The sequence below is a fragment of the Actinomadura sp. ATCC 39365 genome (assembly GCF_054392275.1).
Genome location: NZ_CP184335.1, coordinates 3,473,882 through 3,529,922, shown reverse-complemented (window position 1 = coordinate 3,529,922; position 56,041 = coordinate 3,473,882). Strand labels below are relative to the sequence as shown.

Genomic DNA, 56,041 nt, shown 5'->3' with positions numbered 1-56,041 from the left:
CCAGACCGGCGCCGACGTCTACGCGGTGACCCTGCGCGGCATGCAGAAGTCGCTGATCGTGGGCCTGCTGGCGGCGCTGGTGTCCACGGCGGTCGCGGCGGTGGTCGGCGCCTTCTCGGGCTATTTCCTGGGCTGGACCGACCGGGCGCTGAGCTGGGTGACCGACCTGCTGCTCGTGCTGCCCGCGTTCCTCATCCTGGCGATCATGTCGCCGCTGTTCGGGGCCGGGCAGTGGGTGCTGTTCGTGGTCATGCTGGCGCTGTTCCTGTGGATGGTGACCTCGAAGATCGTCCGGGGGATGACGATCTCGCTGAAGGAGCGCGAGTACATCCAGGCCGCCCGCTTCATGGGGGTGCCGCCGGTGCGGATCATCTTCCGGCACGTGATCCCCAACCTGTCCTCGCTGCTCATCGTCGACGCCACGCTCAACGTCAGCGCGGCCATCCTGACCGAGACCTCGCTGTCCTACTTCGGGTTCGGCATCCAGCCGCCCGACGTGTCCTTCGGCACGCTGATCGCCGACGGCTCGCGCACGGCGGTCTACGCGCCGTGGACGTTCTGGTTCGTGGCCGGGCTGCTGGTGGTCACCGTGCTGGCGGTCAACCTCATCGGCGACGCGCTGCGCGACGCCTTCGACCCGGCGGCGCGGCGATGAGGCCGGCGGCGAACCCCGTCCTGGAGGTCAGCGACCTCCACGTGTCCTTCGGCGACGTGCGTGCGGTGCGCGGGGTCAGCTACTCGGTGAGCCCGGGTGAGGTGCTGGGCATCGTGGGCGAGTCCGGGTCGGGCAAGTCGGTCACCTCGGCCGCGGTCATGGGCCTGCTACCGCCGAGCGCCCGGGTCACCGGGTCGGTGCGCCTGCACGGCAAGGAGCTGATCGGCGCCTCCGAGCGGGAGCTGACCCGCTTCCGCGGCAAGACCGTGTCGATGGTGTTCCAGGACCCGCTGTCGGCGCTCACGCCCGTCTACCGGGTGGGCGACCAGATCGCCGAGGCCGTCCGCATCCACCAGCGGGTGACCAAGGAGAACGCCGCGGTCAAGGCCGTCGAGCTGCTGGAGCTGGTCGGCATCCCGTCGCCGAGCGAGCGCGCGCTCGCCTTCCCGCACGAGTTCTCCGGCGGCATGCGGCAGCGCGTGATGATCGCGATGGCCATCGCCAACGACCCCGACGTGATCATCTGCGACGAGCCCACCACCGCGCTCGACGTGACCATCCAGGCGCAGGTGCTGGAGGTGCTGAAGAAGGCCCAGCGGGAGACCGGCGCGGCGATCATCATGATCACGCACGATCTCGGCGTGGTGGCAGGCTTCGCCGACCGCGTCCTGGTCATGTACGCCGGGCGCCCGGTCGAGATCGGCGACGTCGACGACATCTACTACCGGATGCGCATGCCGTACACGGCCGGGTTGCTGGCCTCGATCCCGCGGGTCGACCGCGGCGGCCGTCAGCCGCTGCTGCCGATCGCCGGGAACCCGCCCTCCCCCGCGGCGCTGCCGCCGGGCTGCCCGTTCGCGCCGCGCTGCCCGCTGAAGATCCACGAGTGCGACGCGGCCGAGCCACCGCTGTTCGAGGTGGCGACGGGCCACCGGGCGGCGTGCATCCGCTGGGAGGTCGTACGCCCCCAGGGCCCCGGCCGCCACGCGGCCGGTGAGCCCGTCGCCCCCGCGGTCCGCGCCGAGCAGCCGGTGCTGGAGGTCGACGGCCTGGTCAAGGACTACCCGCTGCTCAAGGGGGCGCTGTTCAAGCGCAGGGTCGGCACGGTGCACGCGGTGGCCGGCGTCAGTTTCGACATCCGCCGCGGCGAGACGCTGGGCCTGGTCGGCGAGTCGGGCAGCGGCAAGACCACCACGCTCACCCAGATCCTGGAGCTCGTCCCGCCGCAGGAGGGGCGCGTGGTCGTGCTCGGCCGCGACACCGCCCGGCTGGACGGCGCAGGGCGCACCGCGATCCGGCGGGACATGCAGGTCGTCTTCCAGGACCCGATGGCCTCGCTCGACCCGCGCATGACGGTCTACGACATCCTGGCCGAGCCGCTGCGCACCCACGGGGAACGCCGGCCGGGCCGGCGGGTGGGCGAGCTGCTCGCCCTGGTGGGCCTCGACCCGGCGCACGCCGCCCGCTACCCCCAGGACTTCTCCGGCGGCCAGCGGCAGCGCATCGGCATCGCCAGGGCGCTGGCGCTGGAGCCCAGGCTGCTGGTGCTGGACGAGCCGGTCTCCGCGCTCGACGTGTCGATCCAGGCGGGGATCATCAACCTGCTCGGCTCGCTGCGGTCCAGGCTCGGGCTGTCGTACCTGTTCGTCGCGCACGACCTGGCGGTGGTGCGGTACATCGCCGACCGGGTGGCGGTCATGTACCTGGGCAGGATCGCCGAGATCGGGCAGGTCGACGCGGTCTACGGGGCTCCGGCGCATCCGTACACGCAGGCCCTGTTGTCGGCGATCCCGCTGCCCGACCCGGCGCGCGAGCGCGTACGCGAGCGCATCCTGCTCGAAGGCGATCTGCCCAGCCCGGCCCACCCTCCGACCGGCTGCCGGTTCCGTACCCGCTGCCCGAAGTTCCGCTCGGTGCTCACCGACGACGAGCGCGCGCTCTGCGTGGGCGTCGAGCCCGAGGTGCTGCCGGTGGCCGACGACCAGGGGGCGGCCTGCCATTACGCCGAGAGGCTCGACGTCGTCTAGATCAGGAGGAATGCGCTCGATGAAAGCTTCACGTCTTGTCGTGGCCGTCGCCGTGACCGGCTCGCTGTCGCTGGTGAGCTGTGGCGGCGGCGGCTCGGGGGCGGCTCGGCGAGCGGCACGGAAGGCGCGCACAAGACCATCAAGGCCTTCGACATCAACCCGCAGCCGCGCGACAAGGTCAAGGACGGCGGCACGCTGCGCTGGGGCATCAACGAGTTCCCCACCCAGTGGAACAGGAACCACGTCGACGGCAACCTGGCGATGGCGGCCGTGATCAGCAACGCGTTGCTGCCCTCGCCGTTCGTCTCCGACGAGAAGGCGGAGATCACCGTCGACACCGACTACGTGCTCGACGCCAAGGTCACCGACCAGAGCCCGAAGCAGGTCGTCACCTACACGCTCAATCCCAAGGCCAGGTGGTCGGACGGGCAGCCGATCACCTGGGCCGACTACCAGGCTCAGTGGCAGGCGCTCAACGGGCGCAACCCCGAGTTCCACATCGTCTCTGCCACCGGCTACCAGGACATCGAGAAGGTCGAGCGGGGCAAGGACGACCACGAGGTGAAGGTCACCTTCACCAAGCCGTTCGGCGACTGGCAGTCGCTGTTCGGGCCGCTGCTGCCGGCCGCCACGAACCGGACCCCGCAGGCCTTCAACACCTCGTGGCTGAACAAGATCCCGGTGACCGCCGGGCCGTTCAAGTTCAAGGGCTTCGACCAGACGGCCAAGACGATCACGATCGTCCGGGACGACGCCTGGTGGGGCAACCGGGCCAAGCTCGACCAGATCATCTACCGGGCCTCGGAGCAGGACTCACTGATCGGCGCGTTCAGCAACGGGGAGCTCGACCTCATCGACGTCGGGCCGTCGGCGCCCGACTACGCGCGGGCCAGGGCCACGCAGGGCGCCCAGGTACGCCAGGCCGCCGGGCCCGACTTCCGGCACTTCACCTTCAACGGGTCGAGCGAGCCGCTCAAAGACGTGAACGTGCGCCAGGCCATCCAGCTCGGCATCAACCGGCAGGCCATCGCGCAGTCCGACCTGCAGGGGCTCGACTGGCCGATCGCGCTGCTGAACAACCACTTCTTCATGAACACCCAGGAGGGATACCTGGACAACGCCGGAAATCTCGGCGTCTACAACCCCGAGCGCGCCAAGCAACTGCTCGACGCGGCCGGCTGGAAGCTGAACGGGGCCGTCAGGCAGAAGAACGGGCAGCCGCTCGACCTGCGGTTCGTGGTGCCGTCGGGGGTGCAGCTCAGCAAGTCGGAGGGTGAGCTGGCCCAGAACATGCTGGCCCAGATCGGGGTGAAGCTCACCATCAAGGCGGTGCCGAGCGACGACTTCTTCACCAAGTACGTCATCCCCGGCAACTTCGACATCACGCCATTCGCCTACATCGGGACGCCTTACCCGATCTCGAGCAGCTACGGGATCTACGCGAACTCGGCGAACGGCAAGACCTGGAACGCCAACTTCGGCCGTACCGGCTCGCCGGAGATCGACCAGGCCATGGACAAGGCGGCCCAGAACCTCGACCCGGCCGGGGCCCGCACCCAGACGAACGAGGCCGACGGGCTGATCTGGAAGCTGGTCAACGTCCTGCCGCTCTACCAGCGTCCGCAGAACGTGGCGGCCAAGCAGACGCTGGCCAACGTCGGCGCACGCGGCTTCTACGACCTGCGCTACGAGGACATCGGCTTCACCGGCTGACCGGCGCTCAACGCTCCATGGCCAGCTTCACGCCGAGCCCGACGAAGATGCCGCCCGTCGCCGTGTTCACCCGGCGGCGGGCGACGGCACTGCGGCGCAGCCATCCGCCGATGCGCCCGGCCAGCACGCCCACCGCGCCGTCCACGACGAACTCGAAGGCGATCAGGACGGCGCCGAGCACGGCGAACTGCAGCCACATCCGGCCCAGCCCCGGATCGACGAACTGCGGGAGGAAGGCGACGGTGAAGGTGACCATCTTGGGGTTGAGCAGGTTCGTCAGCAGACCGCTCAGGTAGGCCCGGCGACCGGACATCCCGGTGCCCGGCTCGGGCATGTCGCTCACCCCGCCCTTGCGGTCCCGCAACATCCGCACGCCCAGGTAGATCAGGTACGCGGCGCCGGCGATCCGTACGACGGTGAAGGCGACCGGCACGGCCGCGAAGAGCGCGGCCAGCCCCGCGGCGGCCACGGCGACGTGGATCGCCTCGCTGGTCGCCACCCCGGCCGTGGCCAGCAGCCCGGCCCGGGGGCCGCCCCTCATCCCGCAGCCCAGGACGAACAGCATGTCAGGGCCGGGGGTGATCATCGCCACGATGGTGGTGACCGCGAACAGCGCGAGAAGGTGACCGTCGAGAGGCATGCTTGATCTTCTCATATCCCCCTTTTCGCCCAATGTGCGAATTGTCGGCGGGAGGCGGTAAAAGTGACGCATGACGATGGAGCTCACCTGGCCGCAGATCCTCACCTGGCGGCTGCGCAGGCAGTTCGTGGCGGCGGCCGACGGGCCGGACGCGGTGTCGATTGCCCGCCGGCTGTGCGGGGTGCAGGCGCAGGTCGCCTCCTCGGCCCAGCTCGCGGTGGCGGTCAGGAGCGCCCGGCCCGACCCCGGTGAGATCGACCGGGCCCTGTGGAGCGAACGCGCCCTGGTCAAGACCTGGCTCATGCGCGGCACCCTCCACCTGGTGCCCGCCGACGAGCTGGCCGGCCTGTGCGCGGCCCTGAGCACGCTGCGCTTCTGGGAGAGGGGCTCCTGGCAGCGCGGCCACGGCGTGACCGCCGCGGAGATCGAGGCCGTCATCGAGGCCGTCCCCGAGGCGTTGAAGGGATCGCCGCTGACCCGCGAGGAGCTGGTCGACGCGATCGTGGCGCTGACCGGCGACGCCCATCTCCGTGAGGCGCTGACGTCCGGCTGGGGAGCGCTGCTCAAGCCGCTGAGCCGGCTGGGCGAGCTGTGCTACGGGCCGCCCCGCGAGGGCAAGGTGACCTTCACCGCGCCGCGGTCGTGGGTCCCGGGCTGGCCGGGGGCGCTGCCCGACCAGGAGGAGGCCGGCGTGCGGGTGCTGCGGGCGTTCCTGGGAGCCCACGGCCCGGCCACGCCGGAGATGTTCGACACCTGGCTGTTCGGCGGGGTGGCCAGGAAGGCGGTGCTCAGGGCGTGGGTCAAGGGGCTGGCCCCGGAGCTGGTGGAGGTCAGGGCCGACGACGGCACGACCCTGTACGCGCTGGCCGAGCACGCCGACGACCTGGCCGCCACCCGCCCGTCGGAGGAGGTCCACCTGCTGCCGGGCTTCGACCAGTTCATCCTGGGGGCGCCGCGGACGCTCGCCCCGCTCGTCCCGCCGCCGCTCAAGCCCAAGGTCAGCCGCCAGGCGGGCTGGATCTCGCCCGTCGTGGTGCACGAGGGCCGGGTGGCCGGTGTGTGGGAGGCCAAGAACGGCGCCATCACCCTCGACCTGGCCGCGCCGGTGCCTCAGGACGCGCTCGACCGCGCCCTGAGCCGCATGCGGACGCTGCTGGCCCCGGCCTGACGCCGTCCGGTCAGGCGGACGAGCTCGCCATCACCCGGTCGACGATGCCCTTGTTGCCCTCCTCGCGGGCGCAGTGGGCGCAGCAGTACCAGTGCTCGCCCGACTGGACGCCGTGCCCGATGACCTTGGTGCCGCAGTGCTCGCAGATCGGCGCCATGGCCTCGATCGCGCACTGGAAGCAGTCGAAGGTGTGCACGGCTCCCTGCGCGTGCACCTCGAAGGCCATGTCGTAGTCGTTGCCGCAGTTGTCGCAGACGGCCATGGTGATCCCCTCTTCACGTCCGAATCACCTGGGGCAATACCCGGAACCATGGTGCGCTTTCCCCAACAAAACGCCATATTCACGCCGAGTCACCCTCGATGATGACGAACCGTACGAGCAACGGCAGCCCCAGGAGGCTGAGCGCGGCGAGCGCGACGGGCAGCCCGAACGGTCCGGTCAGCCCCGCGACCAGCAGCGGGCTGACGACGAACCCGGCGTAGGAGACCATGGAGACGCCCCACACCAGCGTCCCGGTCGGGTCGTCGGCGGCCGAGCGGCTGAGCAGCGCGGGCACCAGCGGCCCGAGCGCCAGCCCGGTCAGGGCGAAGCCCGCCATCGACAGCGGCACGCCGTCACCGAGCCCGGCCAGGCCGATCCCGGCCGCGCCGCCCACCCCGGCGACCAGGTACAGCGCGCGCAGGGGCACCGGAGGCAGGGTGTGCGCGGCGAGCCGGCCGGCCGTGAGCGCGGCCATGTAGACCGAGGGGGCCAGGCTCGCCGTGAGGGGCGTGGCGCCTCTGTGCTCCTCCAGCAGCAGCACCGACCACTGCTCGACCGCGTTCTCGATCACCAGCACGCATCCGGCCAGCGTCCCGAGCAGCAGCGCGACGCTCCACAGCCGGCGTCCCGCGTGGTGGTCGCCGGAGGGGGCGGCCCGGCCGCGGCCCACGGGCAGGGCGGGCAGCGACAGGGACGTCGCCGCCACCAGCACCGCGATCACCAGCAGCACGGCCCGGACGTCCATGCCGAGCGACCGGGCCAGGCCGGTGAGCGGGGCGGCCACGATGACCGCGAGCGGGAAGGCCGCGTGCACCGCCTGGAAGAGCCGCCGGCCGCGCTCGCGCTCGACGCGTCCCGTGGTCAGGTTGAGCGCCACGTCGAGCGCCCCGCTGGCTGCGCCGAGCAGCAGCAGCCCGGCCACGAGCGGCCAGTACGCGGTGACCGCGGCCAGGCCCGCCACGGTCAGCCCGAACAGGACGGTCGCCGCCATGAGGGCATGGCGCTCGCGCCCGCGGGCCAGCCGGCCGGTCAGCGCCATCGCGGGCAGGGCTCCGACGGGCACCGCGCCCAGCGCCGCGCCGAGCTGCGCCGCCGAGACGCCGAGCTCCTGCTTCACGGCCGGCAGCAGAGCCGCCCAGGACCCCCAGAACACCGCCCAGACGGCGGACACCGCGATGAGCGGCATTCACCAACCCCCTTGAATTGCGGTCAAGTCTCGGTAAAGATCGACGACGTCCTTAATGTCCCCCGCCGAAGGGAAAATCGTGCTGACGCGAACGGTCATCGCGGCCGGACTGGTCGCCGCCGGTATCGCCGCCACCCCCTCCTCCGCCTACGCCGCCTCCGCGGCCGCCGCCCCCGAGACGCCCGAGCGCGTCTGCGGCGCGGGCTACCACCGGGTGCAGGACGGCCACCGCGCGATGAAGACGCGCGACGGAAAGGTGCTCGGGCACGTCTACCTCATGTACAACAAGCGCGCCGGGAAGAACTGCGTTGCGGCCATCAAGACCGCCTTCCGCGGCACCCCTACGGTCACCGGCGCCTCCATCGAGGTCCGCGGCGGCGGCCGGAGCGAGGACGTGCAGCGTTACCGCTTCTACGCTGAGACCGGCCACATCGACGGTAGCTGGAAGTGCGTGAAGTACGCGGGCTGGACGCGCACCCCGGACAACCGTGTCGAGGCGTGGGGCGGCCGCGGCTCGTGGGGCAACTGCCGGGGCTGAGACGGATCCCGTCCGCCCCGCCCGGAGCTGTCACATCGCGCCGGGCCGCCTCGTCCTGTGTCATGGAAGCGACGACACAGGGAGGACCACCATGACCCAGCGCATCGACATCGCCAAGCTCGCCCCGGAGGCGTACCGGGGGTTCCTGGCGGTGGAGGCGTACATGCACGGCAGCGACCTGCCCGCGGCCACGATCGAGCTGGTCAAGCTGCGGGCCAGCCAGATCAACGGCTGCGGCTACTGCGTGCACATGCACAGCAGTGACATGAAGAAGGCCGGGGAGAGCGACGAGCGGCTGTGGTCGGTCGCCGCCTGGCGGGAGGCCACGGTCTTCACCCCGGCCGAGCGGGCGGCGCTGGCGCTGACCGAGGAGGCGACCCGCCTGGCCGACCGCGGCGAGGCCGTGCCGGACGAGGTGTGGGAGCAGGCGGCCGAGCACTATGACGACAAGCAGCTCGCCGCCCTCGTCGTCTCCATCGCGATGATCAACGCCTGGAACCGGGTCGGCGTGACCGCTCGCCTGGTTCCGGGGACGTGACGGGGGCGCACCAGCGCGAGGCCGTAGAAATGCGTTGAGCGGCCCCGGGGGCCCCGGTTAGGTTGACGCGCAAGGCGGGTGGCAGCACCCGCCGAGCCGCCGTCAGCCGGCGGCGGCCCGGAAGGGGGAAGACCGTGAAACGTGTCAGAGTCCCGAGATCGACGGTCAGCAGGCGTCCGCATCCGTCGGCCGAACCGGATCTACGCACCCCGTCGGGGCGAAAGTTGCCCTATTAGCTACCCTTTACAGCGAACTTACGGCTGTATCGGTAGATAACAGAGGTAACAGAAACATCACGGGGGGCTCACATGAAGAGGCTTGCGGTGGTGCCGCCGCACATCGCCAGGCACAAGATCCGCGACATCCGGGCGGCGGTCCGCCACAGAAGGACCGAGGCCACCGACCCGAAGGTGGTCGACCTGCGGGCCTACAGCGGCCGGAACGTGATCCGCTTCCCCGGCGGACCGACACCAGCCGCCTGACCCGCACGAACCCGCACGAACCACCGCACCGCCGAGGCCCGACGTGACCGGCTCCCCCGCCGGCCGTCCGGTTTCAGCCGTAGAGCCTCTTGGCGTAGGACTCGCCGTAGTACGTCTCCAGTTGCTCCAGCGTCTCCTCGACCACCTGCAGCTCCTTGATCAGCCTGGCGTGCGAGGGCAGGACGGACGGGTTCCACGAGTCGGGCGCCCAGACCTGCGAGCGCATGAACGCCTTGGCGCAGTGGAAGAAGATCTGCTCGATCTCCACCACCAGGGCCAGCCGCGGCCGGTGACCCTTGACGATCATCTCGTCGAAGAACGGCGCCTCGCGCACGAGCCGGGCGCGGCCGTTCACGCGCAGGGTCTCGTTGCGGCCCGGGATCAGGAAGATCAGGCCGACGTGCGGGTTCTTCAGCACGTTGTGGAACCCGTCGGCCCGGCGGTTGCCCGGACGGTCGGGAATGGCGATCGTGGTGTCGTCGATGACGTGGACGAACCCGGCCGGGTCGCCCTTGGGCGAGACGTCGCAGTTGCCCTCGGCGTCGGACGTGGCGATCAGGCAGAGCGGGGAGGCCGCCAGCCAGTCGCGGTCACGCGCGTGCAGCCGGACGCGCTCCTTGGTCACGGCCCTCGGCATCACCTCGCCCAGCAGTTCCCGCAACTCCTCCTCGGACCCGATCTCCGCCCAGCTCATCTGATCTCCTTTCGGGGGTTACCGCCCGATTTTGTCAGGTGATCGGAGCAAGCATCCTGTGGGGTGCCCGCAGCAGCACGCTGACCGGATCGTCCCGGTTGTCCGTCAGGCCGGGGCCGGGGCGCACCTCGATCTCCTCCAGCCCGACGGCCGTGCCGCACGACGGGCACCGGGACACGGGGTCGATCCGGGTGCCGCAGGCGGCGTGGTGGAACAGGCGGCGTGGGCCGGCCCCGCCGAGGTTGCGCTCGCCCCACTGGGACAGGGCCAGCATGGGGACCCACAACTCGCGGCCTGTGGCGGTCAGGACGTACTCGTCGCGGGGCGGGTTGTCCTGGTAGCGGCTCCTGGCCAGCACGCCGGCCTCGACCAGCGCCCCGAGCCGCTGGGACAGGACCGCCCTCGGGATGTCGAGGTGAGCGAGGAAGTCGCCGTAGCGGCGTACGCCGTACATGGCGTCGCGGACGACCAGGAGCGTCCACCGTTCGCCGATCACTTCCAGGGCCCTGGCCAGCGAGCAGTCCTGGCCTTCGTAGTTCTTGCCGAGCGCCATGGATCCCATGTTAGTTCATTCACCGAACCGTGATACGTTGCGCCGCATGAGTTCAGTGACCGAACTGACCCGGGTGCGGCCGGGCACGCTCGCCGTGGCGTCCTCGGCGCCCCTGCTGGTGCTGACGAACTACACGGTGCCGATGGTGACGTTGCCGCAGACGGCCGCGTCCTTGGGCGCCGGGCCGACGGGGCCGGTGTGGATGCTGGGCGGCATCTCGCTCGGGCTGTCGGCGCTGCTGCTGGTCTCCGGCGGGCTGGCCGACGACCACGGGCGCAGGCGGGTGCTGGTGTGGGGGTCGGCCGTGCTGGCCGCCGCCGGGGTGGCGGCCGCGCTGAGCACGTCGGTGCCGGTGTTCGTGCTGGCCAGGCTGGCGCAGGGCGGGGCGAGCGCGGCGATGCTGGCGGCCAGCCTGGGCATCGTCGGCCACGCCTTCCCCTCGGGCGCCGAGCGGGTGCGGGCCACCGGGCTGTACGGCGCCATGATCGGGCTGGGCACCGCGCTCGGCCCGCTTGCCTCCGGCGCGCTGGCCACGGCGGTGAGCTGGCGGGCGGTCTACTGGGTGTTGTCGGCCGCCGCGCTCGCCCTGGCGGTGGCCGCGGCGCGGCTGCTGGCCGAGTCGCGCTCCCCCGCGCCGCGCCGGTTCGACGTGCCCGGCGTGGTGCTGCTCAGCCTGGGCGTGGGGGCGCTGGTCGCGGGGGTCACCGAAGGGCGTGCCGGGTGGGGGCGTCCGGTGGTGATCGGGGCGTTCGCGCTGGCGGCGCTGCTGGTGGCGGCGTTCGTGTCGGTGGAGCGCCGGCGACCGGAGCCGCTGCTCGACCTGGAGCTGTTCGGACGGCCGGTGTTCCTGGTCGCCACCGGCGGCGCGCTGGTCGTCGGGGCGGCGGTGGTGGGCCTGCTCAGCTACCTGCCGACCGTGCTCCAGACCGCGCACGCGCTGACGCCGCTGCAGACCGGTCTGCTGTTCTGCCTCTGGTCGGGCACGTCGTTCGCGGTGTCGCTGATGTCCCGGCTGGTACGCCTGCGCACCGCCGCCCGGCTGGCCCTCGGCCTCGGCCTGACCGCGCTCGGGTTCGCCGGCCTGCTGGGCGTGGGCGGCTCGCTTGACCTGCCGCTGGTCATGGCCGGACTGGTGGTGAGCGGCGCCGGGTCCGGGCTGATCAACTCCTCGATCACCCACCTGGCCATCGAGAGCGTGCCGGCCCACCGGGTCAGCATGGGGTCGGGCGCCAACAACACCGCCCGGTACGTCGGCTCCTCCCTGGGCGCGGCCGGCGTGGCCGCGGTCGTCGGCGCGTTCGGCGTGGACCGGGGGGCGACGGTCGCGGTGGCGGCCTGCATCGTGCTGGCGGCGGTGACGGCCCTGGCCGCCGTGCTCACCCGCCCCTGAACCCGGCCCCGGCTACCAGCGCCGGGCGTGGGCCATCGAGGTGAGCAGGGCGTCGCGTTCCATGGCGAACCTGGCCGGGTCCATGCCCTGCCGTTCGGCCCGCAGGTGCAGCACGGTCAGCTCGGTCGCCGCCTGCTGGTAGTCGCTCATCGCGCGGCCGAGCCCGGCGCCCCTGGCCCACCTGCGGGCCGCCTTGCGGGCCTTGAGCGTGCTGAGCATCTTCAGGTCGTCCGCCGTGACCAGGCCGGTCTGGCCGTAGCCGGGCAGGTAGACGCCCATCTTCGAGACGAGCTGGCGGCGTTCGACGACGGTGACCACGATGAGCAGGACCAGCGCCACCATGATCACCAGGTACGCCGTGCCCAGCCAGGCCAGCGACTGGGTGGAGGCGGCGCCGTTCCAGAGCCCGTGGAGGACGACCGCGCCCAGGTAGCCGAGCGGGATCGCGGCGAACCTGGCGGGCGTGCGGCGGGTGAGCGCGTAGGCGACGCCGAGCCCGATCATCGAGGTGTAGATGGGGTGGCCGAGCGGGTCGATCAGCCCCCTGAGCACGAACAGCCGGACCGCGGCGCCGGTGCCGTCCTGGCCGAACGCGATCAGGTAGTAGCCGATGTTCTCCACGGCGGCGAAGCCGAGCCCCGCCATGGAGGCGTAGACGATGCCGTCGGTCAGGCCGTCGATCTCCTGCTTCCTGCGCAGGAGCAGCAGCAGCGCCGACCCCTTCAGCGCCTCCTCGATGACCGGGGCCAGGAACACGGTGCCGACGTCGTTGACGAGCTGGGCGCCGTACCCGGCCCGCAGGAACAGCGCCTGTCCGGCCAGCGTCAGCCCGACGCCGAGCACGATCGCCAGGCCCGCACCCCACGCGAAGGCGAAGGCGAGGTGCAGCTTCGGCTCAGGCTCCAGCCGGTCGAGCGAGAGCACGGCGGCCAGCAGCACCGGCAGCGGCGCCAGCCCGAGCACCGCCGACAGCCCGAACCCGACCGGCCCGCCCTTGTGCAGCATGAGACCGAGGACGATCAGCGCGAGGACGCCTGAGACCACCAGTCCGATCAGGAGCGCCTTGCTGGGTCTCTTGGCGAGCTGCGGAGCTGTCATGGGGGGCGCCTTTCTCCGACTCAGTGCACCTACTATGAGCGTTCCCGGCCGTCGCACACTTGACAGACGCCTACATCACCGTGACTCGCGGTAATAGGGATCGGCCACGACGGATTCCCCGTCCACGTAGGAGTACACCTCACGCCCGGCGATGAACACCCTCAGCGCCCGGCTCATCACGTCGAGCGGATCGCCCGACCAGACCACCACGTCGCCGTCGAGGCCGGGCCGCAGCGAGCCCACCCGGTCGTCGAGGCCCATGATGCGGGCCGGGTTGACGGTGATCGAGCGCAGCGCGGTGTCCCGGTCGAGCCCTTCCTTGACGGCGAGGGTGGCCTGGTGGACGAGGAAGTGGATGGGCACCACCGGATGGTCGGTGGTGATCGCCAGCTCGACCCCGGCCCGCGCGAGGATGCCCGGGTTGCGCAGGGCGCGCTGCCGCAGCTCGACCTTCGACCGGCTGGTGAACAGCGGGCCGATGATGACCGGCACGTTCCGCTCGGCCAGCGTGTCGGCCAGCAGGTGACCCTCGGTGCCGTGGTTGAGGATCAGCCGGTGGCCGAACTCGTCGGCCAGGCGCAGCGCGGTGGCGATGTCGTCGGCGCGGTGCGCGTGCTGGCACCACGGCAGCTCGCCGTCGAGCACGCGGACCAGGATCTCCAGCGTGCCGTCGCGGTCGAACGGCTTGTCCTCGCGCTCGGCCGCGGCCTTCTTCGCCTTGTAGTCCTGCGCCTTCATGAGGGCGTCGCGGATCACCGCGGCCACGCCCTGCCGGGTGGAGGGCAGCTTCTTCTGGTCGCCGTAGACGCGCTTGGGGTTCTCCCCCAGCGCGCTCTTGACGCTCACCGGCTCTCTGACCAGCATCTCATCGACCGACCTGCCCCAGCATTTGACCGCGACCGTCTGGCCGCCGATGGGGTTGCCGGAGCCTGGCTTGATCACGACCGTGGTGACGCCGCCGGACAGCGCGTCGGCGAAACCCTGGTCGGCCGGGTTGATGGCGTCGAGGGCGCGCAGCCGGGCCCCGTTGGGGTCGGTCATCTCGTTGGTGTCGTTGCCCGCCCAGCCCTCGGCCTCCTCGTACACGCCCAGGTGGCCGTGCGCCTCGACGAAACCGGGCAGCACCCAGCCGCCGTCCGCGTCCACGACGATGGCGGAGTCGGGGATGCGTACGTCCCGGCCCACGGCGACGATCTTCCCGTCGCCGACCAGGACGGTGCCGCCCTCGATGGGGTCTCCGTCGACCGGCACGACGTATCCGTTGATGATGGCGAGAGTCATGGCGGAAACCTACCGTTGCCACGCTTTCGCCGGTAAAGCCTGGACCGATAACCATTTTTCGGGCATGCTTGTCGAGATCTTCAGTCAAGGCCAATCGAAAGGGACGTACTGGTGCGCATGCCCGCAAAGGCAATCCTTCTGACGGCAGCGATCGGCCTCAGCGGCGTCATGGCGACCCCGGCCGGCGCGACCGCCGCACGTAGCCCGGAGAGCATCTGCGGCTCCGGCTTCTGGATCGTGAAGGGCGGCACGCAGCCCGTCAAGACCTCCAGCGGCCGCCGGTACGGCACGGTCTACCTGCTCTACAGCCGCAGCAGCGGCGAGAACTGCGTGGTGACGGTCAAGTCCAGCTTCGTCGGCACGAAGACCCCGATGAGCGCCATGCTGACCGTCCAGCCCAAGGGCAAGAAGGTGGTCGAGCGCATCGACAGCGGCAAGTTCGCCTACTACGCCGGCCCGGTCAAGTACTACGCCGCCAACGCCTGCGTGAAGTTCTGGGGCTCGATCAAGCCCAACGGCCACGACCCGGCGGTCGCCGGTGGCGGCCGGCAAGCGTGGGGCAACTGCACCTGATCGCGGCTCGCGTGGGTAGGGATGACGCCATGCTGACCGAACTGTACGAGCGCTGGCTGCTCGAACTGTGGAACGGCGACTTCCCCCTCGCGCACGACCTGGTGACCCCCGGGTTCGTCGGCCACTGGCCCGGCACGGACGTGCACGGCCCCGACGGGCTGATCGAGGCGATCCGCCAGGGCCACGAGCCGTTCGACGACGTCCGGGTCACGCTCGACGTGGGCCCGGCCGTCGACGGCGACCTGATCGCCGCCCGGTGGACGTTCACCGGCGCCTACCGGGGCGGCCTTCCCGGCGCGAGCGCCCCGCCGGGCACCCTCGTCTCCTTCTCCGGGCACGACCTCCTGCGTGCCACGGACGGACGATTCTCCGAATACTGGGTGATCTCCGACGTCCAGTCGTTCTCCCGACAACTCGGGATAGGCTGACATCTTCGCATCACGACGGGGGTCGAAGGATGTCACAGGAGGCAATGGGGGCAATGGGCGCACAGCCGCTGGAGCTGCCCGAGGAGGACCTTTCGGCGCTGCTCGCCGGCCAGCGCTTCGGCGCGCTCGCCACCAACGGCGGCGGCCGTCCGCAGTTGTCCACGGTGGTCTACACCTGGGACGCGCCGCGGCGGGTGGTGCGGATCTCGACCGTCGCCGACCGGCTCACGGTGCGCCGCCTGCACAAGGACCCCCGCTGCGCGCTCTACGTCGCCAGCGACGACTTCGGCTGCTACGCCGTCGCCGAGGGCGAGGCCGAGCTGTCCCCCGTGAGCGACCGGCCGGGTGACGAGGTGGGCCTGGAGCTGCTGGCCATGCAGCCGTCCTTCGGTGACGCCGCGGGCGAGCTGGCGTTCCTGCACCGGATGGTCGCCGACCGCCGGCTGGTGGTCAGGATCCGGGCGAGACGGCTCTACGGGGCCCTGCTGCCGACGCCTTCCTGACCGCGCGCCGCCAGTTGTAGGCCACCATCGCAACCACCAGCAGGATCAGCGCCAGGTCGATGGCGGCCGACCAGCGCATGGCCCGCGCGTGGTGGCCGCCCTCGGCGACCGCGAAGTAGACCGCCCCGATCACCGCGACGCCGCCCGCGCCGGCGAACTGCTGCGCCGTGCTGAGCACGCCCGACCCGATGCCGGCCTGGTACGGCGCGACCTCCACCAGCGCCGCGCCGATGAGCCGCGGCAGGACCAGGCCGTTGCCCGAGCCCACGAGCATGAGCGCGACCATGACGCACGGCAGCCCGCGCCCGGCCCCGGCCACCAGCAGCGCCAGCCCCAGGGCGGTGACCAGACCGCCGATCATGACGACGACCAGCCCGTACCGGCCGACCAGGCGGGTGCCCAGCAGCGAGGTCACGGTGAACAGCACGCCCATCGGCGCGAATGCCAGGCCCGCCTGGAACGCGGTGAGCCCGAGCCCGCTCTGCAACAGCAGCGTCAGCGTGAACATGAACGAGGCGAAGTACGCCATGAACGCGACGATCGCCCCGACGCCCGCCAGGTAGGAGTGGACCTTGAGCAGGCCGAGGTCGAGCACCGGCTGCCCGCCCCGGGCGGCCAGCGTCCGCTGCCACCACCAGGTCAGCGCGAACACCGGCGCGCTCGCCGCCATGGCGGCCCACGTCCAGACGGGCCAGCCCAGGCTGTTGCCGAGGCCGAGCGGCACCAGCAGCAGCGCCAGCCCGGCGGCCAGCCCCGCCGCGCCCGGCAGGTCGAACGCGACGGGCTTGTGCGGGTCGGCCTCGGGCAGCAGCCACCGGGCCAGCGGCACGACGACCAGGCCGACCGGCAGGTTGATCAGGAAGATCACCCGCCAGCCGAGCCCGAACACGTCGGCGGTGAGCAGCAGGCCGCCGAGCACCTGGCCGGCGATGGAGCCGAGGCCGCCGGCGGCGCCGTACCAGCCGAGGGCGCGGCCGCGGCGCTCCGGCGGGTAGACGGCCGAGATCATGGCCAGCACCTGGGGCACCATGACGGCTCCGGCCAGGCCCTGGAGCAGGCGGGCGGCGACCAGCCAGGCGGCGCCGGGCGCGAGGCCGCACAACACCGAGGCGACCGTGAACCCGGCCACGCCGAGGACGAACAGCCGCCGGTAGCCGTAGCGGTCGCCGAGCCGGCCGCCGGTGATCATGCCGGCCGCGTACGTGAAGGCGTACCCGGCCACGATCAGCTCCAGGGCCGCCGGACCGGCGCTCAGGTCGTGCTCGATGGCCGGCGCGGCCACGTTGACCACGAAGAAGTCGAACTGGGCCATGAACCACGCCGACAGCAGGACCGGCAGCACCCCTCGCATCTTGTCAGGCTAGATCAGACAGGCTCTTGCAAGTTGAGTGGGAGGGGCTTACGATCCGCGTAATTGTTAGGAAACTTTCTTTAAAGAAAGGTCCTTGACGTGCGCCGATTAGTCACCCCCTGATCGCCGTTCTCGTGATCATCGGCATGTGCACCCTTCCCGCACAGGCCGCGAGCCGGCTCATCGCCACGTTCTCCCTCTCCGGGAACACCGGCACCTTCCTGGTGAGCAACCCGGGCACGACCGCCGTCAGCGGCTGGTCGATCGTCTTCGAGCTGCCTTCCGGGGTCACCGCGAGCAACCCCCAGAACGCCACCATCCGCCAGAACGGCACCAAGGTGACGCTCACCCCCGCTTTCTACATCAACAACGTGCAGGCGGGGAAGAACACCGAACCCTACAGCCCCAAGGTCACGCTGAGCTCGGCCGTCCAGCCGACGAGCTGCCTGATCAACGGCGCCAACTGCGACGGCACCGGCGGTGACCCGCCGGCCAAGCCGCCGGTCAGCGCCACGTACGACGTCAGCGGCACCTCGGCCAAGTTCATCGTCGCCAACAACAGCACCACCGCGCTGAACGGCTGGTCGATCGTCTTCGACCTGCCCGCGGGCGTCACCGCGAGCAACGCCTCGAACGGCTCGCTCACCCAGAGCGGACGGACGGTCACGCTGACCCCCGTCCACTACAACACCACCGTGAACGCGGGCGCGACCACCGAGCCCTACAGCCCGAGCTTCACCGTGAGCACGGCCAACGCCGAGCCGACGAGCTGCCGGATCAACGACGTCAACTGCGACGGCACCCCCGACGCGCCGCCCGGCGCCCCCGGGAACCTGCGCTCGCCGGTCAAGACCACCAAGACCGTCTCGCTCGCCTGGGACGCCGCCACCCAGGGCAGCCTGCCCATCGTCGGGTACGAGATCTACAACGGCTCCGCCCTGGCCGCCTCGGTCACCGAGACCTCCGGCACGGTCTCCGGCCTGACGCCGAACACCGAGTACACGTTCACCGTCAAGGCCAAGGACCGCAAGGGCACCCTGTCGGCCGCCTCGGCGCCGCTGAAGGTGACCACCCGCAACCCGGCCGACGACTCCCAGGCGCCGTCGGTGCCGTCGGGCCTGCGCAGCACGGCCAAGTCGTCCAGCAGCGTCACGCTGTCCTGGACGGCCTCCACCGACAACACCGGCGTGGCCAACTACGACGTCTTCGTCGGCTCGACCCTGGCCACGACCGTCACCGGCACGACGGCGGTCGTCTCCGGCCTGTCCCCCTCGACCGAGTACTCCTTCACGGTCAAGGCCCGCGACCTGTACGACAACCTCTCGGCCGCCTCCACCCCGGTGAAGGTGACGACGTCGGACATCGTCGAGACCGGGTACGCCCGCGTCGGCTACTTCGTCCAGTGGGGCATCTACGGCCGGCAGTACTTCGTCCGCAACCTCGACACCACCGGGGCCGCGGCGAAGCTGACCCACATCAACTACGCCTTCGCCAACATCGACCCCAAGAACCTGACCTGCCTGCAGGGCGTCACCAAGGGCACCACGTCCGACCCGCAGGACCCGAACCAGGGCGACGGCGCCGGTGACGCCGAGGCCGACTACGGCAGGCCGTTCAGCTCCGCCCAGTCGGTCGACGGGGTCGCCGACACCGGCTGGGAGAAGCTGCAGGGCAACTTCAACCAGCTCAAGAAGCTCAAGGCGAAGTACCCGAACCTCAAGGTGCTGATCTCGCTCGGCGGCTGGACGTACTCCAAGTACTTCTCCGACGTGGCGGCGACCGACGCCTCCCGCAAGAAGTTCGCGGCCTCCTGCATCGACACCTACATCAAGGGCAACCTGCCCGACTACAACGGCAAGGGCGGTCCGGGCACGGCCGCGGGCATCTTCGACGGCATCGACCTCGACTGGGAGTGGCCGGGCGCCGAGGGGCACGCGGGCAACCACATCGGCCAGAACGACAAGGCCAACAACACGCTGCTGATCGCCGAGTTCCGCCGCCAGCTCGACGCACTGACGACGACGACCGGCAAGCGGTACCAGCTCACGGCGTTCACCCCGGCCGACCCGGCCAAGATCGCCGCCGGCTGGGACCTGCCCGAGGTCGCCAAGTCGCTGGACATCTTCAACGTCCAGGGGTACGACTTCCACGGCGCGGGCAGCGACAACTCCTGGGAGCCGAACCGCACCGGCCACCAGGGCAACCTGTACCTCGACGCGGACAGCCCGTACAACCCGGACTTCAGCGTCGAGAAGGCCGTGGACGTCTACCTCCAGGCCGGCGTCAACCCGCGCAAGCTGACCATCGGCCTGGCCTACTACGGCCGCGGCTGGCAGCAGGTGACCGACGGCGGCAAGGCCGGCGAGTGGCAGGACGCGCACGGCGCGGCTCCCGGCCAGTTCCAGGAGGAGGCGGGCACGCGCGGCTACAGCAACCTGCTCGCCATGGTGCCCGGCTGCACGGTCCGCCACGACGAGGTCGCCGTCGCCACCTACTGCTACACCGGCAACAACGGGCAGTGGTGGACGTTCGACGACGCCTGGTCGATCGGCAAGAAGACGGCCTGGCTGAAGAGCAAGGGCCTGCTGGGCGCGATGATCTGGGAGATGTCCGGCGACCCGGGCGTCCTCACCACCGCGCTGGACGCCGGGCTGAGGTGACCCCGGCCTGGTAAGACCTGAGGGCGGGCCGCCGCGGGCGGCCCGCCCTCTCGCATGTCCGCGTGTCGAAGCCTCATCCGGTGGGCACCGCTGCGTTACTCTGCCCTCAACTCACGGTCATCATGCCTTGTCATGGTCGGGGTTGTCGGTCTCTCCCCCACCGAGGAGATCCATGTTGCGGCGACTCGCCCTGTTCCTGCCCCTCGCCCTCCTCCCCCTGGCCTCCCCGCCCACCGCCGCCGCTGTGACCACAGTGGTCAACGTCGCCCACCGGGGCGCCTCGGCGTACGCGCCGGAGAACACCGTCGCCGCCTTCCAGCTGGCCGCCCGCCAGGGGGCCGACATGTTCGAGCTGGACGTCCAGGAGACCAAGGACCACGAGCTGGTCCTGATGCACGACACCACCCTCGTCCGGACCACCGACGCCGAGCGCGTCCTGCCCGGCCTGGCGCCCTGGCGGGTGCGCGACCTCACGCTGGCGCAGATCCGCAGGCTGGACGCGGGCTCCTGGTTCGACCGGGAGTACACCGGCGAGCGGGTGCCGACCCTGCAGGAGGCGCTGCGCGCGATGGCCGGGTCCGGCGCCGGCATGCTGCTGGAGGTCAAGGAACCGCGGCTCTACCCGGGCATCGAGGCCCGCATCGTCCGTGCGCTGCGCGCCGAGCCCTCCTGGCTCGTGCCGGGGCGGCTGGTGGCGCAGTCGTTCGACTGGGACTCGATGCGCGCCTTCCACCGGCTGCTGCCCGACGTGCCGATCGGGCTGCTCGGCACGCCGGGCACCGCCGCGCTGCCCGGTCTGGCCAGGTTCGCCGACCACGTCAACCCGCCGTACTCCGCGCTCACCCCTTCGTACGTGCAGCTGGCCCACGAGCACGGCATGAAGGTCTTCGCCTGGACGGTCGACAACCCCGACGACATGCAACGCCTGCTGACGTACCAGGTGGACGGCATCATCACCGACAAACCCGACGTCCTGCGCGACCTCCTGACCGGAACCTGACCCCGGAACGCCGATGAGGGGGACCCGTTCCCGGGCCCCCCTCATCTCAGTTCAGCGTGGATCAGCTGCAGCCGCTGGTCGAGCCGCAGCCCTCGCACACGTAGCAGCTTCCGGCCGGCCGCATCTTGGTGCCGCAGGTCATGCAGAGCGGCGCGTCGGCGGTGAACCGCTGGTGGCTCTCCAGCGTCAGCTCCCGGACCGGCTCGTCCTTCGGCTCGTCCTTGGGCTTCTCGATGGGCGCCGACTGGGCCAGCGCCTCCCGGTCGACCGCCTCCTGCAGCGCCGCCGGGTCCTCGCCGCGCTGCTGCGCGGCGCGCTCGGCCGCCGAGAAGATGCCGAGCGCCGCCCGCTCGTCGTAGGGCAGGTGGTCGAGGGCCAGGCGGCGGAAGATGTAGTCCATCACCGACGTGGCCATCCGGATGTCCGGGTCGTCCGTCATGCCCGCCGGCTCGAACCGCATGTTCACGAACTTGCTCATGTACGTCTCCAGCGGCACCCCGTACTGGAGGCCGATGGAGATCGCCACCGAGAAGGCGTCCATGACGCCCGCCAGCGTCGAGCCCTGCTTGGACATCTTGAGGAAGACCTCGCCGAGCCCGTCGTCCGGGTAGGACGAAGCGGTCATGTAGCCCTTGGCGCCGCCCACGGTGAAGCGGGTGGTCATGCTGGGACGCTGGTTGGGCATGCGCCGCCGGGTCGGCCGGTTGACCTCGATGACCTTGACCTCGGGCTCGGCCTCGACGGCCTTCGGCTCGTCCTTCTTGGCGCCGGTGCCGGCCGACAGCGGCTGGCCGACCTTGCAGTTGTCGCGGTAGACGGCCAGCGCCTTCAGGCCGAGCTTCCAGCCCTCCAGGTAGACCTGCTCGATGTCGTCGATCGTGGCCGACTCCGGCAGGTTGACCGTCTTGGAGATCGCGCCGGACAGGAACGGCTGGGTCGCCGCCATCATCCGCACGTGGCCCATCGGCGCGATGGCCCGCTCGCCCATCGCGCAGTCGAACACCTCGTAGTGCTCCTTGCGCAGGCCGGGGGCGTCGACGACGTGGCTGTGCTCGCCGATGTACTCGACGATGGCCTCGATCTGCTCCTGCTGGTAGCCGAGCTGCTTGAGCGCCCGCGGGATCGTCTGGTTGACGATCTGCATCGAGCCGCCGCCGACCAGCTTCTTGAACTTGACCAGCGCGAGGTCCGGCTCGATGCCGGTGGTGTCGCAGTCCATCATCAGGCCGATGGTGCCGGTGGGGGCGAGCAGGCTGGCCTGGGCGTTGCGGTAGCCGTTCTTCTCGCCGACCTTCAGGCACTCCGACCACTGGCGCGACGCCTCGGCGTGGATCTTCGCGTCCATGGTGCCGACCGTGCGCAGGTTGTCGTTGGCCGCGGCGTGCTTGCGCATGACCCGCTTGTGCGGCTCGGCGTTGCGGGCGTAACCGTCGTACGCCCCGACCACCCCGGCCAGCTCGGCGCTGCGCCGGTAGGACACACCGGTCATCAGCGACGTGATCGCCCCGGCCACCGCGCGGCCGCCGTCGGAGTCGTAGGCGTGGCCCGTGGCCATGAGCAGCGCACCCAGGTTGGCGTAGCCGATGCCGAGCTGGCGGTAGGCCCGCGTGGTCTCGCCGATGCGCTCGGTCGGGAAGTCGGCGAAGGTGATCGAGATGTCCATCGCGGTGATGATCAGCTCGGTCAGCTTGACGAAGTCGGCGACGTTGAAGGTGTTGTCGTCCTTCAGGAACTTCAGCAGGTTGATGCTGGCCAGGTTGCACGAGGAGTTGTCCAGGTGCACGTACTCGGAGCACGGGTTGCTGGCGGTGATCCGGCCGGTCTCCGGCGTGGTGTGCCAGTCGTTGATCGTGTCGTCGTACTGCACGCCCGGGTCGGCGCACTCCCAGGCGGCCTTGGCCATCTTGCGGAACAGGTCCTTGGCGTCGACCTTCTCGATGACCTCGCCGGTCAGGCGGGCCCGCAGGCCGAACTCGTCGCCCTTCTCCACGGCGCGCATGAACTCGTCGGAGACGCGCACCGAGTTGTTGGCGTTCTGGTACTGGACGGACACGATGTCCTTGCCGCCCAGGTCCATGTCGAAACCGGCGTCACGCAGGGCGCGGACCTTGTCCTCCTCGCGCGCCTTGGTCTCGATGAACTCCTCGATGTCGGGGTGGTCGACGTCGAGCACGACCATCTTGGCCGCCCGGCGCGTCGCGCCGCCCGACTTGATCGTGCCCGCGGAGGCGTCCGCGCCGCGCATGAAGCTGACCGGCCCGCTGGCCGTGCCGCCGCTGGAGAGCAGTTCCTTGGACGAACGGATGCGGGACAGGTTGACGCCCGACCCGGAACCGCCCTTGAAGATCACGCCCTCTTCCTTGTACCACTCCAGGATCGACTCCATCTGGTCGTCCACGGAGAGGATGAAACACGCGCTGACCTGCTGCGGCGACGCGGTGCCCACGTTGAACCAGACCGGCGAGTTGAACGCGAAGACCTGGTGGACCAGCGCGTGCTTGAGCTCGTGGTCGAAGATCTCGGCGTCCTCGTCGCTGGCGAAGTAGCCGTGCTCGACGCCCGTCCGGGTGTAGACGCCGACCACCCGGTCGACGAGCTGCTTCAGGCTCCACTCGCGCTGCGGCGTGCCCACGGCGCCGCGGAAGTACTTGGTCGTCACGATGTTGGCCGCGTTCACCGACCAGAACTCGGGGAACTCGACACCCCGCTGCTCGAAGTTGATCGAGCCGTCGCGCCAGTTCGTCATCACGACGTCACGGCGCTCCCACTGGACCTCGTCATACGGGTGCACGCCGGGCTTCGTGAAGATCCGCTTCATCCTCAGCCCCTTACGCGGCCGCTTACCCCCGCGCGCCACTGAACCGCTGGCCGTGTCCGTCATGACTCCCCCTTCTCCGCCTTCAACTGTGAGATCTCGGCCTCGAAGTCCGCCAGGCTCTCGAAACCGCGATAAACCGATGCGAATCGCAGGTAGGCCACCTCGTCCAGCTCCCGGAGCGGGCCGAGGATCGCCAGGCCCACCTCGTTCGACGGCAGCTCGGCCGCGCCCTTGGCCCGGATGGCCTCCTCTACCCGCTGCCCGAGCTGCGCCAGCGAGTCCTCACTGACCGGCCTGCCCTGACAGGCCCGCCGCACGCCCGCGACGACCTTGTCCCGCGAGAACGGCTCCGTCACCCCGCTACGCTTGCTCACCATCAGCAGGACGGTCTCCTGCGTGGTGAACCTGCGCCCGCACTCTGGACAGGTGCGGCGGCGCCTGATGGCCGCGCCGTCGTCCGTGGACCGGCTGTCGATGACCCTGGTGTCAGGGTGGCGACAGAACGGACAGTGCACGGCTTCGCCTCCTCGACCCGCCCGGCCCACCACACGCGTAAAACCCTCGCCGCGGTACGCTCGCGCACGCCCCACGGCTCGCCATGGTGCGGTCACGGAAACACAAGGTGTGGTGAACCGACATCGGTGTAACTACTAGATGTTGTGGTCCAACCGTAGAAGCGCGCGACCATGAACGCAAGTTGAGCAACACCGTGGAGCTGAAGTCGCTGATCAGCCCCTCAGTCACAGGAGCCTCGGGCGTGTCGCCCCGGCCGGCGCCCCGCGCGCCTCACCGGGCCGGCCCCATGTCACCCGACGGCGACCAGCCCAAACAGGCCCCACAAAGGTACCGGAGCCCACAGCCTCCCCCCACCTCCCACCACCCCCGAAGCCCCCTCCACTACCCCCACAAATCGCACCGGAACCCCCACCCCCAACATTCGCTTGGGCCTCTCCCCCTTCCGCTGACCCGTCCGGCTCCCGGCCCCACTCCGTTCGGAGTCCCACCCCCGAAGCCCCGCCCCCTTCCCGGAGGGTCCCGCTTTCCTGAGCCCAACCCGTTGGGGGTACTGGACGGGCCCCCTTCCTCCGCCGCACCCGCCCCTAGAGCCCCCGTGAGGCTGCCGCATGCAAGGGGCCCGCCTCCGTGGGCCCACTTCCCTGCCCCCACTCCCGAGCCCCCACGGGCTCCACTTCCTTGCACCCACCCCTTCTCCGCCCCCCAGGGGACCACCTCTTGCACCCGCCCCAGGAATCCCACTGCATTGAACGCAACCCGGCTCCCACCCCAGGGGCCCGCCTCCTTGCACCCGACCTGATGCGCCGCACCTAGAGGTCCCACCCCCTTCGGCCTCGACCCCGTCCTGCCCCAGGGGCTCCGCCGCCTTGAACCCGCCCCGGCCCCGCCCCCGAGAGTTCCGCCGCCATGGACCCGACCGGGTTCCCGCCCCAAGGGCCCGCTTCCTTGAACCCGGCCCGGGACCGCCGCATCCAGGGTCCTGCCTCTTTACCTGACCCGGCCGCCGGCTCCTTGAGCCCGGTCCGCTTCCCGCTCCTGGCCCCATTCCTCTGGACCCGTTCCCTTGAGGCCAGGCCACCTGCCACTTTCCGCTTCCCTGAGCCAGGTCAGCTGTGCCCGCGTCTTGGGGAGGGCCCATCAGCCTGGGGTCCATCCTCGGGGCGCCCGTTGGGGCCGGCCGCCGGGGGCTCTACCCGCTGCGCCCGGCGTCCGCGAACCCCGCAGTGTGTTCCCTCAGCCGGCCTTCGCCCATGGCAACGTCCGCCCAGGCATCTCAGCACCCACAGCCACGTGACCAGGCAGCCCCAAGCCCACACTGGAACCTCCAGGCACCCCGGCGCCCACAGCCGCATGGCCGGCCGCCCGCGTCCCGAGCCAGAAACCGCCCAGGGAGAGCAACACCATCGCCACCACCAGCACGATCCGCCCTCGCCGGGTCAGCCGCACCGGAGGAGCCGGAGCCTTGACGCCGGCGCCACCCCCAGAAACCACCCCGGCACCCCGCCCCCGCCGCCGCAACGTACGACGATTCCGCACAAGCCCCGCACCATCACCGGCCGGAGCACTTTCCGCCCCCACAACACGCCCCAACATCTCCCGCCCCCCGCGAGCCTCGCCGTCACCAGAACCCCCGTTCCTCCGCGCCCCCTGACGCCGCGAGCCCCCCGGCCCGCTCATCACCTGCCCCCGCTCCCGTCCTGCGACCTCCCCCGAGCGCCGCCCCCGCGCCATGAACCGCTCCGCCGTCCGCCCCGGGCGCCGCCCCTGCCTGACCGGCCGCTCGACCGACTCTCCCGAGCTCAGCCCCGGCTCGCCCAGCCGCTCCGCCAACCGTCCAGAGCGCCGCCCCTGCTTGCTCGACCGCTCGGCGGTCTCCTCCCGGCGTAGACCCTGCTCGTCCAACCGCTCGCCCCTCTTCCGGCGTCGCCCCTGTGTTTCGGGTTGCTCGGTCGACTCGCCGGAGCGCCGCCTTCGCGCCTCGGGCCGGCCGGTGGACTCACCCGAGCGCCGCCTGCGAAGGTCAGGTCGGTCCGCGGCCTCCCCTGGACGCCGCCGTTCCCAGGGGCGGTCGGCTCGGGCTTCCGCCTGGCGCTCCTGCTGCCCTTCCTGGAGGATCGCCGAGTTCCGGCCCGCCTTTCGCGCCGCACGGCCCCCTCGTCCCCGCCTTCCCGGCGACTCCGCCGGACCTGGCCTTCCCCGCCGCTCCGCCTCGCCCAGGCTTTCTCGCCCCTCCGCCTCACCCTCCGGACGGTGTCCGCCCGCCTCGGGTGGCCGTCGGTGACGGGTGCCGGGCTCGGGCGGGCGGGCGCGGGGTTCGGTCACGTCCGTGCCGGGCGCGCCTTGCGTAACCTCGGCTCGGCGGCGGGCGGTGGGCGTGTCGTCCGCGAGGGGCTGCCCACCGCTCTCCTGAGGCGGCGTCCGGTCGGCGTCCGTATCCGCGTCGGAACGCGGGGAGGGGACCAGCCACAGCCGGGGGCGGTCCGAGCCGCGGGCGGCTCCCCCGGAGCCGCCGGCGCGGCGCCGCCGGGTGTTCGAATCGGGAGCCGGTCGTTTTCCCGGATTTTCATGGCGGTCGGAGTCTGTACGCGGGCCGTCTCCCCGTCGGCCCCCGCCCCGGGTGGCGTCGGCGATGAGGGTGAGCCGATTGGCATCTTCGCTGGTCGGGTTGGTGTTCGGGGTCGTTCGCACGATTGACCTCCCGCCGTCTGGCCCGAGGAAACGGCCAAAATAAGATCAGCAAATCGAACACGGTGTCGATCGAACTCCCGTACGATGTTGTACACCACGCTGGCGACAATTTCGAGGAAGACTCGAACAATTGTTTGAAGATGATCTTCAACAGCGATACGGTCGCTGTGTGCGACATCAAGACCACGGACCGGGAGGTTCGCCGGTGAGGCGGGCCGCCGCCAGGCGAGGAGGAAGAGCATGAGCGAGCGGGAAGACGCTAACGGGGTCACAGACCTCGCGGTGCGCCGGCGCGACTCCCTGGGCCTGACACCCAGGCAGCGCAAGATCCTCGAAGTGATCCGCGATTCGGTGCAGCAGCGCGGCTACCCGCCCTCGATGCGCGAGATCGGCGAGGCCGTGCAGCTGACGAGCACGTCCAGCGTGTCGCACCAGTTGACCGCCCTGCAGCGCAAGGGATACCTGCGGCGCGACCCACACCGGCCGCGCGCCCTGGAAGTGCGCCTGCCCGGCGAGCCCGTGCTGTGGGTCGACCCCGACGCCACCGACGACGAGGCTCCGGTGAGCCGGCCGACCGCCGCCTACGTCCCGCTCGTGGGCCGCATCGCCGCCGGTGGCCCGATCCTGGCCGAGGAGAGCGTGGAAGACGTCTTCGCCCTGCCCAAGCAGCTCGTCGGCGAGGGCACGCTCTTCCTGCTCCAGGTCGCCGGTGACTCCATGATCGAGGCCGCCATCGCCGACGGCGACTGGGTGGTCGTCCGTCAGCAGCCGGTCGCCGAGAGCGGTGACATCGTGGCCGCCATGATCGAGGGCGAGGCCACGGTCAAGACGTTCAAGCGCAAGGACGGGCACGTGTGGCTGGTGCCTCACAACCCGAACTACGAGCCCATCCCCGGTGACGAGGCCAGCGTTCTGGGCAAGGTGGTGGCCGTCCTCCGCCGCCTCTAGTCCTCCGCCGGCCGGCCGCCCTTCCTGAGAGGCTGCGGCCGCCGTTCGATTTCTCGCGATCCGGCCTCCCTCGCACGGGGGCTGCGGTCGCCGGCGCCATGTGGCGATTCCTCGCAAGTCGCACGCACCGAACGCCGCCCTCCAACATCGAGGCCCTTCCATCCCGGCCTCGCGTGGGGGGCGGCATCGGATCGCCTTTCCCCCGGGACGTTCCTCAGGGCCCCGGACCAGCGGCCCGGGCCGATGATCGTCCAGGGCGGCGGCCCCCGAGACCCGGCCCCGCTCCTCAAGACGACGGGCGCCTCCACAGCGCCCGCCATCCGCAGGCGCCGGCGGCACGCCCACGCCCCCGCTCCGCCGCACCGCAAACTCCTAGACTGTGCCCGTGACCGACATGAATGCCCCAAAAGAGACCCCCGCCTCCAAAGAGATGAAGGACCTCAAAGAGACGCATGACGGTCTCAAATGGGCAATCACCGCCCCCGGTGTCATCCCCGCCTGGATCGCCGACATGGACCTGTCCACCGCCCCCGAGGTGATCGAGGCCCTGACCCGCCGCGCCGCCGGCGATCTCGGCTACCCGACCTGGCTGGACAAGCCGCAGGGCGGCCCCCTGGCCGAGGCGTTCGCCGAGCGCATGGCAGCCCGTCACGGCTGGCCGGCCGACCCGTCGCACGTCCACACGTTCAGCGACATCAACCAGGCCCTCCAGGTGCTGCTGCACCTCTGGACCAGGCCCGGGGACGGCGTCGCGCTGCACACCCCCGCCTACCACCCGTTCCTGACGACCCTCGGCGTGATGGAACGTCCGCTCGTCCCCATCCAGCTCGAACCGGACGGCGACGCGTGGCGGTTCGAGGTGCCCGACCTGTCCGGCTGCCGGGTGCTCCTGCTGGTCAACCCGCAGAACCCGACAGGCCGCGTGTTCACCCGCGCCGAGCTGGAAGGGCTGGCCGAGCACGTCGAACGCCACGACCTGCTGGTGCTGGCCGACGAGATCCACGCCGACCTCACCTACGAGCCCCACCGGCACATCCCCTTCGCCACGATCCTCCCCGAGCGCACGGTCACCCTCACCTCGGCGACGAAGGCGTTCAACCTGGGCGGCATCCGCTGCTCGGTCGCCCACATCGGGCACGCCGGGGTGCGCGCGGCCCTGGCGGCGCAGCCGCCGTTCCTCTTCGGGTCGACCCACGTGTTCGGGGTGGAGGCCACGGTGGCGGCCTGGCGGCACGGCGACGCCTGGCTGGACCGCACCCGGGCGCTGCTCGACCGCAACCGCCGGCTGATCGCCGAGCGACTGCCGGACCGGTTCGGGTACCGGCTGCCCCAGGCCACCTACCTGGCCTGGCTGCACACCGGGCGGCCGGGCATGGCCGAGGTCATCGAGCGGGAGGCCAGGGTGCGGCTCAACGACGGCGCGTCGTTCGGGCCGGGCGGCGCGGACTACGTACGGCTGAACTTCGCGACGACCGAACCGGTGCTCTCGGAGATCCTCACCAGGCTGAGCTGAGAGAACCGGTGCTCTCGGAGATCCTCATCAGGCTGAGCTGAGGGACGGCCCCGGCGGGCCGCCCCTCAGGACGGTCAGGCCAGCGGCGGCAGGTCCGGCGCGGTGGCGGCCGGGCGCTCCTCCAAGGCGGCGAGCGCCAGCTCGACCGCCTTCGCCAGCTGCGGGTCGCGGCCCGCCACCCGGTCCTGCGGCGTGATCACGACCTCGACGTCGGGATCGACGCCGTGGTTCTCAACACCCCAGCCCGGCCCCTCCAGCCAGAACGCGTACCGCGGCTGGGTCACCACGGTCCCGTCCACCAGGGAGTAGCGCGAGTCGATGCCGATGACGCCGCCCCAGGTCCTGGTGCCGACCAGCGGGCCGAGGGCGCGGTTCTTGATCCCGGCGCTGACGATGTCTCCGTCGGACCCGGCGAACTCGTCGGCGACGGCCACGATGGGCCCGCGGGGCGAGTCCTCGGGGTAGCGCATCGGCTCGTAGCCGCGGGCCCGCGCCCAGCCGGTGACCTTGCGCGACAGCTTCTCCAGCACCAGCTCCGACAGGTGCCCGCCGCCGTTCTCGCGCACGTCCACGACCAGCCCGTCGAAGGCCATCTCGGTACGCAGGTCGCGGTGGAACTGCGCCCACCCCGAGGCCACCATGTCCGGGACGTGCAGGTAACCGAGCCGCCCGCCGGACGACTCGCGGACGAAGGCCCGCCGGCTCTCCACCCAGTCGTGGTAGCGCAGCTGGCTTTCGTCGGCGAGCGGGGTGACGACGACCCGGCGCGGCGAGCCGCCGGCCGCGGGCCGCACGGTCAGCTCCACGGGCTGGTCGGCGGTGCCGGACAGCAGCGCGAGCGGGCCGCGTACCGGATCGACCGGACGCCCGCCCACCGCCACGATCGCGTCGCCGGGACGGATCGCGACGCCGGGCGCGAGCAGCGGCGAGCGGGCCGCGTGGTCGGAGGTCTCGCCCGGCAGGATGCGCTCGACCCGCCAGGTCCCGTCCTCGTCCTTGGCCAGGTCGGCGCCGAGCAGACCCTGGCGGCGGCGCGGATCGGTCACGCCGTCGTGGCCCCTGGCGTAGGCGTGCGAGGTGCCCAGCTCGCCCTGCACCTCCCACAGCAGGTCGATCAGCTCGGAGTGGCAGCCGAGGCGGTCGACCAGCGGCTCGTACCGGTCGAGCGTGGCCTGCCAGTCGACGCCGCCCATGTCCTCGCGCCAGAAGTGGTCGCGCATGAGCCGTCCGGCCTCGCGGTAGCCCTGGCGCCACTCGGCGACCGGGTCGATCTGGACGGTGATCCGGTCGAGGTCGATCGTGACGACCTCGTCGCCCTCGCCGGCCGCCCGCGTCTGCAGGCCGTTCTTGCCGTTGGTGACGAGCCTGGTGCCGTCGCCGCTGACCTCGAAGGCCCGCACCTCCTTGCCCAGCTCGGCCTTGGCGCGCTTCTTGAGGTCGTAACGTTCGAGCACGATCTCGGTCACCGGCTCGGTGCCGTCGCCGAGCTGGCCCGCCAGGGGGTGGCGGAGCCAGAGCAGCGCGTCCTTGGCGGTCCTGAGGTTGCCGTAGCGGCCCGCCGGCACGGGTACGGGCACCACGCGGGAGGCCAGCGCCTCCGGGTCCACCTCGGTACGCGGCGGCGCGTCGTCCTTCTTGTCGTCCTTGCCGGGCTTGTCGTCCTCGCCGTTGAACCCGCGCCCCTGCAACGAGGGGTCGAACGGCGACGGCGTGGCGGCCTGCAGCGGCACGATGTACGGCCGGCAGCCCGCCGGGAACGACAGGTCGAACACGTGCGCGTCGTACACCGGGTCGAACGTGCGCACCGACAGGAAGGCCAGGTGCTTGCCGTCCTTGCTGAACACCGGGTCGTAGTCGGAGAAGCGCAGCGGCGTCACGTCGATCACGGACGTGCCGTCCACGCGGCCCATCTTGATCTGCGACAGCGGCTCGTGGTCGGGGTGCACCCAGGCCAGCCAGCCGGAGTCCGGCGAGAAGGTGACCCCGCTGATGTCGCCCTGCGTGGTGCGGTCGAGCTCGCGCAGGTCGCCCGACTCCAGGTCCACGACGAGCAGCCGCCCGTCGTGCGTGGCCACGGCCGCGTGCTTGCCGTCGGGCGCGGCGGTCAGTTCGAGCACCCTGCCGAGCTGCCCGCCGGCCAGGCTCCTGATCTCGCCACCGGGGGTGCCGATCTCCAGGCCGTCCTCGCCGCCGGCGTCGGAGACCCACACGGCCCGTCCGTCGGCGCCGAGGGCGCGCGGCAGGCGGACCCGCACGCCGGGTTCCACCCTGAGCGCGCCCGCGGGCCCGTCGCGGTGGGTCACCCAGTGCGCGGTGCCGCGGATCTCGACCGCGCTGGCCCGTCCGGTCGTGTCCGGGGAGAAGCCGCCGACGCGCGCGGGCGCGGGCCGCCGGGCCCGTCCCGGCCGCGGGCCGCCGAGCTTCACCTCCAGCTTGTACGGCTCGGCGTCGAGGCTCTCCAGCAGCCACAGGTCACCCGCGTGGCTGTAGATCACCCGCTGACCGTCGCTGGTGGCGTGCCGGGCGTAGAACTCGTCGTGGCTGGTGTGCCGGCGCACGTCGGACCCGTCGGGAAGGGCCGAGTAGAGGTTCCCCACGCCGTCCGCGTCGGACAGGTAGACGATCCGGTCACCGACCCAGTTCACCGCCCAGTACTGGGCGGGGCTGTCGGCGAACAGCCTGGCGAACTCCCCGTCGCCGTCGGCGTCGACCCAGATCTTGGCCGCCGTGCCGCCCCGGTAGCGCTTCCACTGGGACGGCTCGCGCCAGACCGGCGACACCGTGGCCACCTTCGCGCCGCTGACGGCCGCCTCGCCGACCCACCCGTACGGCAGCCGCTCGGCCGGTCCTCCGTCGAGCGGGACGGCGTACGCCCACAGCCGGGTACGTGACGCCTCCCCGGTGGAGCTGACCGCGAGCACGGCTCCGTCCGCGGTCCAGCCGCGGACGCCGGTCATGGCGTTGCCCCAGTGCGTCAGCCGGGTGCCTTCGGCGCCGTCGAGCTCGGCCGCGAACACCTCGGGAGCGCCCTCCTTGCCGCTCGTCCACGCGATGCGCGAGCCGTCGGGCGAGAACCGCGGGGAGGAGACCGGCACGCGGTCGGCGGTGAAGCGCCAGGCCCGGCCGCCGGCGACGGGAGCGAGCCAGACATCGTCGTCGGCGACGAAGGTGACCAGGTCACCGGACAGATGTGGATATCTCAGGTATGCGCCATATGTCACAGCTAGACACTAATGCGAGACACCAAACGAGCTAAAGATTTTCTCTCACAGCAGGGTCCACCCTCCGCGAACAGCCAAGACCGTCCGATGCCCCGGATGTGCGGTGAACGGCAGGGAAGGAGCCAATCGCCACAAATCACACGCTGTGAGGAATCATGAGAGTTTTCGTCCGCCCGCACCAGCTTCCGGGCCGCCTGGCCGCCGCCGCCATCATCCTCAACTCCGGGATCGGCAAGACCAAGGCCGACGAGCAGACGGCGGCCGGCCTGCACGGCATGGCCGCGGGCACGTACCCGTTCCTGCGCGGCCTGGACCCGGTGGCCTTCACCCGGCTGCTGTCGAAGGGCGAGCTCGCCCTCGGGGCTGCGCTCGTCCTGCCGTTCGTGCCGTCGCTGCTGGCCGGCGCGGGGTTGACCGCGTTCGCGGCGGGGCTGCTCGGGCTCTACGTCAGGACGCCGGGCATGCGCGAGGAGGGCAGCCTGCGCCCGACCCAGCAAGGCATCGGCCTGTCGAAGGACCTCTGGCTGCTGGCCATCGGCCTGGGGCTGGTGATCGAAGAGCTGCGCGGTGACGATTGATCTCCGGACGCCCGACCCTAATCCGGACAAACCTGGGTAGCCGGAGCGCATGGTACAAATCGGCTACACCTTGATGTCCGAGCAGACCCCGGCCCGCGAACTCGTGGACTACGCCGCCACCGCCGAGCGCGTCGGCTTCGACTACGCGGTCATCTCCGACCACTACTTCCCGTGGATCGAGGAGATGGGCCACTCGCCGTACTGCTGGTCGGTGCTGGGCGCGGCGGCGCAGGTCACCGAGCGCCTGCCGCTCATGACGTACGTGACCTGCCCCATCATGCGTTACCACCCGGCCGTGGTGGCCCAGAAGGCGGCCACGATGGGGGTGCTGAGCGAGGGCAGGTTCACCCTGGGCCTGGGCGCCGGCGAGAACCTCAACGAGCACGTCGTCGGCGAGGGCTGGCCGCCGGTGGACACCAGGCACCGGATGTTCGCCGAGGCCGTGCAGATCATCAAGGAGCTGTTCAGCGGCGAGTACGTCACCTACCAGGGCGAGTTCTTCGACGTCGACTCCGCCAAGCTCTACGACCTGCCGGAGGAGCAGGTGCCCATCGGCATCGCCGCCTCCGGCGGCCGGTCGGCCGAGCTCGCCGCGGAGCTGGGCGACGTGCTGGTCATCAACGACCCGATGCCCGAGGTGGTGCAGCAGTTCCATGCCGCGGGCGGCCAGGGCAGGCCGGTCTACGGCCAGCTTCCCATCGCCTACGACACCGACCCCGAGGCCGCCAAGGAGCGGGCCCACCGGCTGTGGCGCTGGTCGGGCGTCGGCGGCTGGAAGGTCATGGCCGAGCTGCCCGGCCCGGTGAACTTCGCCGCCGCGGCCGGCTCGGTACGCCCCGAGGACGTCGCCGAGAGCGTGCCCTGCGGCGACGACGTGGACGCGGTCGTGCAGGGCGTCAAGAAGTTCGCCGACGCCGGGTACACGCACGTGGCGCTCGTGCAGATCGGGCACGACCAGCAGGAGCCGTTCTTCGACTGGGCGGAGAAGGAGCTCCTGCCGGCCCTGCGCCGGCTCTAGACGCCTACGGGACGATGTTGACCAGCTTGGGCGCGCGCACGATCACCTTGCGCGGCGCGCCCTGGAGGTAGGCGGCCACCTTGTCGGAGGCCAGGGCCAGGGCCCGCAGCTCGTCCTCGGAGATGTCGGGGGCGACCTCCAGCCGGTCGCGCACCTTGCCCGCCACCTGCACCACGCACGTGACCGACTCCTGCACCAGCAGCGCGGGGTCGGCGACCGGCCAGCCGGCGAAGGCGACCGGACCGGTGCGGCCCAGGCGCTCCCAGCCCTCCTCGGCGACGTAGGGCGCCACCAGCGACAGCATGACGGCCAGCGACTCGGCGGCCTCGCGCACCGCCGGGTCGGCCGCGCCGGGACCGGAGTCGATGGCCTTGCGGGTGGCCGAGGTCAGCTCCATCATGCGGGCCACCGCGACGTTGAAGCGCTGCGACTCGACCAGCTTGGTGACCTCGTCGATCGTGCGGTGGGTGACCTTGCGCAGCTCGGCGTCGCCGCCCTCGAACGGTACGCCGGGCTCGGCGGTCGGCTCCGACATCACGCGCAGCACGCGGGCCAGGAACTTCTGCGAGGCGGCCGGGGAGACGTCGGCCCAGTCGATGTCGTCCTCCGGCGGACCGGCGAAGATCATCGTCAGGCGTACGGCGTCGACGCCGTACGCGTCGATCTGCTGGCCCAGGTCGATGCCGTTGCCCAGGGACTTCGACATCGCCTTGCCGCCGTTGATCACCTGCCCCTGGTTCAGCATGCGCAGGAACGGCTCGGTGAAGTTCACCATGCCCATGTCGTGCAGGACCTTGGTGAAGAAGCGCGAGTACAGCAGGTGGAGCACGGCGTGCTCGATGCCGCCGACGTACTGGTCGATCGGGCCCCACTTGCGCACCTGCTCGGGGTCGAACGCCCCGTCGGTGTAGCCGGGCGAGGTGTAACGCAGGAAGTACCAGGACGAGTCGACGAACGTGTCCATCGTGTCGGTGTCGCGCTTGGCCGGGCCGCCGCACTTGGGGCACTCGACGTTGACCCACTCGGTGGCGCTGGCCAGCGGAGAGACGCCCTTGGGCGCCAGCGCCTCGCCACGCAGGTCGGGCAGCGTGACGGGCAGCTGCTCGTCGGGGACGGGCACCTCGCCGCAGTCGGCGCAGTGGATGATCGGGATCGGCGTGCCCCAGAAGCGCTGACGGGACAGCAGCCAGTCGCGCAGCCGGAAGTTGACCGCGCCGGTGCCCCGGCCCTCGGCCTCCAGGATCTCGATGATCTTGGCGATGGCCTCGGCCTTGACCAGCCCGTCGAGGGGGCCGGAGTTGACCAGCGTGCCCTCGCCGGGCGTGGCCTCGCCGGTCTCGCCGGGGTCGGCCAGGCCGGTGTGGACGACGACCTTGACCGGCAGCTCGAACTTCCTGGCGAAGTCGAGGTCGCGCTGGTCGTGGGCGGGCACGGCCATGATCGCGCCGTGGCCGTAGTCGGACAGCACGTAGTCGGCGGCCCAGACCGGGATGCGCTCGCCGCTCACCGGGTTGACCGCGTGGCGGCCCAGGAAGACGCCGGTCTTCTCCTTGTCGGTGGACAGGCGCTCGATGTCGCTCAGCTTGGCGACCTCGGCGCGGTAGGCCTCGAAGGCCGGGCGCTGCTCGTCGGTGACGATCTCGTCGGCCAGCGCGGCGTCGACCGCGACCACGAAGAACGTGGCGCCGTACAGGGTGTCGGGGCGCGTGGTGTAGACGTGGACCGGCTCGTCGCGGCCCTCGATCTCGAACAGCACGTCGGCGCCCTCGGAGCGGCCGATCCAGTTGCGCTGCATGGTCAGCAGCCGCTCGGGCCAGCCGTCGAGCTGCTCCATGTCGTCCAGCAGGCGCTGGGCGTAGTCAGTGATCTTGAAGTACCACTGCGTCAGCTCGCGGCGGATGACGTCGGCGCCGCAGCGCTCGCACTTTCCGTCGACGACCTGCTCGTTGGCCAGCACCGTCTGGTCGTTGGGGCACCAGTTGACCAGGCCGCCCTTGCGGTAGGCCAGGCCGCGCTCGAAGAAGCGGTTGAACAGCCACTGGTTCCAGCGGTAGTACTCGGGGTCGCTGGTGTGCAGGCGGCGCGACCAGTCGAAGGAGATGCCGTAGCGCCGGAAGGAGTTGGCCTGCGTCTCGATGTTGGCGTAGGTCCACTCGGCGGGGTGGGCGTTGCGCTTGATCGCGGCGTTCTCGGCGGGCAGGCCGAAGGAGTCCCAGCCGATCGGGTGCAGGACGTTGTAGCCCTGCTGCATCCAGTAGCGCGCGACGACGTCGCCGATGGCGAACACCTCGCCGTGGCCCATGTGGAGGTCGCCCGACGGGTAGGGGAACATGTCGAGCATGTAGCGCCGCTCCCGGGTGTCGGCCGCGTCCTCGCTCGCCCGGTAGGGCTCCTGTTCCTCCCATCGCTGCTGCCACTTGGCCTGCAGCGCCTGCGGGTCGTACTCACTCACGGCTACTGTCCTTCTGGCTTGACTCGGACCCATAAGAAAACCCCTCGTGCACGACGAGGGGTAGCCGCGACGGCGAGACCTCTCAGGGCCGTCGCGGCCCGCTAAGAAGCAGGGTCGCGGAACGCATGTGTCAAGCCTAGCGCACGTCTTCGACGGAATGCAGATACTCCGGCGACCGGCGCAGGCACAATAGACCCTTCAGGTCCAGCGAGACCTGATGGTGATGTATCCGTTGTGACCTCATATGTCCCTTTAGAATACTGTCGTCGCGTGGTGTACCCAGCTGAGCCAGATCGACCGGAGGGCGACCTGCCGCTGCAGGATCCGCCAACCGATCCGCACGGCTTCGCTCGTTTCGCTGCGAAACCAGCCGTATCTCCTGGAAAATCCCATGAGATCATGCCTGGTACGTCAAATCCGGATATAGCGGCACATCCGGACACAACCTCGGGAGGGCCGGCAGCAATGTCAACGGAGAATTCCGCGAGCTCCGGGGCGTCGCACCTGCCACCGTCCTGGCCGGAGGTCCGCAACGACGTGCCTTCCTCCTGGCCGTCCGGCGGGCAGGAGTCCTCCGGCGTGCCGATGTCGTGGCCGGAGGCCGCCCCGGCCCAGCCGTCCTGGCCCGAGGCCCCGCAGGCGCCCTCCTGGCCCGAGCCGCCGCGCCCCGACACCTCCTGGCCCGACGTCCCGCGCAACGACTCACCGCGCAACGATCTCCCGCGCAACGACTCTTCGCGCAACGACGGCCGCGCGCAGCAGCGGGGCGGCGACGCGTCGTGGCCGGAGCCGGCGCGGCCGTCCTGGCCCGACCCGCCCCGGCAGGAGCAGGGCTGGCCCGAGACCCCCCGCCAGGAGGTCCCCGTCTCCTGGCCGGAGCAGCAGCAGCAGCAGCCGGTCCAGCCGCAGGACCCGGTGCCCGCCTGGTCGCAGCCGCCGACGCCGTCCCCCGGCGCGTGGTCCAACCTGTCCACGCCGGCGCCCTGGCCCAACAGCCCCGCCCCCGCCCCCGCCCCGTCGGCGTCCGCCGCCGAACCGCTGGACCGCACGGTCACGATGGGCCGCGCGCCCGTCCCGCTCGACGCCCCCGTCCAGGCCGCGCCGTCGCCGCTCGACGGGCCCGGCGCGCCGTCCGCCGTCCCGGCCGACGAGCACACCGTCATGTACGGCGGCCGGCAGGCCGACACCATGGTGGGCGACCCCGCGATGCCACCGGGCCCGCTCGCGGCGGCCCACGTCGGCGCGCCCCCGGCCGGACCGGGCATGCCCGGCGACGGCCACCCCGACCAGCCGCGCCCCGGCTCGAACCTGAACCGCGACCCCTCCGACCCCGACCGCCGGTTCGTGACGGCCGGCCAGATCAGCGGCTCGCGCACCCCGCCCCCCGACCGTCAGCAGGAGCTCTGGAACAACGTCTTCGGCGACGAGTACCAGGGCGGCGACCACGACTCCCTGGACGACGAGCAGGGCAAGCCCATCTGGATCTACGCGCTCGGCGGCTCGGTCGTGATCGCCCTGGTCGCGGCGCTGCTGTGGGCCTTCCTCGCGGGCCCGTTGGCCGGCGAGGACACCCCGGAGGGCAAGACCGCCTCCTCCCCCGCGGCCTCGGCGGGCCCCACGAAGTCAGGCACGGGCAAGCGCTCCACCACGATCCCCGCCCTGCCCAAGTACCCGGGCAAGGCGTCCCCGGTGACCGGCCGGGTCGAGGACGCGGCGGCCGGCGTCTCCCTGCCCCGCCTGGGCGGCAGCTGGCAGCTCGACCAGCGGGCCACGGTCAAGTCCACGTTCGGCTACGACACCCGCCAGTACACGGAGGTCGCGCCCGACAAGTACGCCCAGGTCATGTCGGGCCCGCTGCCGGCGAACCTGTCCTCCCTGTACCAGGAGGACGACCTGGAGCCGGTCATCAGGCGCATGGTGCTGCAGGCGCGCAAGGACTTCTACCCCGACGGCAACAAGGTCAGGAAGATCGCGCAGCAGCCGATCAAGGTGGGCACCTCCACCGGCCGGCTCATCGCGTACGCCATGACCGCCGGCACGGAGAAGGCCACGATCGTCACGATGGCGGTCAACACCGGCGGCAGCGCGCCCGCCATCGTGTTCGTGTCGATCCCGGACGAGGGCAAGCAGCTGCTTCCGGACATCCGTACCGTGATGAACCAGCTCAAGCTGACCGCGCAGTCCTGAGCCCCGGGCGCCGCCGCGCCCGGCTCAGAACGTGCACTCCATGTGCTTGATCCCGTTGATGAACGAGGAGTGCAGGCGGTCGGGCCTGCCGCCCTCGATCTGCGGCACCCGGCGCAGCAGCTCGCGGAACATCACCGTGATCTCCCGCCGGGCCAGGTGGGCGCCGAGGCAGAAGTGCGGCCCCGGCCCGCCGAAACCGACGTGCGGGTTGGGGTGGCGGGTGATGTCGAAGCGGTACGGGTCGTCGAACACCCGCTCGTCCCGGTTCGCCGCCCAGTAGAACAGCACCACCTTCTCGCCGGCGCGGTAGAGGTGGCCGTTCATCTCGTGGTCGCGGGTGACCTTGCGGCGCATGAAGTTCACCGGCGAGGCCAGCCGGACGATCTCCTCCACGGCCCCGGGGGCGCGGCCCTCGACGTCCTGCAGCCACAGGGCGCGCTGGTCGGGGTTCTTGGTGAGCAGGCGCAGGCCGTAGGAGATGGCGTTCCTGGTCGTCTCGTTGCCCGCGACCACCAGCAGGATGAAGAACGACCCCAGCTCCTGCATCGTCAGCCGCTCGCCGTCGATGTTGGCGTTGACCAGCGAGGACGTCAGGTCGTTGGTGGGGTTGGCGGTGCGGTGGGCGGCGAGGTCCTGGACGAGCTGCTGCAGCTCCATGCCGGCGGTGAGCAGGCGGGTGGCGAGCTGGTCGAGGTCGCCGCCGGTGTACTCGGGGTCGAAGCCGCCGAGGATGATGTTCGAGCGGTCGAAGACGAACCGGTAGTCGCGCTCGGGGATGCCCATCATGTCGCAGATGATCTTCAGCGGAAGGCGGGCGGCCACGTCGGTGACGAAGTCGCCGCCGGGACCGGCGGCCACCAGGTCGTCGACGATGCGCACGGCGGCGGCGTCGACGTCCGACTCGAACTGTTTGATCATCTTGGGGGTGAACGCGCGGGAGACGATCCTGCGCAGCCGCGCGTGCCGGGGGTCGTCCATGTTGATCATGGAGCCGAAGTACTCGGTGAACTCGGCGGGCATGTCGGGGATGTTCGTCGCGCCGCCGTCGCCGGAGCAGAAGACCTCGGGGTTGCGGCTCGCCTCCAGGATGTCGGCGTGCCTGGCCAGCGCGTAGTAGCCGGGCCCCTTGGGCGCGACGGCCATCTCCATCTCCTCGAAGAAGGCCGGCGTCTCGCGGGCGCGCAACCGGTCGAACGCCGCCTCGCGCTCGCTCATGGGTCTGGCCCAGAAGTTCCGGTCCGAAAGGTCGAAGTCCAGGACGGTCATAGGGCCATCATTCGGAAAGCGACCACTTACGTCAATGGGTTCGACGTACACCGTACGTGGCTGCCGGAAAAACCGGTGGCTCGCGGGGACGGGGCTTTTGTAGGGTGCCGCGCATGACGTTCTTCTTCCTCCTCGGCTAGCGATCCGCCGGCGGGCCGTGGGCTGACCCACCGCCGGTGATGCGGGGCGGCCTGCTGCCGTCCCGGGTCGCTACGTGGGAGAAGAACAGTTGTTGCTCACCTTGGCGGTGGCCAGGGCGGTGCGTGGCACCGAACCCTTGGTCGCGGCGGAGATCAGGCGTGCCCGTCTCGGGGCCGTCGTCGGCGTCCGCCATCGGGAGGTGTGGTTCGAGGTCCGGCCCGGCGCCGGGCTCCTGGGATTGCGCACCGCGGACGACGTACTGCTGGCCGCGGCCGTGGTGGACGGGGTCGGCCACGGCCGCTCCGCGCTCGCCCGGCTGGCACGGGCGGCCCGCGGGATCGACCTCGGCGCGCCCGGCGGCCCCGACGTCGAGGTCTCGGCCTCGTTCGTGGGACGCCGCAACTACACCAGGCACGAGATCGAGGACGCCGTCGGAACCGAGCTGGCCCGGTCGTGGCGGCTGCGCTACCACTCCCGGCGGGACGGCGGCCGGCCACCCGCGGGGGCGACGGCGTGGCGGGTGACGATCGAGGGTGACCAGGCGGTCATCGCCCGGCGGGCCGGTGACCGGCCGCTGCACCGCAGGCCGTACAAGACGGCCTCGATCCCGGGCACGCTGCACCCGCCGCTGGCCGCCGCGATGGCCCAGCTCGCCGGGCTGGGCGCGGAGGGCTTCCGGGGCGTCGTGCTCGATCCCTGCTGCGGGGCGGGCACCACGCTCATCGAAGCGCACGCGCTCGCGCCGCGCGCCGGGCTCGCCAGGTTCGCCGGGTTCGACCGCGACCCGGCCGCCGTCGCCGCGGCCGCCGCGAACGCGCGGGCCGCCCTGCCCCCGGACGATCCGGACCCGTTCCGCTGGGGGCTCGCCGACGCCGGACGGCTTCCCGTGGCGGACGGAAGCGTGCGGCGGGTGCTGGTGAACCCGCCCTGGGGACGCCAGGTGCCGCCGCGCGGCCTGCTCGGGCCCGGTCTGGAAGCGTTGTGGCGGGAGGTGCGGCGGGTGCTGGAACCCGGCGGCCTGGCCGTGGCGCTGCTCCACGACGATCCCGGCGCCGGCGGGACACCGGGTGGCGCGCCGGCCGGGTTCGCGGTCGAGCAGGCGGTCCGGGTGAGCCTGTCAGGGCGCCACCCGATGATCGCCGTACTCAGCAGGGGGGCCGAGCCGGTCGAGGCGCCACCCGGTGATGCGGCGGGCAGAAAGAAGGGCCGAGCCGGTCCCCACCCGATGATCGCCGTGGTCAGGAGGCAGGGCCGAGCCAGTCGAGGATGAGGCGGTTGACCTCCGCGGGCCGTTCCAGGTGCAGGAAGTGGCCCGCGTCCGCCACCAGCTCGGCGCGCGACCCCGGCGGCAGGCTGCCGGCCGCGTCCTTGGCCATCTCCGCCCCCATGCAGCCGTCCCGCTCGCCGTGCAGGTACAGGACCGGGCCCGCGGTGGCGGGATCGACGTCCGGGTAGCGGCCCGAGGGGGGCGTGGTGCCGAGCGCGGCGCGGTAGTAGCCGATGGCCGCCGCCATGTTGGCGGGCTCGCCCAGGCTGCGCCGGACGAACGCCAGGTCCTCGGCCGGATCGTGGCCGGGCGACCAGTCCCGCCACAGCCGGTCGAGGAAGGCCGGGTCGGCGGCGGCCGGCTCGGCCAGCACGGTCTGGAACAGGAAGATGTAGAACGACCTCTTGAGCTGCTCGTACGCCAACAACCCCGGGAGCTGCGCGCCCGGCGGCGGCACCGCGAGCGCGACGGCCCGGCGGAACCGCCCGGCCAGGGCGTAGGCGGGGAAGGCCCCCCAGTCGTGCCCGACGATCACCGCGTTCTCGTCGCCGCCGAGTTCCTCGTGCAGCGCGCGCACGTCGGCGACCAGGGCCGCCTCCTCGTACGCGCCGTCGGCCGGGATCTCGGTGGGCGCGTAGCCGCGGCTGAACGGCGCGACCGCGCGGTAGCCACGTCGGGCCAGCTCGGGCATCAGGTGCCGCCAGGTGTGCGCGGTGTCGGGGAACCCGTGCAGGCACAACGCCAGCGGCCCCTCCCCCACGGTCAGATACGCGAACTCCACACCGTTGGCATGGATCGTTCTGATCTCCATGACTGCGAAACCTAGCATTCGGCTCCTTCCAGGAGTACCACTGCACAAGGGGCCTCTCATCGTGAGGAGCAGGCATGCGACGCGGATGGGTTCTCGCTCTCGCCTCACTGACCATCGTGCTCGTGGTGGTGGACCTGACCGCCGTGACGATCGCGCTGCCCGACATCCGCGCCTCTCTGGGGGCGAGCCTGGCCGAGGTGCAGTGGGTGGTGGACGCGTACGCGCTGACGCTGGCCGCCGTCCTGCTGCCCGCCGGGGTGCTGGCCGACCGGTACGGCCGCCGCCGGATGCTGGCCGTGGGCGTGACGGTCTTCACGGTTGCCTCGCTGGCCTGCGCGCTGGCCCCCACGGCCGCCCTGCTGGACGTGGCCAGAGGCGTCCAGGGCCTGGGCGCGTCCGCGCTGTACGGCACCACGACCCCGCTGATCGCCTCGGCCTACCCGGAGGGCCCGGCGCGGGGCCGGGCGCTCGGGATCTTCAGCGCGGTCTCCGGCCTGGCGATGACGCTGGGCCCGGTGGTGGGCGGCGTGCTGACGGCGACGTTCGGCTGGCGGGCCATCTTCCTGATCAACCTGCCGATCGGCGTGTTCATCCTGGTGGCGCTGCGGCAGCGGGTGCCGGAGTCGCGCGGCCGGGGTCACCTGGACCCGCTGGGCGTCGTGCTGGTCGCCGCGGCGCTGTTCGCGATCATCCCGGCGCTCATCCATGACGTGCCGCTGCTGCTGGTGGCCGGGCTGGCGCTGCTGGCGGCGTTCGTGCTCGCCGAGCGGCGGACGGCGACCCCGATGATCGACTTCGGGCTGTTCCGGAACCGGGTGTTCGCGGTCGGCTCGGCCACGACGCTGCTCATGCTGGCCGCGCTGCTGGGCGGCTTCACCTATCTCACCCTGTACGTGCAGGGCCCCCTGGAGGCGAGCCCGGTCGAGGCCGGGGTGCGTTTCCTGGCCTTCAGCGTGGCCGCGGTCATCGGCCCGATCGCGGTCGGCCGGGTGCTGCACCGCTGGCCCATGGGCGTGCTGATCGCCGCCGGCCCGGCGCTGATCACCGTGGCGCTGCTGGTGATGGCGATCCCGGCGGCCGACCGGTGGACGCCGATCATGATCGGGCTGTTCCTCGGCGGCCTGGGGCTCGGCGCGGGCAACGTGGTGGCCAACCAGGTCGGCCTGACCGCGCCGATGGATCAGGTGGGCATGGCCACCGGGACGGTGAACACGCTCAAGCAGGTCGGCACGGCGGTGGGCGTGGCGGTGCTGGCGGCGCCGTACCGGTCGGGTGTGTCCACGATGTTGCTGGTGGCGGCGGGGCTGGCGCTGGCGGGCGCGCTGCTGCCGCTGACCCTGGCGGGCAGGCGGGTCAGCCGGTCTCCGGCCAGTCCCAGCCCAGCTGGAGAAACAGGCCCAGCCGGTCGCTGACCGCGCGGATCTCGCTGATCCGGCCCTCGCGCAGGGTGACCAGGAAGATCGCCTCGACCTCGAAGCTGCGCCCGGTGGGCACGGGCATGCGCGGGTGGGTGCCGGAGTGCGTGCCGGACATGCGGATCCTGGCGACCAGCTTGTGCCCCTCGGCGACGACCTCCTCGACCTCGATGTGGAACGGGTCGAACGCGTCGAGCTGCATCCGGATGCCCTCGAAGGCGGCGCCGGGCTCGTCCGGCTCGCCGAAGATGATCTTGTTGTGGTCGACGACGTCGGGAGCCAGGTAGGCGCCCAGGGCGTCGAGGCGGCGTTCGTTGACGGCGGCGAAGAAGTCGGCGATCACGGTCAACCCTCTCTCTTACGGTGTAAGACGGCAGTATCTTACGGTGTATGAGAGAGCGGATGTCAAGGGAGCGGGTGCTGGAGGCGGCGCTCGAACTCCTCGACCGCGAGGGCGCGGCCGGGCTGTCCATGCGCAAGCTGGGCAAGGAGCTGGGCGTGGAGGCGATGACGCTCTACTACTACGTGCCGAACAAGGACGCGGTCCTCGACGGGCTGGTCGAGCTGGTGCTCTCGCGCGTCACGATCGAGCCCTCCGGCGACTGGCGGGTGTGGATGCGGGCGTTCGCCGAGTCGATCAGGGCCGAGCTGCTGCGGCATCCCGCGCTCATGCCGGTGGTCGCGACCCGGCCGGTGGCCACGCCAGGAGCTCTGGGCATGGTCGAACGCGCCGCCGCCGCGCTGACCCGGGCGGGCTTCACGGCCAGGGAGGCGCTGCACGTGATCAACGCAATGTCGACGTTCGTGATCGGTCACACGCTGGCCGAGGCCGGGCCGGACAGCCCGCAGCAGCCCGACCTGGACCTGGCGGACTATCCGGTGCTGGCGCGGGCGGTCGCCGACGGCCTCGGCACGCCCGAGGACCACCGGGAGCGCTTCGAGCTGGCCGTGGCGGCCCTGCTCAGCGGACTTGCTCCGCGAACCCCCGAAGCAGGCACTCCAGCCCGAACTCGAACTGGTCGCCGAAGCTGAGGTCGTCGGCCTCGACCACCCGCCGGTTGAACTCCGGATAGGCGCCGGTGGCCATCACCTCGCGGATGTAGGGGCCGACCGCGGCCCGCCACTCCTGCTCCGACAGCCCCGTACGGCGCAGTGCCTCCCGCTCGGCCAGCTCCTTGGCCACCGCGCCGAGCACGTAGTCGCCGATCACCCCGATCACGGCGGCGGCCCGGGTGATGTCGGAGGTCAGCGGCCGGGCCGCGGACAGCGCGTGCTCCACCCGCCGCAGCGAGTTGGGCCCGAGCGCCGGCCTGCTCGTCATCAGCGCGGCCAGCCACGGATGGCGCAACACGCCCGCGCGCTGGTCGCGGGCCACCCCCGCCAGGTCGGCCCGCCAGTCTCCGGTCGGCGGGCCGGGCTCGCCCTCGCCCCACACCGCGTCGACCATGAGGTCGAGCAGCTCGTCGCGATTCTCCAGGTAGCGGTAGAGCGAGGTGGTGCCCGACTTGACCTCGCTCGCCACCCGGCGCATGGACACCGCGTCGAGGCCCTCGGCGTCGGCCACCGCGATCGCGGCCCGCACGATCGCCTCGACGCTCAGGGCCTGACGCTTCGGCGCGTACGGCTCGCGACTCCACACCAGTGACATCCGGCTCCCCCCTCTGGCCTTCATCGTACGCCTGTGGCTACAGTGTTCCCATGACGGAAACAGTGTTCCCACAAAACGTCGACGTCCTGATCGTCGGCGGCGGCAGCGTCGGGTTGAGCGCGGCCGTGTTCCTCGCCCGCCACGGCGTGCCCGCCCTGGTCGTCGAGCGCGAGCCCGGCCCGCGGGCGCACCCCCGCGCCACCGGCGTCGGCCCGCGGACGGTCGAGCTGCTCCGCGAGGCGGGCCTTGAGCGCGCGGTGGACGAGGTGGCCATCGACATGACGAACGCGACCCTCGGCAAGATCACCGTGGACACGCTGGCCGGCGCCGACCTCGCCGCGATCGCGGCCGGCCTGCCCGCCCGGACGCGGACGTTCGACACGACGGCCTACAGCCCGGCCCGGCTGCGCGGCATATGCCCGCAGAACCGGCTGGACCGGGTGCTGCTCGACGCCGCCCGCGAGCGCGGCGCGCACGTCGCGTACGACACCGAGCTGCTCTCCCTGGAGCAGGACGCCGACGGCGTGACGGCGGTCGTGTCCGGCCCGGACGGGACCCGCACCCTGCGCGCCCGCTACGTGATCGCCGCGGACGGCGTGCGCAGCGGGGTGCGCGCGGCGCTCGGCATCGGCGTGACCGGCCCCGGCGCGCTCGGCCCCGAGCTGCACAACGTCATGTTCCACGCCGACCTGAGCCACCTGACCGACGGGTACGGCTTCGCGCTCGCCGAGATCACCACGCCCGACGCGCCCGGCATGCTCATGGCGATCGACGGCGAGACCGAATGGGTCTTCCACACCGCCCAGGAGCCGAGCCCCGACCTGATCAGGACCGCGATCGGCGACCCCGGCCTGAAGGTCGAGATCGTCAGCGTGCTCGGCTGGCGGGCCCGCGGCCAGGTCGCCGACCGGTTCCGCGCAGGGCGCGTCCTCCTGGCCGGCGACGCGGCGCACGCCGTGCCGCCGGCGGGCGCGTTCGGGCTGAACACGGGGGTCGCCGACGCCCACAACCTGGCCTGGAAGCTGGCCCGCGTGCTGACCGGCCGGTCGGCGCCCGCGCTGCTGGACACCTACCACGACGAACGGCGGCCGGTCGCGCTGCTGGCGCTGGAGCAGTCGCAGCTGCGTATGCGGGACCTGCGGATGCACTTCGGCTCCGGCCCCGAGGCCGCCCGGCTCAGGGCGGAGGCGGGCGCGGTGAACGCCCCGATCGTGCACGTGGGCTACCGCTACGGCGGCGCCTCGGCGGTCGAGGGCCTGCCCTCCACCGAGGACGTGACGCTCTGCCTCGACGGCTCGCCCGGCTCGCGGCTGCCGCACGTGTGGATCGGCGAGCGGTCCAGCCTCGACCTGGTCGGGCCCGATTTCAGCGTGTTCACCGGCACACCGGTGCCCGACCCGGGCGTCCCGGTGCACGTGGTCGAGGGCTGGCCGTACGGGACCGTGCTGGTGCGGCCGGACGGGTTCGTGGCCTGGCGCGGCGCGGACGACGCCCTGGCCGAGGCGGTCAGAACGTGTACGGCAGGTGCTTGATGCCGTTGATGAAGTTCGACAGCAGGAAGTCGGGCTCGCCGGCCGTCCTGATGCCGGGCAGGCGGGTGAACAGCTCGCGGAACATCACGCTCATCTCCCGGCGCGCCAGGTGGGCGCCCAGGCAGTAGTGGGGCCCCGGGCCGCCGAAGCCGACGTGCGGGTTGGGGTCGCGGGTGATGTCGAAGACGTCCGGGTCGGTGAAGACGGACTCGTCGCGGTTGGCCGAGTTGTAGAAGAGCAGCACCTTGTCGCCCTTCTTGTACGGCACGCCGTTCATCTCGTGGTCCCGGGTCAGCGTGCGGCGGAACTGGATCACCGGGGTCGCGTGGCGCACGATCTCGTCGCACGCCCGGCCGACCCGCGCGTCGAAGTCGGCCAGCAGCAGTTCCCGCTGTTCGGGATGGTCGGTGAACAGCTTCAGACCGTAGGCGATGGCGTTGCGGGTGGTCTCGCTGCCGGCCACCACCAGCAGGATGAAGAACGACCCCAGCTCCTGCGGGCTGAGCCGTTCCTCGCCGCCCACGAGCAGGCTGACCAGGTCGCCGGTCGGGCGTTTGCGGCGCTCGTCGCCGAGGCGGGCGGCCATCCTGTTCAGCGAGTAGCCGGCGCGCAGCAGCTTGGCCAGGCCGCGGGCGACGTTGACGCGGCTGAAGTTAGGGTCGATGCCGGTGTACTCGGGGTCGGCGTTGCCGAGGATGACGTTGGTCCGCCGCAACACCGTGTCATGAAATTTCGGCGGGATCCCCATCATGTCGCAGATGACCCGTACGGGGAGCCGGGCGGCGACCTGCGCCACGAAGTCGCCCGGCCCCTGCTCGATCGCCTCGTCCACGATCTCGGCGGCGGCCCTGGCCAGGTCCTCCTCCATCTTCGACAGGATGCGCGGGGTGAAGGCCCTGGAGACGATCCTGCGCAGGCGGGCGTGGCGCGGGTCGTCCATGTTGATCATCGAGCCGAAGTAGACGCTGAGCCAGCGCGGCATGTCGGGGATGCTGTTGGAGCACGGCTCGCTGCTGAAGACGGCCGCGTTCCTGCTGGCCTCGGTGACGTCGGCGTGGCGCACGAGGGCGTGGTAGCCGGGCCCGCCGCCGATGAACGGCACGGTCTGCTCCGGCACGAAGAGGGGCCGTTCGAGCCGGCGCAGGCGGCGGAAGGTCTCCAAGCGGTCCGCCTGCGGCAGTCCCCAGAACGGTATCTGCGAGATGTCCAGATCCGCGGAGAGCGTCATACCGTACAAGCCTTGGGCAAGTGCTCACTTACGTCAAGGTCCGCCGCGTCGCGGCGCCCGGCTACCGGTTCCCCAGGATCAGCTCGGAGCCCTTCTCGCCGATCATGATCGCGGGGGCGTGCGTGTGGCCGCGGTTGAGCGTCGGCATGACGGACACGTCCACCACCCTGAGCCCTTCGAGGCCGCGCACCCGGAGCGACGGGTCCACGACCGACCCCTCGTCGGTGCCCATCCGGCAGGTGCCGACCGGGTGGTAGAGGGTCTCGCCGCGTTCGCGCACCCACTGGGCCAGCTCCTCGTCGCTCTCCGGCCCCCAGTACGGCGCCATCGGGCCGCCCGCGTAGCGCTTCATCGCGCTCGTCGCGAACACCTGCTTGGCCGTCCTGAGCCCGGCGACCAGGCGTTTGACGTCGGCCTCCGCGCTCAGGTAGCCGGGGTCGATCAGCACGTCCCGGCCGCTCAGCCCGACCCGGCCGCGGCTCTCCGGCTGCAGCAGGACGACGCCGACGGTCAGGCCGTGGCCGGTCGGCGGGGTGAGCCCGTGGTCGACGAACGGGCCGGGGGCGAAGACGAGCTCGATGTCGGGGGCGGGCTCCTCGGCCGAGGTCCTGACGAAGGCGACCGCCTCGCCGACGTTCGTGGTGAGCATGCCCGAGCGCAGCACGATGTAGCGCAGCAGGTTCACCAGGGACTCGGCCTTGGTCAGCGTCACCGGCTCCTTGCACTCGACGTACACGCCGGAGGCGAGGTGGTCCTGGAGGTTCTTGCCGACCTCGGGCAGCTCGCGCACGACCGGCACCCCCGCGTCGCGCAGCTCCTCGGCCGCGCCCACCCCGGAACGCATCAGCAGGTACGGCGAGCCGATCGCCCCCGCCGACAGGACGACCTCCTTCGCCGCCCTGACCAGGGTGCCGCCGCTGTGCTCGATGCCGACGGCGCGGGAGCCCTCGAACACCACGCGGTCCACGGTCGCGCCGGTGAGCACGGTGAGGTTGGGCCTGGCGGCGGCCGGGCGCAGGTAGGCGTCGGCCGCACTCCACCTGCGGCCGCGGTTCTGGGTCACGGGGGTGGGGCAGTAGCCCTCGTTGGAGCGGCCGTTCAGCTCCGCCAGCCGGGTCAGGCCCAGCTCCTCGCAGGCCCGCAGGAAGGCCGCCGTGGTGACGTTGGGGCTGCGCAGCTCGGAGACGTAGAGCGGGCCGGAGGTGCCGTAGACGCCGCCGTGGTTGCTGCCGACGCGCTGCTCGGCCCTGGTGAAGTAGGGCAGGACCTCCTCGTACGTCCAGCCGGGCACGCCCCACTGGTCGTAGTCCTCCTGGCAGCCGCGCACCCACATCTGCGCGTTGAGCGAGGACGAGCCGCCGATCACCCGCCCGCGCGGCCAGTAGAGCTCGCGGCCGGACATCTCGCCCTGCTTGGCCGTCGTGAAGTTCCAGTCGTAGTCGGTCTTGAACAGCTTGGCGAAGCCGGCCGGCATGCGGATCTCCAGCTTGTCGTCATGCCCGCCCGCCTCGACCAGCGCCACCGACACCGACGGGTCCGCCGACAGCCGGTTGGCCAGCACGCACCCGGCGGACCCCGCTCCGACGATCACGTAGTCGTACTGCATGAGCACTCCAGGGGGCTAAGTAACCTGTCACTTGCTTACTCCAGGTGAGCTGGCGCGTCCATATGCATCTGTAACCTCTGTTACCTACCGGTCGGTATGTGGGGCTGCCAAGATGGCGGCAAGCGCGTACAGAGGAGGAAGGCGTTCATGCTCAACTTGTCGGTCGTCCTGGAGGACAGCGCCAGAAACAACCCCGACGGCACGGCCATCGTCTTCGGCGACATGCGCCTGCCGTACGGCATGATCGACACTGTCGCCCGCCAGGTGGCGAACCTGCTGGTGTCGCGGGGCATCGGCAAGGGTGACAAGGTGGCGCTGGCCTGTCCCAACCTGCCGTACTTCCCGTTCGTCTACTTCGGCATCCTCAAGGCCGGCGCCACCGTGGTGCCGCTCAACGTGCTGCTGCAGGGCCGGGAGATCGCCTACCACCTCGACGACAGCGACGCCAAGGCGCTGTTCTGCTTCGAGGGCTCGCCGGAGCTGCCGCTGGGCGAGCGCGGCAAGGCGGGCTTCGAGGCCGCGGACGGCTGCGAGCACTTCTTCGTGCTGCCCGCCACCGCGCTGGCCACCGAGTCCCCGTACGGCGAGACGGTGTGGGCGGCGCTCAACGGCGTGCCGGCCGACTTCGAGACGGTGCAGACCGACCCCGAGGACACCGCCGTGATCCTCTACACCTCGGGCACCACGGGCCAGCCCAAGGGCGCCGAGCTCAGCCACCAGAACATGCTGATGAACGCCCTGATCAGCGACCGGATGTTCCCCCGCAGCGAGGGCGGCGACACCTACCTCGCGGTGCTGCCGCTGTTCCACTCCTTCGGCCAGACGACCGTCATGAACACCGCCTTCATGCGCGGCGCGACGGTCGTGCTGATGCCGCGCTTCGAGCCGGGCGAGGCCCTGGAGCTCATGAGCAAGGAGAACGTGACGACCTTCGCCGGCGTCCCGACGATGTACTGGGGCATGCTGACGAAGATCCACGCCGAGGGCGCCGAGGTGCCGCGCAGCCTGAAGGTGGCCGTGGCCGGCGGCGCGTCCTCGCCGGTGGAGGTGCTGAAGGACTTCGAGCAGACCTTCGGCATCGGCATCCTGGAGGGGTACGGCCTGTCGGAAACCTCCCCCGTGGCCAGCTTCAACCAGCTCGGACGGCCCACCAAGCCCGGCACGATCGGCACGCCCATCTGGGGCGTGGAGATGAAGCTGATCGACGGCGACTGGAAGACGGTCGAGGGCGAGGGCCCCGGCGAGATCGCCATCCGCGGCCACAACGTCATGAAGGGCTACTACGGCCGCCCGGAGGCGACGGCCGAGGTGCTCAAGGACGGCTGGTTCCGCACCGGCGACATCGCCACCCGCGACGCCGACGGCTACTACGCCATCATCGACCGGGCCAAGGACATGATCATCCGTGGCGGCTTCAACGTCTATCCGCGCGAGCTGGAGGAGGTGCTCATGACCCACGAGGCGGTGTCGCTGGCGGCGGTCGTGGGCGTCCCGCACGAGTCGCACGGCGAGGAGGTCAAGGCGTACGTCATCCGCACGCCCGGCTCGTCGGTCACCGAGGACGAGCTGATCGCGTGGGCCAGGGAGAACATGGCGGCCTACAAGTACCCGAGGATCGTCGAGTTCCGCGACGCCCTGCCGATGACGGCGACGGGCAAGATCCTCAAGCGCGAGCTCCGCTGACCGGCCACGGCGCGGGCCCCGGCCCGCGCCTTCCGGCCGCGCCGACCACCGAGCCGGTCGCCAAGGCGCGGCCGCTCGTGCTGTTCGACCTGGACAACACGCTGATCGACCGGCTGGCCGCGTTCCGGCTGTGGGCGGCCGAGTTCGCCGAGGCGCGCGGGCTGGGCGCCGACGCCGTGGACTGGCTGGTACGGCTGGACGCCGACGGGTCCGTGCCGATGGACGTCTTCTTCGCCCGCGTACGCGAGCGCTTCACGCTTGCCGAGCCCGTCGAGGAGTTGTGGCGGGCCTACCGGGCCAGGCTGCCGTACCTGGTGGAGTGCCGTGCCGAGGTGCTGGCGGGGCTCGACCGGCTGCGGGCGGCGGGGTGGGCGGTCGGGATCGTGACGAACGGCATGGCCGACAACCAGACGGGCAAGATCCGGCGTACCGGGCTGGCCGAGCGGGTGGACGGGTGGGCGATCTCCGGCGCGGAGGGCGTGCGGAAACCCGGCGCGCGGCTGTTCCGGATCGCCGCCGACCGGTGCGGAGCCGTGCCGGGGGGCGGGTGGATGGTGGGCGACGACCCGGACAAGGACATCGCGGGCGGACGCGCGGCCGGATTGCGGACGATCTGGATCGACCGCGGGACGGGCGCGGCGGCTCCCCCGGCCGACCTGGCGGTGGACGACGTGCTCGCGGCCATGGAGCTGTTAATCGGGATGCCGGGCGGCGAGGGCGGCCGCTAATGTGGCCGGATGCGTGACAGGCCCGCGGATCTGGACGAATCGCTGCTGGTGCCCGCCCTGGAGGCGTGGGGGATCAAGGCCGTCGGGCTGGCGTACGCGCCGGTGGGCTTCGGCGACCACCACTGGATCGCGACCGGCGCCGACGGACGACGCTGGTTCCTCACCGCCGCCACCCTCCCCCGCGAAGCGGCCGGTGGCCTGGACGGGGTGGCACGCGTGGCGTTCGGGGAGCTGGGGCGGGCGCTGGAGACGGCGGCGGCGCTGTCCGCGACCCTGAAGTTCGTGGTCGCGCCCGTGCCGGACCTCGACGGCGGCGCGCTGCTCCGCCCGCTCGCCGCCCGCTACGCGCTGAGCGTCTTCCCGTTCGTCGACGGCGTCACCGGCGGCTTCGACGACGAGCCGGCCGAACACGACCGCGCCCAGGTCATCGACCTGCTGGCCGAGCTGCACGCCACGGCCCCGCCCCCGTCGACCCCGTCCCGCCCGCTGCAGCCGGCCGGACGGGCGGCGCTGGAGCGGGCTCTCGCCGAGACCGGCCGCCCGTGGACCGGCGGCCCGTACGCCGAGCCCGCCAGGGCCCTGCTCGCCCGCCACGCCGGAACCCTGCACGCCCGGCTGCGCGACTTCGACCGCGGCTGCCGCGACCTCGGCCCTCCCGTCGTCACCCACGGCGAACCGCACCCCGGCAACCTGCTCCGGCACGAGGGCCGCTGCCTGCTGGTCGACTGGGACACCGTCGGCCTGGCCGTACCGGAACGGGACCTGTGGCTGGTCGCCAGGACCCCCGACGACCTGGCCAGGTACGCGGCCGCCACCGGCCGTACGCCCGACCCCGCCGCCCTGGCCCTCTACCGGCTGCGCTGGAGCCTCGACGACGTGGCCGGGTACGTCGCCCTGTTCCGCGCCCCGCACGGCCACACCCGCGACGCCGAGCTGAGCTGGCACTTCCTCAGCCGCACGATCGACGACCTGGCCGCCGGCGGAACCTCCGCCTTCTGAGCGTTCCCCGTGGTCAGGCGCCGAGCAGTTCGGCGAGCACCGCGGCCTCGCTGATCTCGGGCTCCTTGGTGGCGGTGAGCAGGGTCAGCGGGCCCTTCCCGGCGAGCTCGCGCAGGTGCGCCACCGCCTCGGCCCGCTCCGGCTCGGCCAGCTCGTCCCGGTAGCGGTGGCCGAACTCCGCGAACCGGTCGGGCTCGTGCCGGTACCAGGTACGCAGCTCGGTGGAGGGGGCGACCTGTTTGCACCATTCGTCGAGGTGGGCGTCGGCCTTGGCCAGCCCGCGCGGCCACAGCCGGTCGACCAGCACCCGGGCGCCGTCGTCCGGCGCGGGCTCCTCGTAGACCCGGCGCACCCGAACCTTGTTCCCAGCCGTCACCGTCCGTCCCTCCCTCGACCGTGACACCACGCTACGCCGGGCGATGCCAAGCGCCGTTCAGGGACCCGGCCGGGGGACGTCTAGGATCCGGGATGTGGACGAGCCGATCCCCGACGCGCTGCTGCCCGTGCTGCGTGACCTGCGCGCCACCTGCGGGGTGCGCCCGGACCTGCGGGAGGAGAGGCCGCTGTGGGGCGGCGAGCGGCTGCTCATGCTGTTCGCGCCCGACGGCAGCGGCGTGGGCCTGCGCCTCGACGCCGGCGGCGACCCGGCCGAGCAGGTGGCCGACCTGGCCGACCAGGCGCAGGAGTGGGCGGTCGAGGCGCTGTGGGCGCAGGGGCTGCCCGCGGTGTGGCCGGAGTGCCCCGAGCATCCCGGCACCCACCCGCTGGCCGCGACGGTGGTGGACGGCGTCGCGACGTGGTCGTGCCCGCACACCCGCACGCCCGTCGCCGCCGTGGGCCACCTCTGACCCCGGACAAACCGCGAGCGTGGCAGATGTCCCGCCAGGCGAGCGCGTTCGTCAGGGGGTTTCGGCGCCCCAGTCCCAGAGTGCCTGGAGCACCGGGCCGAGGCGGCGGCCGCGCGGGGTGAGCGCGTAGTGGACCCGCGGCGGCCAGCCGGATTCCCAGCGGCGGTCGAGCACGCCCGCCCCCGTCAGGTGGGCCAGCCGCTCGGACAGCACCTTGTCCGACAGCGCGGGCAGGGCCCGGCGCAGCTCGCTGAAGGTGCGCTCGCCGTGCAGGAGCTCACGGACCACCAGGGTCGTCCAGCGGCCGTGCAGGGCCGCGAGGGTGATCTCCACCGGACAGGACGGGCTCGGCGCGGCGACCTCGGCGCGAGGATCGTCCGGCAGGCCCGGGTGACCAACCGTTTGGGAAGTCACGAGAGCGCCTCCTAACGTGTGCCGCGTCCACCTGAGATCTGATTGCGAGAGGACGTGCGACGATGACGAGGCTACTGGCCGAACGCCCCGAGGACGTGCCCGCGGTGTTCGCCGAGCGGTTCAACACGGGCGACCCGGCGGCCCTGGCGGAGGTGTACGAGAGCGCGGCCGTGTTCGTCCCCGAGCCGGGGACCGGCCTGACCGGCGCGGCGGCCCGCGCCGCCAACGAACGGTTCCAGGCGCTCGGGCTACCGATCGCGGTCCGGCCGCGGCACGTCTACGCGACCGGCGACCTGGCGCTGCTGATCGTCGACTGGGTCATCGACGGCACCGGCCACGACGGGCAGCCGGTGCACATCGAGGGCACCGCCACCGACGTCGCCCGCCGCGGCCAGGACGGCCGCTGGCGGTACGTCATCGACAACCCCTTCGGCGTGGCGGGGTGAACCGTGGGGAGAGGGCGACGGGCCCTCTCCCGCCCGTCACGGCCAGCTGACCGCCGGACGCAGCTGCACGCCGGACCGGCCGTCGTCGTCGAGCTTGACGCCCAGCACCTGGTGCAGCTGGACCTTGTTGCGCTCGAAGCCCACGATGCAGCCCGCCATGTACAGGGCCCACACCCTGGCCGTGCCCATCCCGACCTCCTGGACGGCCTCGTCCCAGTTGGCGTCGAGGTTGTCGCACCAGTGGCGCAGGGTCTTGGCGTAGTGCTCGCGCAGGTTCTCCTCGTGGCGGATCTCGAAGCCGATGTCCTCCATCTGCCTGACCAGCCAGCCCACGGACTCCAGCTCGCCGTCGGGGAAGACGTAGCGGTTGATGAAGCCGCCCTTGTTGAACGTCTTCTCCTTGCCCGTCGGACGGGTGATGCAGTGGTTGAGCAGCCGGCCGCCGGGCTTGAGCTTGCCGTACAGGAACTCGAAGTACGACGGCACGTTGTCCTTGCCGATGTGCTCGGTCAGGCCGATGGAGCTGACCGCGTCGAAGCCGGTCTCCCGCACGTCGCGGTAGTCCATGAAGCGCACCTCGGCGAGGTCCTGGAGGCCCGCGTCGGCGATCGCCTTCTGGGCCCACTCGGCCTGCTGGCGGCTCAGCGTCACGCCCAGCGCCTTGACGCCGTAGTGCTTGGCGGCGTGGATGACCATGCCGCCCCAGCCGCAGCCGACGTCGAGCAGGCGCATGCCCGGCTTGAGGTCGAGCTTCCTGGCCACCAGGTCGAACTTCGTGTACTGGGCCTCCTCCAGCGTCGCGCCCTCCTCGGGGTAGGTCGCGCACGTGTAGGCCATGGACGGCCCCAGCACCCACCGGTAGAACCGGTTGGACACGTCGTAGTGGTGGTGGATCGCCTCGGCGTCACGCTGCTTGGCGTGCCGCGAGCCGAGCCGGGCCAGGGCGCTCTGGCGCACCTCCTGCGGGGGCGGCGGCACCCGCATGAGCAGCGGCTTGACGCCCAGCGACCGTACGGCGGCGAGCTTCTCGCCCGCGGTCAGGTCGTTGGTGGTGATGTTCCACATGCGGTCGAGCAGGGTGTACAGGTCGCCGTGCACGTCGATGTGGCCGGAGATGTACGCCCTGGCCAGGCCCAGTTCCCCGGGGGCCTGCGCCAGGTAGGCCACCGCGATGGGCGACTTGACCTCAAGACCGAGGTCAGCTCCGTCGGGACCGGCCTTGCTGCCGTCGTAGGCCATGAACGAGATGTTCGCTTCAGAGCCGACGATCTTCTCAAAGATGCTTGCGAGAGCCATGCTCACCTTCCCCGTACACACTTTTCGTACAGGT

49 protein-coding genes (2 of these 49 cut by a window edge) are annotated in these 56,041 nt (G+C 71.5%); 27 read left to right on the top strand and 22 right to left on the bottom strand.

Features of this window, described 5'->3' with window-relative positions; translation table 11 throughout:
- The 3 genes from ACNF49_RS17575 to ACNF49_RS17565 form a co-directional block, all read left to right on the top strand.
- Positions 1-655, top strand: partial view of an ABC transporter permease gene (locus tag ACNF49_RS17575; RefSeq protein ID WP_482944360.1) — the 3' portion only. The gene continues 245 nt to the left of window position 1, outside the view; 655 of the gene's 900 nt are visible here — the last part of the coding sequence; its start codon lies beyond the left edge, outside the window; it ends in the stop codon at positions 653-655.
- On the top strand, positions 652-2,682 hold the full coding sequence (locus tag ACNF49_RS17570) for an ABC transporter ATP-binding protein (protein WP_482944359.1): 2,031 nt from the start codon (positions 652-654) through the stop codon (positions 2,680-2,682). Before ACNF49_RS17575 ends, ACNF49_RS17570 begins: the two co-directional genes overlap by 4 nt.
- A gap of 261 nt (positions 2,683-2,943) precedes the next feature.
- The gene (locus ACNF49_RS17565; RefSeq protein ID WP_482944358.1) at positions 2,944-4,395 is read left to right on the top strand and encodes an ABC transporter family substrate-binding protein; all 1,452 of its coding nucleotides are present in this window, start codon (positions 2,944-2,946) and stop codon (positions 4,393-4,395) included.
- Positions 4,396-4,402: 7 nt separating this feature from the next.
- Here the strand turns inward: ACNF49_RS17565 and ACNF49_RS17560 are convergent, their stop codons facing one another.
- Positions 4,403-5,035 (bottom strand): LysE family translocator, encoded by a 633-nt coding sequence (locus ACNF49_RS17560; protein WP_482944357.1) that lies wholly within the window; start codon positions 5,033-5,035, stop codon positions 4,403-4,405.
- 70 nt (positions 5,036-5,105) lie between these two features.
- On the opposite strand from ACNF49_RS17560, the gene ACNF49_RS17555 reads away from it, so the two are divergent.
- Positions 5,106-6,203, top strand: coding sequence for a winged helix DNA-binding domain-containing protein (locus tag ACNF49_RS17555; RefSeq protein WP_482944356.1), 1,098 nt, complete (start codon positions 5,106-5,108; stop codon positions 6,201-6,203).
- A gap of 10 nt (positions 6,204-6,213) precedes the next feature.
- Here the strand turns inward: ACNF49_RS17555 and ACNF49_RS17550 are convergent, their stop codons facing one another.
- Together ACNF49_RS17550 and ACNF49_RS17545 are read right to left on the bottom strand one after the other, a co-directional pair.
- Positions 6,214-6,465 (bottom strand): metallothionein, encoded by a 252-nt coding sequence (locus ACNF49_RS17550; protein WP_352326656.1) that lies wholly within the window; start codon positions 6,463-6,465, stop codon positions 6,214-6,216.
- A 79-nt stretch (positions 6,466-6,544) separates the two neighbouring features.
- The gene (locus ACNF49_RS17545) at positions 6,545-7,651 is read right to left on the bottom strand and encodes an MFS transporter (RefSeq protein ID WP_482944355.1); all 1,107 of its coding nucleotides are present in this window, start codon (positions 7,649-7,651) and stop codon (positions 6,545-6,547) included.
- A 79-nt stretch (positions 7,652-7,730) separates the two neighbouring features.
- On the opposite strand from ACNF49_RS17545, the gene ACNF49_RS17540 reads away from it, so the two are divergent.
- The 3 genes from ACNF49_RS17540 to ACNF49_RS17530 all read left to right on the top strand — a co-directional run bounded on the left by ACNF49_RS17540 (position 7,731) and on the right by ACNF49_RS17530 (position 9,209).
- On the top strand, positions 7,731-8,189 hold the full coding sequence (locus ACNF49_RS17540; protein ID WP_352326658.1) for a hypothetical protein: 459 nt from the start codon (positions 7,731-7,733) through the stop codon (positions 8,187-8,189).
- Positions 8,190-8,280: 91 nt separating this feature from the next.
- The gene (locus ACNF49_RS17535) at positions 8,281-8,727 is read left to right on the top strand and encodes a carboxymuconolactone decarboxylase family protein (RefSeq protein WP_482944354.1); all 447 of its coding nucleotides are present in this window, start codon (positions 8,281-8,283) and stop codon (positions 8,725-8,727) included.
- A 308-nt stretch (positions 8,728-9,035) separates the two neighbouring features.
- Positions 9,036-9,209: a hypothetical protein gene (locus ACNF49_RS17530; protein WP_357965718.1), complete on the top strand. Its 174-nt coding sequence runs from the start codon at positions 9,036-9,038 to the stop codon at positions 9,207-9,209.
- 73 nt (positions 9,210-9,282) lie between these two features.
- Here ACNF49_RS17530 and ACNF49_RS17525 read toward each other — a convergent pair whose 3' ends face one another.
- Entirely contained in the window at positions 9,283-9,903 is a 621-nt protein-coding gene (locus tag ACNF49_RS17525; RefSeq protein WP_357965719.1) for a pyridoxamine 5'-phosphate oxidase family protein, read from the bottom strand.
- A 34-nt stretch (positions 9,904-9,937) separates the two neighbouring features.
- Positions 9,938-10,456, bottom strand: coding sequence for a winged helix-turn-helix transcriptional regulator (locus ACNF49_RS17520; RefSeq protein WP_482944353.1), 519 nt, complete (start codon positions 10,454-10,456; stop codon positions 9,938-9,940).
- 46 nt (positions 10,457-10,502) lie between these two features.
- Here ACNF49_RS17520 and ACNF49_RS17515 point away from each other — a divergent pair, with 46 nt between their 5' ends.
- Positions 10,503-11,846, top strand: a complete 1,344-nt coding sequence (locus ACNF49_RS17515; RefSeq protein WP_482944352.1) for an MFS transporter — start codon at positions 10,503-10,505, stop codon at positions 11,844-11,846.
- Between the two features lie 12 nt (positions 11,847-11,858).
- On the opposite strand, the gene ACNF49_RS17510 is transcribed toward ACNF49_RS17515, so the two are convergent.
- Together ACNF49_RS17510 and ACNF49_RS17505 are read right to left on the bottom strand one after the other, a co-directional pair.
- The gene (locus ACNF49_RS17510; RefSeq protein ID WP_357965727.1) at positions 11,859-12,944 is read right to left on the bottom strand and encodes a PrsW family intramembrane metalloprotease; all 1,086 of its coding nucleotides are present in this window, start codon (positions 12,942-12,944) and stop codon (positions 11,859-11,861) included.
- A 75-nt stretch (positions 12,945-13,019) separates the two neighbouring features.
- Positions 13,020-14,225 carry an amidohydrolase gene (locus ACNF49_RS17505; RefSeq protein ID WP_482944351.1) on the bottom strand — a complete coding sequence of 402 codons (1,206 nt, stop codon included), beginning with the start codon at positions 14,223-14,225 and terminating at the stop codon, positions 13,020-13,022.
- A gap of 117 nt (positions 14,226-14,342) precedes the next feature.
- Here ACNF49_RS17505 and ACNF49_RS17500 point away from each other — a divergent pair, with 117 nt between their 5' ends.
- Genes ACNF49_RS17500 through ACNF49_RS17490 form a run of 3 tightly spaced genes read left to right on the top strand, consistent with a single transcriptional unit; the run spans position 14,343 to position 15,729 of the window.
- Positions 14,343-14,798: a hypothetical protein gene (locus ACNF49_RS17500; RefSeq protein WP_358004067.1), complete on the top strand. Its 456-nt coding sequence runs from the start codon at positions 14,343-14,345 to the stop codon at positions 14,796-14,798.
- 29 nt (positions 14,799-14,827) lie between these two features.
- Positions 14,828-15,226 carry an ester cyclase gene (locus ACNF49_RS17495; RefSeq protein ID WP_482944350.1) on the top strand — a complete coding sequence of 133 codons (399 nt, stop codon included), beginning with the start codon at positions 14,828-14,830 and terminating at the stop codon, positions 15,224-15,226.
- A 53-nt stretch (positions 15,227-15,279) separates the two neighbouring features.
- Positions 15,280-15,729, top strand: coding sequence for a pyridoxamine 5'-phosphate oxidase family protein (locus ACNF49_RS17490; protein WP_357965737.1), 450 nt, complete (start codon positions 15,280-15,282; stop codon positions 15,727-15,729).
- On the opposite strand, the gene ACNF49_RS17485 is transcribed toward ACNF49_RS17490, so the two are convergent.
- A complete protein-coding gene (locus ACNF49_RS17485) occupies positions 15,677-17,080 on the bottom strand; it encodes an MFS transporter (RefSeq protein ID WP_482944349.1) in 1,404 nt (467 codons plus the stop codon). The two genes, ACNF49_RS17490 and ACNF49_RS17485, sit on opposite strands and share 53 nt — an antisense overlap.
- A 134-nt stretch (positions 17,081-17,214) precedes the next feature.
- On the opposite strand from ACNF49_RS17485, the gene ACNF49_RS17480 reads away from it, so the two are divergent.
- Both ACNF49_RS17480 and ACNF49_RS17475 read left to right on the top strand, forming a co-directional pair.
- Positions 17,215-19,740, top strand: coding sequence for a glycosyl hydrolase family 18 protein (locus ACNF49_RS17480; protein WP_482944348.1), 2,526 nt, complete (start codon positions 17,215-17,217; stop codon positions 19,738-19,740).
- Positions 19,741-19,912: 172 nt separating this feature from the next.
- Entirely contained in the window at positions 19,913-20,740 is an 828-nt protein-coding gene (locus ACNF49_RS17475; RefSeq protein ID WP_482944347.1) for a glycerophosphodiester phosphodiesterase, read from the top strand.
- 61 nt (positions 20,741-20,801) lie between these two features.
- On the opposite strand, the gene ACNF49_RS17470 is transcribed toward ACNF49_RS17475, so the two are convergent.
- On the bottom strand, positions 20,802-23,621 hold the full coding sequence (locus ACNF49_RS17470) for a vitamin B12-dependent ribonucleotide reductase (protein ID WP_357965747.1): 2,820 nt from the start codon (positions 23,619-23,621) through the stop codon (positions 20,802-20,804).
- Positions 23,618-24,073: a transcriptional regulator NrdR gene (gene nrdR, locus ACNF49_RS17465; protein WP_103955744.1), complete on the bottom strand. Its 456-nt coding sequence runs from the start codon at positions 24,071-24,073 to the stop codon at positions 23,618-23,620. The genes ACNF49_RS17470 and nrdR overlap by 4 nt, the downstream gene beginning before the upstream one ends.
- A 2,929-nt stretch (positions 24,074-27,002) precedes the next feature.
- On the opposite strand from nrdR, the gene lexA reads away from it, so the two are divergent.
- Both lexA and ACNF49_RS17455 read left to right on the top strand, forming a co-directional pair.
- Positions 27,003-27,710, top strand: coding sequence for a transcriptional repressor LexA (lexA, locus tag ACNF49_RS17460; RefSeq protein ID WP_352325993.1), 708 nt, complete (start codon positions 27,003-27,005; stop codon positions 27,708-27,710).
- A 430-nt stretch (positions 27,711-28,140) separates the two neighbouring features.
- Positions 28,141-29,223: a MalY/PatB family protein gene (locus ACNF49_RS17455; protein ID WP_482944346.1), complete on the top strand. Its 1,083-nt coding sequence runs from the start codon at positions 28,141-28,143 to the stop codon at positions 29,221-29,223.
- Between the two features lie 74 nt (positions 29,224-29,297).
- Here the strand turns inward: ACNF49_RS17455 and ACNF49_RS17450 are convergent, their stop codons facing one another.
- A complete protein-coding gene (locus ACNF49_RS17450; RefSeq protein ID WP_482944345.1) occupies positions 29,298-32,444 on the bottom strand; it encodes a S41 family peptidase in 3,147 nt (1,048 codons plus the stop codon).
- Between the two features lie 155 nt (positions 32,445-32,599).
- On the opposite strand from ACNF49_RS17450, the gene ACNF49_RS17445 reads away from it, so the two are divergent.
- Both ACNF49_RS17445 and ACNF49_RS17440 read left to right on the top strand, forming a co-directional pair.
- Positions 32,600-33,022, top strand: a complete 423-nt coding sequence (locus ACNF49_RS17445) for a hypothetical protein (protein WP_482944344.1) — start codon at positions 32,600-32,602, stop codon at positions 33,020-33,022.
- Between the two features lie 49 nt (positions 33,023-33,071).
- Positions 33,072-34,040, top strand: coding sequence for a TIGR03557 family F420-dependent LLM class oxidoreductase (locus tag ACNF49_RS17440; protein ID WP_357965755.1), 969 nt, complete (start codon positions 33,072-33,074; stop codon positions 34,038-34,040).
- 4 nt (positions 34,041-34,044) lie between these two features.
- On the opposite strand, the gene leuS is transcribed toward ACNF49_RS17440, so the two are convergent.
- Positions 34,045-36,525, bottom strand: a complete 2,481-nt coding sequence (leuS, locus tag ACNF49_RS17435) for a leucine--tRNA ligase (RefSeq protein ID WP_482944343.1) — start codon at positions 36,523-36,525, stop codon at positions 34,045-34,047.
- Positions 36,526-37,029: 504 nt separating this feature from the next.
- On the opposite strand from leuS, the gene ACNF49_RS17430 reads away from it, so the two are divergent.
- A complete protein-coding gene (locus ACNF49_RS17430) occupies positions 37,030-38,679 on the top strand; it encodes a hypothetical protein (RefSeq protein WP_482944342.1) in 1,650 nt (549 codons plus the stop codon).
- A 24-nt stretch (positions 38,680-38,703) separates the two neighbouring features.
- Here ACNF49_RS17430 and ACNF49_RS17425 read toward each other — a convergent pair whose 3' ends face one another.
- Positions 38,704-39,945, bottom strand: a complete 1,242-nt coding sequence (locus tag ACNF49_RS17425) for a cytochrome P450 (protein ID WP_357965763.1) — start codon at positions 39,943-39,945, stop codon at positions 38,704-38,706.
- Positions 39,946-40,174: 229 nt separating this feature from the next.
- On the opposite strand from ACNF49_RS17425, the gene ACNF49_RS17420 reads away from it, so the two are divergent.
- Entirely contained in the window at positions 40,175-41,356 is a 1,182-nt protein-coding gene (locus ACNF49_RS17420) for a methyltransferase domain-containing protein (RefSeq protein ID WP_482944341.1), read from the top strand.
- On the opposite strand, the gene ACNF49_RS17415 is transcribed toward ACNF49_RS17420, so the two are convergent.
- Positions 41,325-42,164: an alpha/beta fold hydrolase gene (locus tag ACNF49_RS17415; RefSeq protein WP_357965769.1), complete on the bottom strand. Its 840-nt coding sequence runs from the start codon at positions 42,162-42,164 to the stop codon at positions 41,325-41,327. The two genes, ACNF49_RS17420 and ACNF49_RS17415, sit on opposite strands and share 32 nt — an antisense overlap.
- A 74-nt stretch (positions 42,165-42,238) precedes the next feature.
- On the opposite strand from ACNF49_RS17415, the gene ACNF49_RS17410 reads away from it, so the two are divergent.
- Complete coding sequence (locus tag ACNF49_RS17410; protein WP_482944340.1) at positions 42,239-43,576, top strand: MFS transporter; 1,338 nt, start codon at positions 42,239-42,241, stop codon at positions 43,574-43,576.
- Here ACNF49_RS17410 and ACNF49_RS17405 read toward each other — a convergent pair.
- On the bottom strand, positions 43,518-43,922 hold the full coding sequence (locus ACNF49_RS17405; RefSeq protein WP_482945538.1) for an ester cyclase: 405 nt from the start codon (positions 43,920-43,922) through the stop codon (positions 43,518-43,520). The genes ACNF49_RS17410 and ACNF49_RS17405 overlap by 59 nt on opposite strands.
- Positions 43,923-43,969: 47 nt before the next feature.
- Between ACNF49_RS17405 and ACNF49_RS17400 the strand changes: the two genes are divergently transcribed.
- Positions 43,970-44,611, top strand: a complete 642-nt coding sequence (locus ACNF49_RS17400; RefSeq protein ID WP_482944339.1) for a TetR/AcrR family transcriptional regulator C-terminal domain-containing protein — start codon at positions 43,970-43,972, stop codon at positions 44,609-44,611.
- On the opposite strand, the gene ACNF49_RS17395 is transcribed toward ACNF49_RS17400, so the two are convergent.
- Positions 44,541-45,227 (bottom strand): TetR/AcrR family transcriptional regulator C-terminal domain-containing protein, encoded by a 687-nt coding sequence (locus tag ACNF49_RS17395; protein WP_357965775.1) that lies wholly within the window; start codon positions 45,225-45,227, stop codon positions 44,541-44,543. The two genes, ACNF49_RS17400 and ACNF49_RS17395, sit on opposite strands and share 71 nt — an antisense overlap.
- A gap of 50 nt (positions 45,228-45,277) precedes the next feature.
- Between ACNF49_RS17395 and ACNF49_RS17390 the strand changes: the two genes are divergently transcribed.
- Entirely contained in the window at positions 45,278-46,759 is a 1,482-nt protein-coding gene (locus ACNF49_RS17390; RefSeq protein ID WP_482944338.1) for an FAD-dependent oxidoreductase, read from the top strand.
- On the opposite strand, the gene ACNF49_RS17385 is transcribed toward ACNF49_RS17390, so the two are convergent.
- Together ACNF49_RS17385 and ACNF49_RS17380 are read right to left on the bottom strand one after the other, a co-directional pair.
- Positions 46,734-47,987, bottom strand: a complete 1,254-nt coding sequence (locus ACNF49_RS17385; protein WP_482944337.1) for a cytochrome P450 — start codon at positions 47,985-47,987, stop codon at positions 46,734-46,736. The genes ACNF49_RS17390 and ACNF49_RS17385 overlap by 26 nt on opposite strands.
- A 61-nt stretch (positions 47,988-48,048) precedes the next feature.
- Positions 48,049-49,593 (bottom strand): GMC family oxidoreductase, encoded by a 1,545-nt coding sequence (locus ACNF49_RS17380; protein WP_482944336.1) that lies wholly within the window; start codon positions 49,591-49,593, stop codon positions 48,049-48,051.
- A 147-nt stretch (positions 49,594-49,740) separates the two neighbouring features.
- Between ACNF49_RS17380 and ACNF49_RS17375 the strand changes: the two genes are divergently transcribed.
- From ACNF49_RS17375 to ACNF49_RS17365, 3 genes are all read left to right on the top strand, one after another.
- A complete protein-coding gene (locus tag ACNF49_RS17375; protein WP_482944335.1) occupies positions 49,741-51,276 on the top strand; it encodes a long-chain-fatty-acid--CoA ligase in 1,536 nt (511 codons plus the stop codon).
- A gap of 77 nt (positions 51,277-51,353) precedes the next feature.
- Entirely contained in the window at positions 51,354-52,004 is a 651-nt protein-coding gene (locus ACNF49_RS17370) for an HAD family hydrolase (protein WP_482944334.1), read from the top strand.
- Positions 52,005-52,013: 9 nt separating this feature from the next.
- Entirely contained in the window at positions 52,014-53,003 is a 990-nt protein-coding gene (locus ACNF49_RS17365; RefSeq protein WP_482944333.1) for a phosphotransferase, read from the top strand.
- Positions 53,004-53,016: 13 nt separating this feature from the next.
- On the opposite strand, the gene ACNF49_RS17360 is transcribed toward ACNF49_RS17365, so the two are convergent.
- On the bottom strand, positions 53,017-53,379 hold the full coding sequence (locus ACNF49_RS17360) for a DUF488 domain-containing protein (RefSeq protein WP_482944332.1): 363 nt from the start codon (positions 53,377-53,379) through the stop codon (positions 53,017-53,019).
- A 94-nt stretch (positions 53,380-53,473) separates the two neighbouring features.
- Here ACNF49_RS17360 and ACNF49_RS17355 point away from each other — a divergent pair, with 94 nt between their 5' ends.
- A complete protein-coding gene (locus ACNF49_RS17355) occupies positions 53,474-53,851 on the top strand; it encodes a hypothetical protein (protein WP_482944331.1) in 378 nt (125 codons plus the stop codon).
- A gap of 51 nt (positions 53,852-53,902) precedes the next feature.
- Here the strand turns inward: ACNF49_RS17355 and ACNF49_RS17350 are convergent, their stop codons facing one another.
- Complete coding sequence (locus ACNF49_RS17350) at positions 53,903-54,265, bottom strand: winged helix-turn-helix transcriptional regulator (RefSeq protein WP_482944330.1); 363 nt, start codon at positions 54,263-54,265, stop codon at positions 53,903-53,905.
- 62 nt (positions 54,266-54,327) lie between these two features.
- Here ACNF49_RS17350 and ACNF49_RS17345 point away from each other — a divergent pair, with 62 nt between their 5' ends.
- Positions 54,328-54,711, top strand: coding sequence for a YybH family protein (locus ACNF49_RS17345; RefSeq protein WP_482944329.1), 384 nt, complete (start codon positions 54,328-54,330; stop codon positions 54,709-54,711).
- 36 nt (positions 54,712-54,747) lie between these two features.
- Here ACNF49_RS17345 and ACNF49_RS17340 read toward each other — a convergent pair whose 3' ends face one another.
- Positions 54,748-56,007, bottom strand: a complete 1,260-nt coding sequence (locus ACNF49_RS17340) for a class I SAM-dependent methyltransferase (protein ID WP_357965804.1) — start codon at positions 56,005-56,007, stop codon at positions 54,748-54,750.
- Positions 56,008-56,009: 2 nt separating this feature from the next.
- A protein-coding gene (locus tag ACNF49_RS17335) for an FAD-binding oxidoreductase (protein ID WP_357965882.1) crosses the window boundary here: on the bottom strand, positions 56,010-56,041 show its final stretch. Its footprint extends 1,318 nt past the window's final position; the window shows 32 of its 1,350 coding nt (coding positions 1,319-1,350); the start codon falls outside the window, past its right edge — the gene reads right to left on this strand; its stop codon occupies positions 56,010-56,012.

Bases quoted from the DNA above. Each gene is read 5' to 3' on its own strand.
- ACNF49_RS17440 (WP_357965755.1), top strand. From the start codon at position 33,072: ATGGTACAAATCGGCTACACCTTGATGTCCGAGCAGACCCCGGCCCGC.
- ACNF49_RS17490 (WP_357965737.1), top strand. From the start codon at position 15,280: ATGGGCGCACAGCCGCTGGAGCTGCCCGAGGAGGACCTTTCGGCGCTG.
- ACNF49_RS17475 (WP_482944347.1), top strand. From the start codon at position 19,913: ATGTTGCGGCGACTCGCCCTGTTCCTGCCCCTCGCCCTCCTCCCCCTG.
- ACNF49_RS17410 (WP_482944340.1), top strand. From the start codon at position 42,239: ATGCGACGCGGATGGGTTCTCGCTCTCGCCTCACTGACCATCGTGCTC.
- ACNF49_RS17395 (WP_357965775.1), bottom strand. From the start codon at position 45,227: ATGTCACTGGTGTGGAGTCGCGAGCCGTACGCGCCGAAGCGTCAGGCC.
- ACNF49_RS17470 (WP_357965747.1), bottom strand. From the start codon at position 23,621: ATGACGGACACGGCCAGCGGTTCAGTGGCGCGCGGGGGTAAGCGGCCG.
- ACNF49_RS17455 (WP_482944346.1), top strand. From the start codon at position 28,141: ATGAAGGACCTCAAAGAGACGCATGACGGTCTCAAATGGGCAATCACC.
- ACNF49_RS17375 (WP_482944335.1), top strand. From the start codon at position 49,741: ATGCTCAACTTGTCGGTCGTCCTGGAGGACAGCGCCAGAAACAACCCC.
- ACNF49_RS17390 (WP_482944338.1), top strand. From the start codon at position 45,278: ATGACGGAAACAGTGTTCCCACAAAACGTCGACGTCCTGATCGTCGGC.
- ACNF49_RS17510 (WP_357965727.1), bottom strand. From the start codon at position 12,944: ATGACAGCTCCGCAGCTCGCCAAGAGACCCAGCAAGGCGCTCCTGATC.
- ACNF49_RS17525 (WP_357965719.1), bottom strand. From the start codon at position 9,903: ATGAGCTGGGCGGAGATCGGGTCCGAGGAGGAGTTGCGGGAACTGCTG.
- leuS (WP_482944343.1), bottom strand. From the start codon at position 36,525: ATGGGTCCGAGTCAAGCCAGAAGGACAGTAGCCGTGAGTGAGTACGAC.
- ACNF49_RS17565 (WP_482944358.1), top strand. From the start codon at position 2,944: ATGGCGGCCGTGATCAGCAACGCGTTGCTGCCCTCGCCGTTCGTCTCC.
- ACNF49_RS17520 (WP_482944353.1), bottom strand. From the start codon at position 10,456: ATGGCGCTCGGCAAGAACTACGAAGGCCAGGACTGCTCGCTGGCCAGG.
- lexA (WP_352325993.1), top strand. From the start codon at position 27,003: ATGAGCGAGCGGGAAGACGCTAACGGGGTCACAGACCTCGCGGTGCGC.
- ACNF49_RS17340 (WP_357965804.1), bottom strand. From the start codon at position 56,007: ATGGCTCTCGCAAGCATCTTTGAGAAGATCGTCGGCTCTGAAGCGAAC.
- ACNF49_RS17555 (WP_482944356.1), top strand. From the start codon at position 5,106: ATGACGATGGAGCTCACCTGGCCGCAGATCCTCACCTGGCGGCTGCGC.
- ACNF49_RS17365 (WP_482944333.1), top strand. From the start codon at position 52,014: ATGCGTGACAGGCCCGCGGATCTGGACGAATCGCTGCTGGTGCCCGCC.
- ACNF49_RS17385 (WP_482944337.1), bottom strand. From the start codon at position 47,987: ATGACGCTCTCCGCGGATCTGGACATCTCGCAGATACCGTTCTGGGGA.
- ACNF49_RS17515 (WP_482944352.1), top strand. From the start codon at position 10,503: ATGAGTTCAGTGACCGAACTGACCCGGGTGCGGCCGGGCACGCTCGCC.
- ACNF49_RS17495 (WP_482944350.1), top strand. From the start codon at position 14,828: ATGCTGACCGAACTGTACGAGCGCTGGCTGCTCGAACTGTGGAACGGC.
- ACNF49_RS17530 (WP_357965718.1), top strand. From the start codon at position 9,036: ATGAAGAGGCTTGCGGTGGTGCCGCCGCACATCGCCAGGCACAAGATC.
- ACNF49_RS17570 (WP_482944359.1), top strand. From the start codon at position 652: ATGAGGCCGGCGGCGAACCCCGTCCTGGAGGTCAGCGACCTCCACGTG.
- ACNF49_RS17535 (WP_482944354.1), top strand. From the start codon at position 8,281: ATGACCCAGCGCATCGACATCGCCAAGCTCGCCCCGGAGGCGTACCGG.
- ACNF49_RS17560 (WP_482944357.1), bottom strand. From the start codon at position 5,035: ATGCCTCTCGACGGTCACCTTCTCGCGCTGTTCGCGGTCACCACCATC.
- ACNF49_RS17415 (WP_357965769.1), bottom strand. From the start codon at position 42,164: ATGGAGATCAGAACGATCCATGCCAACGGTGTGGAGTTCGCGTATCTG.
- ACNF49_RS17500 (WP_358004067.1), top strand. From the start codon at position 14,343: ATGCCCGCAAAGGCAATCCTTCTGACGGCAGCGATCGGCCTCAGCGGC.
- ACNF49_RS17485 (WP_482944349.1), bottom strand. From the start codon at position 17,080: ATGCGAGGGGTGCTGCCGGTCCTGCTGTCGGCGTGGTTCATGGCCCAG.
- ACNF49_RS17425 (WP_357965763.1), bottom strand. From the start codon at position 39,945: ATGACCGTCCTGGACTTCGACCTTTCGGACCGGAACTTCTGGGCCAGA.
- ACNF49_RS17380 (WP_482944336.1), bottom strand. From the start codon at position 49,593: ATGCAGTACGACTACGTGATCGTCGGAGCGGGGTCCGCCGGGTGCGTG.
- ACNF49_RS17545 (WP_482944355.1), bottom strand. From the start codon at position 7,651: ATGCCGCTCATCGCGGTGTCCGCCGTCTGGGCGGTGTTCTGGGGGTCC.
- ACNF49_RS17400 (WP_482944339.1), top strand. From the start codon at position 43,970: ATGAGAGAGCGGATGTCAAGGGAGCGGGTGCTGGAGGCGGCGCTCGAA.
- ACNF49_RS17345 (WP_482944329.1), top strand. From the start codon at position 54,328: ATGACGAGGCTACTGGCCGAACGCCCCGAGGACGTGCCCGCGGTGTTC.
- ACNF49_RS17550 (WP_352326656.1), bottom strand. From the start codon at position 6,465: ATGGCCGTCTGCGACAACTGCGGCAACGACTACGACATGGCCTTCGAG.
- ACNF49_RS17445 (WP_482944344.1), top strand. From the start codon at position 32,600: ATGAGAGTTTTCGTCCGCCCGCACCAGCTTCCGGGCCGCCTGGCCGCC.
- ACNF49_RS17505 (WP_482944351.1), bottom strand. From the start codon at position 14,225: ATGACTCTCGCCATCATCAACGGATACGTCGTGCCGGTCGACGGAGAC.